Below are 57,671 nucleotides of genomic sequence, written 5' to 3' on the forward strand. Positions count from 1 at the left end.
CTTCACGTATTGGTACGCGAGCCCGGTGACGAAGGCGTAGCCCAGCGCGGCATGGATGAGCACGACGATGACGATCGCGACCACCCTGCCACCGGACATCTTCTGGTCAGCATAGGCCATTCAGCAACGACACTCCCTAATCTCGTGGTCCTCGCAGCGCCCGGGGGAAGAACGCGCGTAGGCCCCTGCCCCGGCTGGCGCCGTGTGTGGCAGAACCCAAGTACTATCGTCACGTCTCACGCCACGCAAACGCTTTGTCGGACGCAACAAACGTACAATCCTTCGAAGACAGAATTATTTCTGTATCGTTCAGGTGCGCTGCGCTAGCGAACGCGCATGAATCCGCGACCCTGCGCCATCCTGCTCGCCGCCGCCGCGATCGCGGCCGGCCTTACCGACTGTCCCGCAATGGCGCAGGTCGGCGCGCCGATCACCGGACAATCGCCCGCCGTTGCCGGCGGTACGGGCTATGCCGATCTTGCCGATCTGGTCATCGCGGCGCCGCTGGTCGCCGATGCCGCGATCCGGTCCGCGGTCCGCCTGAAGGGTGCGGATGCGGCGGGCGTCGCACCTGGCCAGACGCGCTTCTACGTCGAGGCGGACCTCGTCGCGCTGGTCAAGGGAGCGGACGGCCTGCCGCCGCGAATCGGCTATCTGCTCGACGTCGCGCCCGACGCGTCCGGGCGGCTGCCCCGGCTGAAGAAGCTGCGCGTGCTGCTGTTCGCGCGCCCCGTGCCGGGCACGCCGGGCCAGGTCCAGCTCGTCGCTCCGGACGCGCAGGTCGCCTGGACCCCCGCCGACGACCAGCGCGTGCGCGCCATCGCCCAGGCGCTCGTCGCCGCCGACGCCCCGCCGGTCATCACCGGCGTCGGCAACGCCTTTCACGTCCCCGGCGCGCTGCCGGGCGAAGGCGAGACGCAGGTGTTCCTGACGACCGCGAACGGTGCGCCGGTGTCGATGACCGTGCTGCGCCGCCCCGGCGAACAGCCGCGCTGGGCGGTCGCGCTGTCGGAGATCGTCGACGAATCCGCCGCGCCGCCGGCCCGCGATACCCTGCTATGGTATCGCCTCGCCTGCGCATTGCCCGCGGACCTGCCCGATCACAGCACCGCATCGCTCGACGAGGCCAACGCCGGCACCGCGCGCGAGGACTATCGCTTCATCGTGGCGCAGCTCGGCCCGTGCCGGCGCACCCGCACGATCCGCTGACGGAGACGACCTAAGGCCGGTGGCGGACGAGCGTGATGCCGATCGATTCGCCCGCCTCGGCGATCGCCAGCTTCACGATCTTGACCGCGACGCGCAGCACGCGCGCGTCGCCCAGGAACAACGTTTCGCAGATGTGGTCGGCCACCGCCTCGATAAGCGTGAAATGCACGCCTTCGGGCAATGCCGTCGTCGCGGCGTGCTTGAGATCGAGGTAGTTCTTCGACGCCGACAGCGGCGTGTCCGGCGCGAAGCGATCCGGGCAGCGCAGGTCGACCGTCAGGTCGATGCGCAGCGGCTGCGGCAGGTGCGTCTCTTCCGAATAGATACCGGTGAGCACCTGGACCTCGAGGTCGTGGACCTCCAGCTGAAGACTGTCTTGCATCGGGCGCCTCTAGCAATCCCGGCCGGCGACGGACAGCCATCGCCGCGGATATCGCATTCCGCTTGCGTTCGGGGGGCGTGCACGGCATGCGCGCGGCCCGCCGGCCACCGGCGCCCGGAGGACCGTTGCACACCGTGATCGCATTCGTGCCGCTCAGCGCCGTCGAGGGTGCCGCCGTCGAGGCGCTGCTGGACCGCGCCTTCGGCACGGACCGGCACTTGCGCACCGCCTATCGCGTCCGCGGCACCGGCGCGCCGATCGCGGCGCTGAGCTTCGCCGCGGTGGAGGATGGCGTCGCGATCGGCACGATCCAGTGCTGGCCGGTGCGGGTCGCCGCGGACGACGGCGGCACGCACGACCTCGTCATGGTCGGCCCGGTCGCGGTCGAGCCGGGTCGCCAGCGCGACGGCATCGGTCGCGCGTTGATGACGCGCGCGCTCGATGCCGCCGCGCGGACCGGCGCGGACGCGGCGCTGATGCTGATCGGCGATCCCGAATATTACGGCCGCTTCTTCGGGTTCGATGCGAATCGGACCGCGGGATGGCGGCTGCCCGGGCCGGTCGAGCGCCACCGGCTGCTGGCGCGCGGCGATGCCGTGCCGATGGTCGCGGGGCTGTTGGGACCGGCCGTACCCGCGATCGCGTGAGCGGCCCGCCTTTACGCCGCGCCGCCCAGCGCGTACCGCGCGCGCATGCCGATGGAGGAGCTTCCCGATCTCGCCGGTCTCAGCCTGTCTGAGATCGCAACGCTCGTCGAACAACGTCGCCTGCCCCCGGTGGAGCAATGGAACCCGACGCACTGCGGCGACAGCGAGATGCGGATCGCGCGCGACGGCAGCTGGTTCCATCAGGGGTCGCCGATCGGCCGCCCGGCGATGGTGCGGCTGTTCTCGACGATCCTGCGCCGCGAGCCCGATGGCCGCTTCGTGCTGGTGACCCCGGTCGAGAAGCTCGACATCGCGGTCGACGATGCGCCCTTCGTCGCGGTCGAGATGAAGGCGGAGGGCAACGGCGCCGCCGCCCGCCTCGCCTTCCGGCTCAACACCGGAGACTTCGTGACCGCAGGTCCCGACCATCCGTTGCGCTTTACCGAAGGCGCCGACGGTCCCCGCCCCTATCTGCACGTGCGCGGCGGGCTGGAGGCGCTGGTGGCGCGCCCGGTCTATTACGACCTCGCCGACCGCGCGATCGCCGACGATGCGGCGCGGCCCGGCGTCTGGAGCGACGGCGCGTTCTTTCCGCTCGGCACCGCCGCGTGAGCCTCGCGGTGCGGTTGACGGCGGCGCTGGAGCGGGGCCGCCGCGGCGATCCCGTGCTGCTGACCGGCGACCACCGCGAGCTCGAGGTGCGCGCCGACGGCGACATGACGCCCGCCGCGGTGCTGGTCGCCGTGACCGACCGGCCGCGCCCGGGCGTGATCCTGACGCAACGGACCGAAACGCTGCGCAAGCATGCCGGACAGGTGGCGTTTCCCGGTGGCCGGATCGATCCCGGCGAAACCGCGATCGCCGCCGCGCTGCGCGAGGCGGAGGAGGAGGTCGCGCTGCCGCCCGCGCTGGTCCATGTGATCGGCGAGGTCGACCGCTACCGCACCGTCACCGGCTTCGCGGTGACGCCGGTGCTCGCCGTCGTTCCCGCGGACGTGCCGCTGGTCGCCAGCGAGGCGGAGGTCGCCAGCGTGTTCGAGGTGCCGCTCGACTTCCTGCTCGATCCCGCCAACCAGGTCGAGGCGAGCGCCGAATGGCAGGGCCGGACGCGCCATTATTACGAAATCCGCTGGGACGACCGCCGCATCTGGGGCGCAACGGCGGCGATGATCGTCAATCTGTCGCGGCAGCTCGCATGGTCCTGACCCTCGATCGGATCACGGCGCGCGAGGGGTTCCCTGCACTGATCGCCGCGCTCGGCGGGCCGGCCTGCACGCGGCTGGTCGGCGGGGTGGTGCGCGACACGCTGATCGGCCTCGACCCCGCCGACGTCGACCTTGCGACGCGCCTGCTGCCGGACGCCGTGCTCGCGGCGCTGAAGGCGGCGGGCATCCGCGCGGTGCCGACGGGGCTCGCGCACGGCACCGTCACCGCGGTGCTGCCGTCGGGGCCGATCGAGGTGACGACGCTGCGCCGCGACGTCGCCACCGACGGGCGGCACGCGACCGTCGCCTTCACCGATGCCTGGGCGGAGGATGCCGCCCGCCGCGACTTCACGATGAACGCGCTGTACGCCGACCCCGAGAACGGCGCGATCTTCGATTATTTCGGCGGCCTCGACGATCTGGCGGCGCGCCGCGTCCGCTTCATCGGCGATCCCTATCGCCGGATCGCGGAGGATCACCTGCGCATCCTGCGCTTCTTCCGCTTCCACGCCCGCTTCGGCGACGCGATCGATGCCGACGGGCTCGATGCGTGCGCGGCGCGGGCGAACGACCTGATGGCCCTGTCGCGCGAGCGGATCGCCGCCGAATTGCTGAAGCTGCTCGTCGCGCCCGATGCGGTGGCCGTCGTCACCCTGATGATCGCGCGCGGCATCCTGCGCGCGGTGCTGCCGGAGATCGCCGACGCATCGCCGCTCGCCGCGCTCGCGGATCGGGAGGCCGAAGCCGGCGTGGCGCCGGACGCGATCCGGCGGCTCGCGGCGCTGCTGCCTGCCGACGCCGCCGAGCCGGTCGGCGCGCGGCTGAAGCTGTCGAACGAGCAGCGCCGGCGCCTCGCCGCCGCGCACGACGGCCCGGGCGACGAGGGGCCGCGCGCGCTTGCCTATCGCTGCGGACCAGCGATAGCGCGCGATCGGCTGCTGCTGGCGGGGCGGGACGTCACGCCGCTTGCGGACTGGACGCCGCCGGCGCTGCCGATCGGCGGCGGTGCGCTGGTGCAGCGCGGCCTGCGCAAGGGGCCGGCGGTCGCCCGCGTGCTGCGCGGGATCGAGACGGCGTGGATCGCCGAGGGCTTCCCCGGCGCAGGCCGCGTCGATCAGCTCGCCGATGCGGCGGTCGCGGCGGCCCTCGCCGACACGATCATCGACAGCGCATCCACCGCCTCGAGCGGACGCGCGTAGAGATAGCCCTGGCCGTAGGTGCAGCCCAGCGCCGCCAGCGTCTGCGCCAGTTCGTTGCTCTCCACGCCTTCCGCGGTCGTGCGCATGCCGAGCGCCTGCGCGAGGCTCAGCACCGCGCGGACGATCGCGATCTTGTCGCGGTCGGCGAGCATGCCCGACACGAAGCTGCGATCGATCTTCAGGATGTCGATCGGCAGCTTCTGGAGATAGGCGAGGTTCGAATAGCCCGTACCGAAATCGTCCATCGCCAGCGTCGTGCCGAGCGCCTTCAGCGCGTGCATGATCCCCGCGATGCGATCGGGATCGCTGACGATCGCGCTTTCGGTCAGTTCGAGGTTGAAGCGGCTGCCCTTCAGGTCGTGGCGGATCAGCGCCGCCTCGACCACCGGCGCGATGTCGTCGCGCTGCATCTGGATCGCCGACAGGTTGACCGCGACGCGCATGCCGCAATCGCCGCCGCACGAATCGTCCCACCAGCGCAACGTGCGCGCGGCCTCGTCCATCGCCCAGCGTCCGAGCGGTACGATCAGGCCCGATTCCTCGGCGACGGGGATGAAGTTGCTCGGCTCGTGCTCGACACCGCGATGGTCGCGCCAGCGGGCCAGCGCCTCGAACGAGACGATCGAGCCGCTGGCGAGGTCGCAGATCGGCTGGAACGCCAGCCGCAGCTGACGCTGTTCGATGGCACGCCGCAGCGCGGTTTCCATCGCGAACTGTTCGCGCGCGATCGTTAACGCCTGCGTCTGGTAGCTTTCGACCTGGCGCCCGGTCTTGGCGCGCTTCACCGCGAATTGCGCGTGGCGGATCAGTTCCTCGACATCCTCGATCGCGTCGTCGCCGTGCGCGATGCCGATCGAGCATTCGACGCCGATCTCGTAATCGCTCAGCCGGAACGGCGCGGAGAGCGTCCGCTGGATGCGGTCGGCGAGGCGCGTCGCCTCCTCGGGGTCGCCGTCGACCGCCATCAGGATGCCGAATTCGTCCCCGCCGATCCGCGCCAGCGCATCGCGCGCGCGCAGCACGCCCTTGATGCGGCGCGCAACGGTGATGAGCAGTTCGTCGCCTGCCAGCCCGCCCAGGCAGGCGTTGAGCCGGCCGAACCGGTCGAGGTCGATGACCAGCACGGTGTGGCGGCTGCGCTCCGCCTGCACCGCCTCGATCATGTCGCTGAAGCCTTCGCGATTGGGCAATCCGGTCAGGCTGTCGGTCGTCATCTCCCGCCGCAGCGAGCGTTCGGTATGGACCTGCGCGGTTAGGTCGATGAACGCGATCTGGCAGCGATCACGCAACGCCGGCGTCGGCCGCGCCAGCGTGACGCGGTAATAGCGCGAATCGATCACCTCGCCGATCGACCAGTCGAAGTCGGTGCGGACGTCGGTCGAGCGCAGGAATGCGTCGATCCGGCTGCCCAGCAGCGCGAGCATCGGCGAACGGTCGGCGATCACGCCCAGCCCGGCGAGTCGATAGGCGCGGTTGATCGACAGGAAGGCGAAACCGCCGCCGTCGCGCACCACCTGCACGGTCGGGATCGGGATGAGCTCGAGGTCGCGCTCGAACAGATCGCGCTCGGCGGGCACGGGGGAACCCAGATCTGACGAGGCGGTGGCCATCCCTCCTGTCTAGGGCGTGAACGTTAAGAGCGGCTGAAAATCCGGCCGGTTCATGTTCGCAATCGACCGAAACTCCGCCCCTGCCGGGCTTGCCCGATGGGCAGTCGCGGGATCGTCAGCCGAATCGGTTGTCCCGCGGAAAGCCGGTCGGCGGGGTCCGCCCCGCCGCGCCGCGGGCGGTGCGCCACAACGAAAGGTCGCTTTCGGTGCGCGTCCGCCCGGTTTCGCCGCCCATCGGCCAGCTCATCCCGTCCGCGAAGACGAAGGTGGTCGCATCCGACAGGCTCCCCTCGCGGAATCGCTGGATCTGGACTCCCTGCCCGCGCGTCATCACCGGCAATTCGGCGATCGGGAAGACCAGGAACTTGCGGTTGTCGCCGATCGCCGCGACGTAATCGGCGTTCGGCATCACCGGGCGCACCACCAGCAGCCGCGCGCCGACCCGCGGCGTCATCACCGTCTTGCCCTTGCGCGTCTCGGCGATGACGTCGGCCACCGGCACGCGGAAGCCGCGCCCGTCGGTGGCGGCGATCAGCAATTGCTCCTGCGCGCGTGCGTTGAGGAACGCGGTGACGCCCACCGCGCCGTCGAGATCGATCATCGCCCGCACCGGCTCGCCGAAGCCGCGCCCACCCGGCAGCTTGTCGGCTGCGAGCGTGTAGAACCGCCCGTTCGCCGCCGCGAGCAGCAGCTTGTCGGTGGTCTGCGCGTGGAAGGCGAAGGCGGGGCCATCGCCCTCCTTGAACTTGAGCGTCTCCGCCGATCCCAGGTCGACATGGCCGCGCATCGCCCGGATCCAGCCGCGCTGCGACAGGATGACGGTGATCGGCTCGCGCTCGATCATCGCTTCCAGCGGGATGTCGCGGGTCGGCGCGGCCTCCTCGATCGTCGTGCGCCGCGCGCCGAGCGGCGTATCAGGGCCGTAGCGGTCGCGCACCCGCTTCAGGTCGCGCTTCATCCGCCGCTTCTGCTTGCCCGGATCGGCGAGCAGCGCCTCCAGCTCGACGCGCTCCTTGTCGAGCTTGTCGCGCTCGCCGCGGATCTCGAATTCCTCCAGCCGGCGCAGCGAGCGGAGCCGCATGTTGAGGATCGCTTCGGCCTGTCGGTCGGTCAGCGCGAATTCCGCGATCATCACCGCCTTGGGTTCGTCTTCGGTCCGGATGATCGCGATCACCCGGTCGAGATTGAGATAGGCGATGAGATAGCCGTCGAGCAGCTCGATCCGGTCGGCGATCTTGCCCAGCCGGTGGCGCGTGCGGCGTTCCAGCACGACGAACTGGTGCTCGACCCACGCCTTCAGCGCGCCGCCGAGCGACATCACCCGCGGCGTGCGATCCTTGTCCAGCACGTTGAGGTTCAGGCTGATCCGCGTCTCGAGATCCGAAAAGCGGAACAGGCCGTCCATCAGCACCTGCGGGTCGACGGTGCGGCTGCGCGGTTCGAGCACGATCCGCACCTCCGCGTCCGATTCGTCGCGAACGTCGGCGAGGATCGGGAATTTCCTGTCGTTGATGAGTCCGGCGATCTGTTCGATCAGCTTGCCCTTGGCCACGCCATAGGGGATCTGGCTGACGATCACCTGCCAGCCGCCGCCCTTCTCGCGCTCGATGCCCCAGCGCGCGCGGACGCGGAAGCCGCCGCGGCCGGTGGCGTAGCTTTCGGCGATCACCGCCGGCGGATCGACGATCAGCCCGCCGGTCGGCAGGTCGGGGCCCTTCACGTAATCGAGCACCGCGGTGTCGGGTGCGTCGGGCTTGTCGACCAGCATGATCGCGGCGTCGAGTAGTTCGGCGGCGTTGTGCGGCGGGATGCTCGTCGCCATGCCGACCGCGATCCCGCTCGCCCCGTTCGCGAGCAGGTTGGGGAACAGCCCGGGGAACAGTTCCGGCTCCTGTTCCTCGCCGTTGTACGTCGGGCGATAGGCGACGGCATCCTCGTCGAGCCCGTCCATCAGGTCGATCGCGACCTGCGTCAGCCGTGCCTCGGTATAGCGATAGGCGGCGGCGTTATCGCCGTCGATATTGCCGAAATTGCCCTGCCCGTCGACCAGCGGATAGCGGAGCGCGAAATCCTGCGCGAGGCGGACCATCGCGTCATAGACCGACTGGTCGCCATGCGGATGGTATTTGCCGATCACGTCGCCGACGACGCGCGCGCACTTCTTGTAGCCCTGGCTGGGATCGAGCTTCAGCAGCCGCATCGCCCACAGCAACCGGCGGTGCACCGGCTTTAGTCCGTCGCGCACGTCGGGCAGCGATCGCGCCGTGATCGTCGACAGCGCATAGACCAGATAGCGGTCGGACAGAGCGGTATCGAACGGCGCGTCGAGAATGCCGATCGGCGGTTCCTGGAAGTCGGTGGCCATATCGGGAACAGCGTGTAGCAGGTGCCGGCGCGCGAGCAAACGCGACGTTCGACCGCACCGGACCGGCGGGTCGCGCGCGCGTGGCTGGCGCGGCGGGAGCGCATGGGCTAGCGCCGGCGATGCAGCGATGACCATCCCCCTCACCTGGCCCGATCTCACCGCCCGCCCGCGCCCGCGACCGGATGCGACGATCGCCTATGGCCCGGACGCGATGCAGCGGATCGACCTGTGGCGGCCGGCCGGCACGGGGCCGCATCGCGTCGTGGTGATGGTCCATGGCGGTTGCTGGCAGACGGGCATCGCCGACCGCCGGCTGATGGACTGGGTCGCCGCCGACCTGCGCGACCACGGCATCGCCGTCTGGAACATCGACTATCGCGGCGCCGATCGCGACGGCGGTGGCTATCCCGGGACCTTTCGCGACGTCGCCGCCGCCGCCGACCGCCTGCGCGCGGAGGCCGCCGCGCACGCGCTCGACCTGACGCGGATCGTCGCGGTCGGCCATTCCGCCGGTGGGCACCTCGCGCTGTGGCTCGCGGCGCGCCACCGGATCGCGCCGGGCAGCCCGGTGCACGACGCGCAGCCGTTGGAGATCGGCCATGTCGTCAGCCTAGGCGGCCTGCCCGATCTCGAAGCGGTCGCCGCCAGCCCCGACAACGGCTGCGGTACCGCGGTGATCGCGCAACTGGTGGGCGACCGACCCGAACCCTTCGCCGACACATCGGTCCCGCGCCTGCTGCCGATCGGCGTCGCACAGACGCTGGTCAACGGGCGCGAGGACCGCATCGTGCCCTACCGCTTCGCGACCGATTATCGCGACCGCGCCGCCGCCGCCGGCGACCGGGTGATGCTCCGCACCGTCGCCGACACCGGCCATGTCGAACTGATCGCCCCCGGCACGCCCGCCTGGACCCTCGCGCGCGACCAGATCGTCGCCGCCTTTCGCCGAGAGACGCCATGACCCGCGACGACGCCCGCGCCCTCGATTTCACCGATCCCTTCGCCGCCTGGCGCGACCGGTTCGCATTGCCCGGCGACGTCGTCTACCTCGACGGCAATTCGCTCGGGCCGCTGCCGCGCGCCGTCCCCGCCCGGCTCGCCGACGTCGCCGAACGGCAATGGGGCACGCGCCTGATCCGCAGCTGGAACGAGGGCTGGATCGACGCGCCGCAGCGGCTGGGGGCGCGGATCGCGCCGCTGATCGGCGCCGTCGCCGATGCGGTGATCGTCGGCGACACCACCTCGACGCACCTGTTCAAGGCGATCGTCGCCGCGTTGCGCCACGACCCGTCGCGCCGGACCGTCGTCAGCGAGGCCGGCAATTTCCCCACCGACCTCCACGTCGCTGAGGGCGCCGTCGCCTGCGTGCCCGGCGCGCGCCTGCACGTCGTCGAACGCGCCGCGCTGGCGGACGCGCTCGACGACGATACCGCGCTGCTGCTCCTGACGCACGTCCACTACAAGACGGCGGAGCGGTTCGACCTTGCCGCATGGACCGCACGCGCACACGCCGCCGGCGCGCTGATCCTCTGGGACTTCAGCCATAGCGTCGGCGCGGTCGCGCTCGACGTGACCGCCGCCGACGTCGACCTCGCGGTCGGCTGCACCTACAAATACCTCAACGGTGGACCGGGTGCGCCGGCGTTCCTCTACGTCGCGCCGCGGTTGCAGGACGCGCTGGCCAACCCGGTCAGCGGGTGGATGGGCCATGCCGAACCGTTCGCGTTCCAGGACGCCTATCGGCCTGCCGCCGGGATGACGCGCTGGCTGGTCGGCACGCCGCCGATCCTCGGCATGGCGAGTCTCGACGCCGCGCTCGACCTGTGGGCAGGGGTCGACATGGCCGCCCTCGCCGCAAAGAGCGCGGCGCTGTTCGCGATCCTCGCCGAAGCGGGCGCCGACGCGGGCCTGGCCTGCGTCAGCCCCACCGACCCCGAACGGCGCGGCAGCCACATCAGCTTCCGCCACGCCGACGCCTACGCGCTGACCCAGGCGCTGATCGCGCGTGGGGTCATCGGCGATTTCCGCGACCCCGACATCCTCCGCCTCGGCCTGACGCCGCTGTATCTGAGCCACGAGGACGTCTGGCGGGCGGGCGAACAGCTGCGCGAGGTCGTCGCCACCGGCGCATGGCGCGATCCCGCATTCGCCCAGCGGCTTGCCGTCACCTGACCCCGCGCCTCGCCCATCCTCGTTTCGGCACGGGAACAAACCCGGCGATACAGGATTATGTGGTTTAGAAGACAGGGAGAGTAGACATGGTTGAGTATACGACGGATCAGAACGGCAATCGCGTGATCGTGGAACGTCGCGGTGGCGCCGGCCGGGTGCTCGCGATCGTGGCGGTGATCGTGGTCGTCATCGTGGCGCTGCTGTTCCTGACCGGCTTCTGGAGCGCCGACGTGACGAAGAAGGGCTCGCTGCCGTCGGTCGACGTCAGCGCCAAGGGCGGCTCGCTGCCCAAGGTCGACCTGGATTCGAAGGAAGTCGTCGTCGGCACCAAGGACACGACGGTCGAGGTGCCCAAGGTCAAGACCGAGAAGGAATCGATCTCGGTTCCCGTGGTCGGCGTCAAGGACAATGGCGGCAAGTAACCGCCACGGTTCGACGACGCACGAAGGGCGCTCCCGGCGACGGGGGCGCCCTTTGTCGTGACGGCGGTCGGGCGAGCCGGGATCAGTCGTGCACGCCCGGAAATACCACGCCGTTGAGATTGATCGTCCATTGCAGCGTCAGGGCATGGTCCATCTGCGCCCGCGATCCGCTGCGACCCGGACGGAACTGGTTGAGGTAGCCGACGTCCATCGACAGGCGCCGGCCGATCGGGACGAGCAACCCGACGATGTTGCGCATCCGCTCGTACCCGCGGCGCTGGCCCCAGCTGGTCGCATTGGGCAGGTAGAAACTCTCGTGGCTGGCGAACAGCGCGAGGCCCGAGGTGCGCAGGCGGTAATTGTAGCGGACCAAAGGCCGGATGCGGAAGCCGATCTCGCGGCCGCCCGGGTTGAACCGTTCGTCGACGCGAAAGCGCGTGGTAAACGCGCCGAACGTGCCCACGACCTGCTGGCGCAGCCTGTCCTCGTCGGCACCGGTATTGCCGTTGTGCGCCCCCACCTTGCGATAGCCGAAGCCGAGTTCGATCCCCTTCGCCGCGCGCACGCCCAGCAATGCACCGAATTCGGTCTGGTACAGCCCGTCCTGCCGGTCGCTGAAGCGCGCGATCTGTTCCAGCGTCACGCGCACGTCGTCGGTCAGCGGCACGTTGGTGTTGACCTGCGTCCACAGCTGCGCGTCCTGCTGCTGGGCCTGCGCCGGGACCGCCAGCAGCGCGAGCGGCACGGCCGGCCACAGGCGGCGGGTCGGGAGGGGGCGGGATCGATCGGACATGCACCGGCCGTTACGCCGTGGATGCGCACTTGTCATGAGCGGTCCCGCTTGACCCGATATCCTATCGGGCGGATGGTGTATCAAGCAACGAGCGGGAGGGATCATGCGGCGGATCATGGCAGGGTGCGGGCTCGCCGCATTGGCGCTCGCGGGGTGCAGCAAGGCGCCCGATTCGACCGGCACGATGGAGGCGCCCGCCGCCACCGGCGACACCGTCCCCGCCGCCCCCGGCATCGCGGTCACCGCCGCGCCGGGGGTCGCGTTCAACTATCGCTACGGATTCCGCCTGCCGCCGCGCGCCATCGCCGCCGCGCAGGAGGCGCATGCCGCCGCCTGCGAAAAGCTGGGCATCGCGCGCTGCCGGATCACCGGCATGGACTATCGCGTGATGGGCGAGAACGCGATCCGCGGCACGCTGGCGTTCAAGCTCGATCCCGCCATCGCCCGCGCGTTCGGTAAACAGGGCGTCGACCTGATCCAGGCGGCCCGGGGCACGCTCGTCAGCGCCACGATCACCGGCACCGATGCCGGCGCCGCGATCGAACGGGCCGCGGCGACGCGCGACGATGCCGCCGCCGCCGCGCGGCGTGCCGAGGCGCAGCTCGCCCGACCGGGCGCCGGAGCGGCCGAGCGTGCCGAACTGCAACGCCAGCGCGCCGCCGCCGCGACCGCGGCACGCGACGCGGCCGGCGTGGTCGCCGATAACCGCGCCAGCCTCGCGACCACGCCGGTGCAGTTCGACTATGACTCGGGCGATGCGATCCGCGGCTTCGACAGCAGCGCGCCGCTGACCAGCGCGCTCGACACCATGGTGGGCTCGGCGCAGGTGACGCTTGCGGTGCTGTTGGGCGCGATCGCCATCTTCGGCCCGCCGGGGCTCGCGCTGGCGATCGTGGTCCTGTTGTGGCGGCGCGTGCGCGGGCCGCTCCGGCGCCGGGTCGCGCGCGGCGACTGATCGCCGCCGCGCCGCGCGCTGCATTGCACCCCCGCCACCCTTCCCTTATAGGCCCGGCCATTCCGGCCCCGGCCCGCGACCCTCGCGCCGCCGGGGCTGCTCTATTTCAGGGGAACCGCGCATGGCTCGCCGCCGCCAGATTTACGAAGGCAAGGCCAAGATCCTGTACGAGGGTCCCGAGCCCGGCACGCTGATCCAGTATTTCAAGGACGACGCGACCGCCTTCAACGCCCAGAAGAAGGGCACGATCAACGGCAAGGGCGTGCTGAACAACCGGATCAGCGAGCACATCTTCACGCTGCTCGACGCGATCGGCGTGCCGACCCACTTCATCCGCCGCCTCAACATGCGCGAGCAGCTGATCCGACAGGTCGAGATCGTGCCGATCGAGGTCGTCGTGCGCAACGTCGCCGCCGGCTCGCTGTCGAAGCGGCTGGGGATCGAGGAGGGCGTCAAGCTGCCCCGGACGATCATCGAATATTATTACAAGGACGATGCGCTCGGCGATCCGATGATCTCCGACGAACATATCGCCGCGTTCGGCTGGGCGAGCCAGGAGGAGATGCACGACATCGCCGACCTCGCGATCCGGGTGAACGACTTCCTCACCGGCCTGTTCGCCGGCTGCGGCATCCGGCTGGTCGACTTCAAGCTCGAATTCGGCCGGATCTGGGACAACGACTATGGCCGGATCATCCTGGCCGACGAGATCAGTCCCGATGGTTGCCGGCTGTGGGACATGACGTCGAACGAAAAGCTCGACAAGGATCGCTTCCGCCGCGACCTGGGCGGCGAGGCGGAGGCGTATCAGGAGGTCGCGCGGCGGCTGGGCCTGATGCCGGAAGGCGAGGACAGCGCCGTGCTCGACCTCGACAGCCACCGCAAGCGCCGGGGGAAGTGACGATGAGGCTGCGTATCTTCGTGACGCTGAAGCCCGGCGTGCTGGACCCCCAGGGCCGGGCGATCCATCACGCGCTCGGCGGGCTCGGCTTCGCGGGCGTCGAGGACGTGCGCGCGGGCAAGATGTTCGAGCTGGAGGTCGCCGACGCGACCACCGACGAGAGCATCGACGGCATGTGCCGCCAGTTGCTCGCCAACACCGTCATCGAGAATTATCGCGTGGAGCGGATCTGACATGAGAACCGCGGTCATCGTGTTCCCCGGCTCCAATTGCGACCGCGACCTCGCGGTCGCGCTGGAAGCGGTGACCGGCGTCACGCCGACGATGGTCTGGCACGGCGATACCGACCTGCCCGACGGCATCGGGCTGGTCGCGGTACCCGGCGGTTTTTCCTATGGCGATTACCTGCGGTCCGGCGCGATCGCCGCCCGCTCGCCGATCATGCAGGCCGTCGTCGCCCGCGCGGGCGAGGGCCTGCCGGTGCTCGGCGTCTGCAACGGCTTCCAGGTTCTGACCGAAGCGGGGCTGCTGCCGGGCGCGCTGATGCGCAACGCCGGCCTCAACTTCGTCTGCCGCGACGTCGCGCTGACGATCGATGGCGCGCCGTCCGCCTTTACCCGCCGCTATGCCGCGGGCGAGACGATCCGCGTCCCCGTCGCGCACCATGACGGCAATTACTTCGCCGACACCGAGACGCTCGACACGCTCGAGGGCGAAGGCCGGGTCGCCTTCCGCTATGCCGAGGCGGTCAACGGCTCGGCGCGCGGCATCGCGGGCATCGTCAACGCGCGCGGCAACGTGCTCGGCATGATGCCCCACCCCGAACGCCGGATCGAAGCCGCGCACGGCGGCACCGACGGCCGCCGCCTGTTCGAAGGCGTGCTGGAGACGGTGGGGGCCTGAACGATCGTTCCCGGGCGTTCCGCGCCGAACGGAATGCCCAAGGGGGAACGGGCCTTGCCTCCGCCCGACCGTCACACGGGACGCGTTCAGGGGGCCATCGCGCCACGGGGAGAGCGCCCGTACCTTCAGCCGTTCTCCTCGCCCCGGAAAGGACCGCGGCGCGGCTCCGACGTGACGATGTGGCGAGGGCTGTCCTGCCAGCGCGAACGGCGATCGGCCGTCACACCCGCGCACGGAACGGGGTGAAGTCGGTCGCGCGATCGAACACGTCGACGCCCTCGGCGCGCTTCAGCGCCGCCACGACGACATAGGTCACCGGCGTCAGGATCACTTCCCACGCCACCTTCAGCGCCCATTGCGTGACCATCACCGTCACCACCAGCCCGGGCGTGAACCCGGCGGCACCGAGAAAGGCGAGCGGGTAGAAGATCAGGCTGTCCACCCCTTCCCCCAGCACCGTCGAGCCGATCGTGCGCATCCACAGGTGGCGGCCCGCGGTCCGCACCTTCATCCGGGCCATGACGTAGGAATTGACGAACTCGCCGGCCCAAAAGGCGCAGAGGCTCGCCACCACGATGCGCGGCACCTGGCCGAAGATCGTCGCATAGGCGGCCTGGTTCGTCCAGCTCGGCGCCGGCGGCAGCGCGACGACGACCCAGCTCATGAACGCCATGAACACGACCGCGGCGGTCCCCGCCCAGATCACGCGCCGCGCGCGGGCATAGCCATAGACCTCGGTCAGCACGTCGCCGATCACGTAGCTGACGGGGAAGAACAGGATGCCCGCGCCGAACGGCCACGGTCCGATCCCGGGCAGCACGATCTGCGCCACCTTGCCCGCGCCGATCACGTTCGACAGCAGCAGGATCGCGACGAACGCGGCCATGACGAAGTCGTAGTAGCGGAACGCCCGTCCGCCCATGTCGCGCGCGTCGATCGCGCGTTCGGCCCCATTGCTCATCCGCGGGACTATATGGCGGTTCCACCGCCGCGCAATCCGCGCTAACCCGCGTCCCGCGCGCGCCCGTAGTTCAACTGGATAGAGCACGAGCCTTCTAAGCTTGGAGTTGCAGGTTCGAATCCTGCCGGGCGCGCCAAGGCATTCCCCGTGCAACCCTTTGCGCCATTCTGGTGGCGTTTGCCGTCGCCGGCATGGTTGACAGCACGCGCCGCTCGCGGCAGGGTAATCGCGTTCAGAAATCGCGGCTGGCTGTTAACAAGCAGTTTGACTGCACCAAATAAGGGCGAGGCTACGGCCTCGCCTTTTCTGTTTTCGGCACTGGCACGATGGCGTTCGTCGCGCCTGCCCGAATGCCGCGACGACGCTGAATTCGGGACGATCGGTCGTCGTCCGTGCCGTGTTCTCCCGTCGGTCTTTCCCTATCCTAACCGGGTCGGACTTTATCGCCGGCCGGCGATTGCATGGGCGGCGTTGACGTATGCGAACGCTTGCATAGTCTATTGGTCTTCTCGTCCCATCAGTCGTGCCGTGCGCTTCACCGGGTGGAGCGCATGGCACGATTGATCGCGGGCAGCCGAAAGGGATAGATGGATGCGCAGGCTGGGTCTCGACATCGGTACCAATTCGATCGGCTGGTGCCTGATCGAAAACGATGCCGGCATCGCCGACATCGGCGTCCGCATCTTCTCCGACGGTCGCGATCCGCAATCGGGCACGTCGCTTGCGGTCGACCGTCGCGAGGCGCGGTCGGCGCGCCGGCGGCGGGATCGCTATGTCGGGCGCCGTTCGGCGTTCCTCGCCGCGCTGGTCGAGCATGGCCTGATGCCGGCCGACGCGGACGAGGCGCAGCTGGTCGCGGCGCTCGATCCCTATGTACTGCGCGCACGGGCGCTGGACGAACCGCTCGCGCCGCACGCAATCGGTCGCGCGCTGTTCCACCTCAACCAGCGGCGCGGATTCAAGTCGAACCGCAAGGCGGAGCGCAAGGCGACCGACGGCGAGGACGGCAAGATCGCCAGCGGCGCGCGCGCGCTCGATCAGGCGATGGCGGACGAGGGCGCGGACACGCTCGGCCAGTTCCTGCTGCGTCGCGAGACGAAGCGCGTGCGCATGGGCGGCGAGAACCAGGATTACGATTTCTATCCGCAGCGCCGCCACGTCGAATATGAATTCGACCGGATCTGGCAGGAACAGGCGCGGCACCATCCCGCGCTGCTGACCGAAACCGCACGCGCCGCGCTGCACCGCATCCTGTTCTACCAGCGGCCGTTGAAGGAACAGCCGGTCGGCCTGTGCACCTTCGTCCCGAGCGAGCGGCGGCTGGCCAAGGCGCATCCGCTGTTCCAGCAGCGCCGCCTGTACGAGGAGGTCAACCAGCTGGAGGTAACCACGCCGGGCGAGGCGAACCGGAAGCTGACGCTCGACGAGCGCGACCGGCTGGTCCGCGAATTGTCGCACAAGAAGGCGATCGCCTTCACCTCGCTCGGCAACCGGATCAAGCTGGAGCCGGGCCAGAGCTTCAACAAGGCGAGCGACACCCGCACGCAGCTGGCCGGCGACGAGGTGCGCGCGGTGCTCGGCGACAGGAAGCGGTTCGGCGCCGCATGGGAGAATTTCGACCGCGACCGGCAATGGGCGATCGTCGAGCGGCTGATCGAGGAGGAGGACCCGGATGCGCTCCACGCCTTCCTGACGCGGGATTGCGGCCTCGACGACGCGCATGCCGCCACTGTCGCCAGGACGTCGCTGCCCGAAGGGCACGGGCGGCTCGGCGCGACCGCCACCGCACGCATCCTCTCCGAACTCCAGGCGGAGGTCATCACGTACGACGAGGCGGTGCGGCGCTGCGGCTGGCACCATTCCGACCACCGCACCGGCGAGATCCTGCCGCAGCTGCCCTATTATGGCGAACTGCTGACCCGCGACATCCCGCCCGGCACGCAGGACCCCGCCGACCCGCCCGAAAAGCGATGGGGCAAGATCACCAATCCCACCGTCCACATCGGGCTGCGCCAGCTCGAAAAGCTGGTGAACGCGATCATCACCGTCCACGGCCGCCCCGACGAGATCGTAGTCGAGCTGGCGCGCGAGCTGAAGCTTAACGAGAAGGACAAGGAGGACCACAACCGCCGCATCCGCCGCGACACCGCCGCCGCGGTCAGGCGGTCCGAAAAACTGACGCAGGAAGGCATCGCCGACACCGGCGGCAACCGGATGCTGCTGCGCCTCTGGGAAGACCTCAACCCCGCCAACCCGCTCGACCGGCGCTGCCCCTATTGCGGCCGGCCGATCGGCATGCGCGCCCTGTTTTCGGGCGAGGCGGACGTCGACCATATCATCCCCTATTCGCGCTCGCTGGACGACAGCGCGGGCAACAAGGTCGTCGCCCACCGGTCGTGCAACCGGATCAAGGGCAACCGCACGCCGTTCGAGAAATGGGGCCACGATCCCGACCGCTGGGATGCGATCGCCGCGGAGGTCGGGCGCCTGCACACGTCCAGGCAATGGCGCTTCGGACCCGATGCGATGGCGCGGGTCGAAAAGGACGGCGGGTTCCTCGCCCGGCAGCTGACCGACACCCAATATCTGTCGCGGATGGCGGGGCGCTATCTCGGCAGCCTCTATGCCAGCGCGGACGAGGGCAGCGTCTACGTCATCCCCGGCCGGATGACCGCGATGCTGCGCCGGCTGTGGGGGCTCAACGAGTTGCTGGGCGACCACAATATCGTCGAGAACCGGCACAGCAACGCCCCCAAGAACCGGCTCGACCACCGTCACCATGCGATCGACGCGGCGGTGGTCGCAGTGACGACGCGCCGCCTGATGCAACGCATCGCCCGCACCGCCGGCCTTGCCGAGGACAAGAACCTCGATCGCCTGTTCGAAGGGCTCGACCAGCCGTGGGAGGGCTTTCGCGATGAATTGCGCGAGCGGCTGCGCACGATCGTCGTCAGCCACAAGGCCGATCATGGGCGCACGCGCAAGCCCGCGCCCGGCCGCGACGTCACCGCGGGCCGCCTGCACAACGACACCGCCTACGGACTGACCGGCGAAACGTCGCCCAAGGGCCTGCCGATCGTCGTCCATCGCGTCCCCCTCGCCAGCCTCAAGCCCGCCGACATCGCTGCGGCCGATCGCATTCCCGATCCGGCGCTGCGCGCCGCGCTGGCCGATGCGACCGCGGGACGATCGGGCAAGGATTTCGACGCTGCGATCGCCCGCTTCGCGCGGCAGCATCCGCAATTCGCAGGAACGCGGCGCGTGCGCGTGCGCGAACCGTTGAGCGTCATTCCGATCCGGGACGGCGCGGGCCGCATCTACAAGGCGTACAAGGGCGATTCGAACGCGCGCTTCGACGTGTGGCGGCTGCCCGATGGCAAATGGGTGTCCGACATCGTCTCGATGTTCGACGCGCACCAGCCCGATCAGGGGGACCGTCGACCGCATCCCGCCGCCAAGCGGGTGCTGAGCCTGCACCAGAACGACATGCTCGCGATCGAACGCGACGGCGGCCCGCGCGAGATCGTGCGCGTGGTGAAATTCTCCACAATCGGCACGCTGCAACTCGCCGCGTCGACGGAGGCGGGCGCGCTGAAGGCGCGCGACGCCGCGCCGCCGGAGGTCGATCCGTTCAAGTATATCAATTCCTCGGCAGGCGGCCTCAAGAAGATCCGGGCGCGTCAAGTCCGGATCGATCCATTGGGGCGCATTCTGGATCCCGGCCCCCGCTGACTCGCGCTCTCCCCTCCCCTAGCGTCGACCCGGCGTGGGGCCTGCGGGAGGGGGGATGGAGCGGATCGTCGACATCGGGACCGAGGGGCTGCACCTGGCGATGCATCGCGGCTTCCTGACGGTGTCGAAGGACCGCGACGAGGTCGGCCGCATCGCGCTCGACGATGTCCATGCCGTGATCCTGCATGCGCATGGCTGCACCTGGACCGGCAATCTGGTCGCGGCGCTCGCCGAACGCGGCAGCCCCATCGTCTTTTGCAACACGCACCACAGCCCGGTCGCCGTCACGCTGCCGATCGCGGGCTTTCACGCGCAGGGCGGCCGGATGCGCGCGCAATGGGACGCGGGCAAGCCGCTCGCCAAGCAATTGTGGCAACGCATCGTCAGGGCCAAGATCACGATGCAGGGCGCGCTGCTGGCCCAGCGCGCGACCCCGGAGGCGTCGGCGTTCGCGCTGCTCGCCCGGCGCGTCCGCTCGGGCGATCCCGACAATCTGGAAGCGCAGGCGGCGAGGCGCTACTGGCCCGCGCTGATGGGACGCGACTTTCGCCGCGACCGCGACGCCGCGGGCGCCAACGCGCTGCTCAACTATGGCTATGCCGTGCTGCGCGCGACGGTGGCGCGTGCGATCGTCGCCGCCGGGCTCCATCCGACGATCGGAATCTTCCACGTCAATCGCGGCAACGCCTTCGCGCTCGCCGACGATCTGGTCGAACCGTTCCGGCCACTCGTCGATGCGCTGGTCGTGGCCCTCGTCGCACAGGGCGTCGAGACGCTCGACCCGGCCGTCAAGCGACGCTTCGCGCGCCTGATCGCGTTCGACGTCAAAGTCGGGGGCGAAATGTCGCCCGTGTCCGTCGCGGCGCAGCGCCTCGCGCAATCGCTCGCGCGCAGTTTCGAAACGACAAGATCCGAACTGGCGCTGTTCGATCCGCCCACCGCCGCCGACTGGGCGATGCTCGCGCGCCCGCTCGATCCGACCGGCGAGGCGTGAGCGATGACCGGCATCTCAGCGGCTATCGGCTGATGTGGATCTTCGTGATGTTCGACCTGCCGGTCGTCACCCGAGAACAGTCGCGCGAGGCGACCAAATTCCGCGAGTTCCTGCTCGACCAGGGGTTCGAGATGAGCCAGCTGTCCGTCTACGCCCGTTTCTGCAACGGCCGCGACAGCTACGAATCCCACCTGCGCCGGATCGAGCGGAACCTGCCCGAAAAGGGCGAGATCCACGTCATGACCTTCACCGACAAGCAATATGAAAGCGTCGTCCGCTTCTCGAGCCAGCGCCGCAAACGTCCCCGCAAAAACCCCGAACAGCTGGCGCTTTTCTGATGCCCGCCCCGCTTCTGCCGCCCCGGATGTGCCGATATCGCGTTGTTCACCAACACTTTACCGCCACATCCGGCTTAGCAATTCAGAAATCGCAGGCCAACCGCAACGTCTCTCTTTTCCTCTAGCCAAACGCCAGGGCTTAGCAGTTCAGAAATCGCAGGCCAACCGCAACGACTGCGCCGACCCGGAGGACGTGCCGATTGGCTTAGCAGTTCAGAAATCGCAGGCCAACCGCAACAGCAGCTAGGTACGACCGAGGGCGAAAAGGGGCTTAGCAGTTCAGAAATCGCAGGCCAACCGCAACGGCGCTCCGTTCGGAATGGACACGACCCGGGGCTTAGCAGTTCAGAAATCGCAGGCCAACCGCAACCTGGAGATCGTCACGTCGCTGATCGCCAGCGGCTTAGCAGTTCAGAAATCGCAGGCCAACCGCAACCCACCACGCCTGCGATCAATGCCGCGGTTCGGCTTAGCAGTTCAGAAATCGCAGGCCAACCGCAACGTAAATGTCTGCATCCAATTCCCCCGACGAGGCTTAGCAGTTCAGAAATCGCAGGCCAACCGCAACTTCGGCCACAGGCCCACCTCGGAAAGGTGAGGCTTAGCAGTTCAGGAATCGCAGGCCAACCGCAACACAGGGTCGCGAGCGACACCGGGGCGGGAGGGCTTAGCAGTTCAGAAATCGCAGGCCAACCGCAACGACGGTCCGCTCGCCGGTGCGGCGGTCGGTGGCTTAGCAGTTCAGAAATCGCAGGCCAACCGCAACGACCCGCCGGAATGGAACGACGCCTATCGGAGGCTTAGCAGTTCAGAAATCGCAGGCCAACCGCAACCTAATCTTTCTCGTGCTTATCATCACGAAAAGGCTTAGCAGTTCAGAAATCGCAGGCCAACCGCAACCTCTTCAGCGAGCGATGCGGACAGTTTTGAGGCTTAGCAGTTCAGAAATCGCAGGCCAACCGCAACGTGGGCACCAGGCCAGCACCTTGTTCGTGCGGCTTAGCAGTTCAGAAATCGCAGGCCAACCGCAACACTACTGGAACCAAAGCGCGGCTGAGTTCCGGCTTAGCAGTTCAGAAATCGCAGGCCAACCGCAACGACGCTCACGATAGACCAGCACCTAGCGCGGGCTTAGCAGTTCAGAAATCGCAGGCCAACCGCAACCCCCTGGTTCGTCGCGAAGATCTCAAGCTGGGGCTTAGCAGTTCAGAAATCGCAGGCCAACCGCAACCCACCAAGGTCGCGAGCAACACCGGAGCTAGGCTTAGCAGTTCAGAAATCGCAGGCCAACCGCAACTACCGGGTGATGTTCTATCTGCAGCCGCACGGCTTAGCAGTTCAGAAATCGCAGGCCAACCGCAACGATAGGTCCGGGAAGGGGTGGCCATCCGGAGGCTTAGCAGTTCAGAAATCGCAGGCCAACCGCAACCCAATCCGGCGGTGACGCACGATGCCACGGGGCTTAGCAGTTCAGAAATCGCAGGCCAACCGCAACGACACCGTCGCGCTGTCCGCAGCCACGACGGCTTAGCAGTTCAGAAATCGCAGGCCAACCGCAACAAGGTGTTGCACCTGTGGCTAAGGTGAAACGGCTTAGCAGTTCAGAAATCGCAGGCCAACCGCAACTGACGGCCCAATACGGCGCCACGATCATGCGGCTTAGCAGTTCAGAAATCGCAGGCCAACCGCAACCGCACCGCCGCCCGGTTGTTGAACGCTCGTGGCTTAGCAGTTCAGAAATCGCAGGCCAACCGCAACGCGTCAAATGGTGGACGACGCCCGCCGGCCGGCTTAGCAGTTCAGAAATCGCAGGCCAACCGCAACGCGAGCCGGCGCGGAACACTTCGATTTCGGGGCTTAGCAGTTCAGAAATCGCAGGCCAACCGCAACGTTCATTGGCCGGGGGTTATCGAGGGGCCGGGCTTAGCAGTTCAGAAATCGCAGGCCAACCGCAACTATCGTTGCGACGCGGACAAGGCGGGGCGGGGCTTAGCAGTTCAGAAATCGCAGGCCAACCGCAACAGGCGATCGGCGAGCGCGCCGGCCGCCGCGGGCTTAGCAGTTCAGAAATCGCAGGCCAACCGCAACTCCAGCCAGTCAGGCACATCGCCGCCAAACGGCTTAGCAGTTCAGAAATCGCAGGCCAACCGCAACAGATCCCAGCCGATGACGCGCACCTCGAAAGGCTTAGCAGTTCAGAAATCGCAGGCCAACCGCAACAGATCCCAGCCGATGACGCGCACCTCGAAAGGCTTAGCAGTTCAGAAATCGCAGGCCAACCGCAACTGGCGAACTCATCCATGATCGCTTCGATGCGGCTTAGCAGTTCAGAAATCGCAGGCCAACCGCAACAGCCTGCGCCCGGTCTGTACCGCTACGGCAGGCTTAGCAGTTCAGAAATCGCAGGCCAACCGCAACCAGCCGCCATCGGGCAGCATCCCGGCGACGGGCTTAGCAGTTCAGAAATCACAGGCCAACCGCAACAACATCTGCTTCTTCGCGCCGAAAAGCTTCGTCTCGCATGTCCAAAACACCTTGCGCACACCTCGCACGAAATTAGCTAGGCGACGAGCGCAGCCCAACCCGTATTCGGATGCAATCCGTCAGACTACCGAGTTTCGCCCGTTCCCTGACGGTCGGCCTGAGAGGGGCGAGCATTATGATAGCTCAGCCCCCGCCTGCCAACCACCAAAGAATTTGTGGGTCAAGCGCCTGACCGTATGTCGGGCGGACCCGTCCGGCGCAGCCGCATCGTCAGCCCCCCCCCGTCACTGGCCATTCGACGCCTCCCGCGCTCCGGTGTACGACCGCGATCGCCCGAAGCCGTTCGAGCGATCCGCAGGAGCCCATGCCGTGACAGACACCCGTTCCCCGATCCGCTCGATCCTGATCGTCGGCGGCGGCACGGCGGGATGGATGACCGCCGCCGCGCTCGCGCAGGCGGTGCCGGCGGGGATCACGCTGATCGAATCCGACGACATCGGCACCGTCGGCGTCGGCGAGGCGACGATCCCGCCGATAAAGCTGTTCAACGACACGCTCGGCATCGACGAGGCCGAATTCCTGCGCGAAACCAAGGGCACGTTCAAGCTGGGGATCGAATTCGTCGACTGGGCCCGCGTCGGCCACCGTTACTTCCACCCGTTCGGCACGTTCGGCAAGCCGTTCGATCTGGTCGCGGTCCATCAGCACTGGCTGGCGGCGCGGGCGGCGGGATCGCGGGTGCCGCTGGACGACCTGTCGATGGCCTGGGGTGCGGCGAGCCGTGGCCGGTTCGCCGCACCGATGGCCGATCCGCGCAGCGTCGCCTCGACGTTCGACTATGCCTATCACTTCGATGCCGGCCTGTACGCGCGATACCTGCGCCGCCGGGCGGAGGCGCGCAACGTCACCCGGATCGAGGGCAAGGTCGTCGATGCGACGCTCGACGGGGAGAGCGGCCATGTCGCCGCGGTGACGCTGGCGGACGGACGGCGGATCGAGGCCGACCTGTTCGTCGACTGTTCGGGCTTTCGCGGGCTGCTGATCGAGGAGGCGCTGGGCACCGGATATGAGGACTGGACGCACTGGCTGCCGTGCGACCGCGCCGTGGCGGTGCCGTCCGCGACCGGGGGCGACGGCATGACGCCCTACACGCGTTCGACCGCACGCGCGGCGGGATGGCAGTGGCGCATCCCGCTTCAGCACCGCACCGGCAACGGCTATGTCTATTGCAGCCGGCATCTGTCCGACGACGCGGCGACCGCGACGCTGATGGCGAACCTGGACGGCGCGCCGCTCGCCGATCCACGGCTGCTGCGCTTCACCACCGGGCGCCGGAAGCGGTTCTGGAACCGAAACGTCGTCGCGATCGGACTGGCGAGCGGGTTCATGGAGCCGCTGGAATCGACCAGCATCCACCTGATCCAGGCGGGCATCGCCAAGCTGCTCGCCTTCTTTCCGACGCGCGCGTTCGAACCGCGCGGGATCGCCGAATACAATCGCGTCGCGATCACCGAATATGAACGCATCCGCGACTTCCTGATCCTGCACTACAAGCTGACCGAGCGCGATGACGCGCCGCTGTGGCGGGCATGCCGGGACATGGCGATCCCCGACACGCTCCAGCTCAAGATCGATCATTTCCGCGACGCCGGCCGGCTGGTCGCGCGCGACATGGACCTGTTCGGACCGGCCAGCTGGACCGCGGTACACATCGGCCAGCTCAACCTGCCCGACGCGACCGACCCGCTGCTCCACTATGGCCCCGGCCTGGCGGCAAGCAGCGCCTTCGTCGACCGCCTCGCCGGCGCGATCCGGAACATGGCCGAATCGATGCCCGGCCACGCCGATTATCTCGCGAGGATCGGCGCCAGGCACAGCGGCTGATGTCGATGCAAACCTTTGCATAAAGATGTTGCAATCGATTGCGGGTGCAGTATAGGCAATCTCGAAGCCTCCACAGCGGGGCATTGGAGGAGGATTGCCATGAGGTTGAAGACACTGCTCGCCTGCGGCTCGACGATGGCGATGACGACGGCATTCGCCGCATCCGCGGCGCTCGCGCAGACGACGGCAACCCCGACGACGGCCGCGCCGGTACCGACCGGCGCCGATCAGGTCGCGCAGGCGGGCGACATCCCCGACGCCGGCACGCAGGGCGACGACATCGTCGTCACCGCGACCACCGGCGAACGCTCGCGCCTGCGCAGCTCGATCTCGGTGTCGCAGATCAGCCAGGAGGCGATCCAGAACTTCACGCCGCGGTCCGAGGCCGAAGTGCTGCGCAACATCCCCGGCCTCCAGCCGTCGGACACCGCCGGCCCCGGCGGCAACGCCAACATCGGCGTACGCGGCATCCCCGTATCGACCGGCGGTTCGGAATATGTGGCGTTGCAGGAAGATGGCCTGCCCGACGTCCTGTTCGGCGACATGAACTTCGGCAACAACGATTACTGGCTGCGTTTCGACCAGAACGTGCAGCGGGTCGAGGCCGTCCGCGGTGGTTCCGCATCGACCTTTTCCAGCCAGGCGCCGGGCGCGGTCATCAACTACATCAGCAAGACCGGCGAGAAGGAGGGCGGCCAGGTCGCCTACAGCAACGGGCTGGGCTTTCGCGAACATCGCGTCGACTTCGACTATGGCGCGCCGGTCAGCGACACGCTGCGCTTCCACGTCGGCGGCTATGCGCGCAACGGCGGCGGCCTGACCAACGAGAATTTCAACATCCTGCGCGGCTACCAGATCAAGGCGAACGTCACCAAGGACTTCGCCGACAACCGCGGCTTCATCCGCCTGAACTTCAAGCGGCTCGACGAACAGGCGCCGACCAACACCACGACGCCATCGCTGGCGACGCTGGACGGCAACAAGGTCACCGGCTTCGCACCGCTGCCGACCTTCGACGGCCGCGACGGGTCGGCCTATTCGATCTACAACCGCCGCTTCCAGTATCTCGACTATGACGGCGGCGGGATCCGCTCGGCCGAGGTGCAGGGCATCCATCCGCGCGTGACCGGCATCGGCGCGCAATTCCACTACGACATCACCGACAACATCACGATCGACGACAGCATCCGCTATCAGTGGATCAAGGGCAATTTCACCACGCAGTTCATCAACGTCGCGACCCGCACCGGCGCGGGCGGGGTGATCGGATCGACCGTCAACGGCGCCGTCGTCGGATCGCTGCGCTATGCCGCCGGCCCCAGCGCCGGACAGGTCTACACCGGCACCTACGTCAACAACAATCCGAACATCAACACGTTGATGAAGGACATGAACAACTTCGTGAACAACCTGACCCTGAACGGCAAGTTCGAGGTCGGCCCGGGCAAGGCGACGGTCGCCACCGGCGTGTTCCTGATGAAGCAGAACATCGTCCAGGACTGGCACGTCAATCGCCAGTACAGCGAGCTGAGCGGTGAGAACGCCGCGCCGCTCGACCTGTTCTCGACCACGGGGACGCAGCTGACCGCCGCGGGACAGGCCGGGTTCAACGACAATTGGGGCACCTGCTGCGCCCGCCGCGTCGACCTGACCTATACCGACACCGCACCGTTCCTCCAGGTCGGCTACGAGGTCGGCGGGCTGAACCTCGACGCCAGCGTCCGCTACGACAGCGTACACGGCGAAGGCACCGCGCAGGGCGGCGTCGCCGGCCCGACCACGCGCGTCGCCGATGCGCTGGGATCGGCGCTGATCCCGTCGCTAGTGCTCAGCCCGACGATCGAGAAGGTGGACTATACCGACCATTATGTCAGCTGGTCGCTCGGCGCGCTGTACGCGATCGACCGCAATACCAGCCTGTTCGCCCGCGCCAGCCGCGGCGGCCGCTTCAACGCCGACCGGCGCGTGCTGTCGGGCAATTTCAACGCCGACGGCTCGCTCAACGCACAGGGGCAGTCGACCTCGGTCAATTTCCTCAACCAGCAGGAAGTCGGCCTGAAGCGGCGCGGCGGCGTGTTCGGCGCCTCCTATTCGGTCGAGGTCACCGGGTTCCGTTCGACGCTGACCGAGAACAATTACGACTTCACCCGGATCAACAATCCGGCACCGAACAACAATCCGAACATCTCCAACGGCTATCGCTCGTACGGCGTCGAGTTTTCCAGCAGGGTGACGTCGGGCAATTTCAACCTGGCGGTCGACGCGACCTATTCGAATTCGAAGATCACCAGCAGCGGCACCGCGGCGCTGGTCGGCAAGCGGCCGGGCGGCCTGCCCGAATTCCTGTATGTCGTCTCGCCCAGCTACGACGCCGGCATCGTCGCATTCGGCGTCAGCGTGAACGGCCAGACGAGCACCAAGTCGGACGACTTCAACCTGTACACGATCGAGGGGTCGACCTTCGTCAACGGCTTCCTGACCGTCCGCCCGGTGGATCGGGTCGAACTGGGGCTCAACGTCAACAACCTGTTCGACAAGCTCGGCTTCCGCGGGGGCGGCAGCCTCAACCCGATCCTGTCGTCGACCAGCGCGGTGTTCAACAACACCGCCCTCTATGGCCGTACCGTGACCGGATCGATCCGTTACCGCTTCTGAAGGCGGTCGCCGTTTCCTCCCCCGCCTCGGCGGAGCAGGGTCGCCCCTGCTCCGCTTCTTTTCGGTCGGCCGGCGTGTAGAATGGGTGGCATGAACCGCACCGACCCACCCGAAACCGTTCGTACGCTCAAGGACCTGGCGCGGCTCGCCGGGGTTTCGGCGGGCACCGTCTCGCGCGCGCTCGCCGGCAAGTCGCTGGTCAACGACGAGACGCGGCAGCGGATCGAGGCACTGGCGGCCGAACACAACTTCCGCCCCAACCAGATGGCGCGCCGCCTGCGTACGCAGCAGACCGGGGTGATCGGCATCGCCGTGCCACTCGGCCACGAGCGCCGGCAGCATGTCTCCGACCCGTTCTTCCTGACGCTGTTCGGCTATCTGGCGGATGCGCTGACCGAGCGCGGCTACGACATCATGCTGTCGCGGATCATTCCCGACGCCGACGACTGGCTCGACCGCGTGGTTCGGTCCGGCATGGTCGACGGCGTGCTGCTGATCGGCCAGTCCGACCAGTTCGACGTGATCGAGGCGGTGGCGAGCGGCTATCGCCCGCTCGTCGTGTGGGGCAGCACCATGCCGGGCCAGCGCCATTGCGCGGTCGGCGTCGACAATGCGCACGGCGGACGGCTGGTCGGCGAACGGCTGATCGCGGGCGGCGCCACCCGCATCGCCTTCATGGGCGAGACGCGGACGCTGGAGATCGCCGAACGCTATCGCGGCGTGTGCGACGCCGCCGCCGCGGCCGGCCTGCCGGTGCCGGTCCGGCTGGACACGCACATGGCGTCGGACGTGATGGGCGAGGAGATCGCCGCCAACCTCGACCGCGCGGCGGGGCGGTTCGATGCCATCGCCTGCGCCTCGGACGTCATCGCGCGGCGGACGATCGGCATCCTGGCGGAACGCGGGATCGCCGTGCCGCGCGACATGCGCGTCACCGGCTTCGACGACCTGCCGCTCGCCGAACAGATGCAGCCGCGGCTGACCACGGTGCGACAGGATCTCGCGATCGGCAGCGCGGCGATGATCGATGCGCTGTTCGCGCGGATCGACGGCGACGATGCACCGTCGGTGGAGATGGCGCCGATCCTCGTCGCGCGCGACAGCGCCTGACCGCAGGCGTCAGGCGGCGACGATCGCCGCCCGGTCGCCGTCGAGCGCGAGCCGGAACCACGGCGCCGCGGTGCCGCCGAACTGCGCGCGGCGGGTGACGGGATCGGGCGCGACCCCGCCGCCGAGACCCCAGGCATCGACGAAACTGATGACGTCGAGCTCGCCCGTCACCCACCAGCAATAGCCCTGCGCGGGTTCCGCCGACGGATTGGCCGCGACCAGTCCCGATCCGTTGAGCGGCGTCCACGGCCCGGTCATCGCCGGCGCGACCATGCCGTACAGCCCGGTCGGCGCGCCGATGCCGTCCGCGAACCGCCGCGCCTGCGTCGACCAGAACAGGTAATAGCGGCCGGCGTGAACGACGACGTGGGGGCGCTCGAGCTCGCTGTTGACGCCGATCGCCTCGACCAGTGGCGGGGCGAGCGCCCAGGGATCGGCGGGCGCGGTCCGCCGCGCCACGCCGATGACGCCATCGTCGATCGCATCGACCCAGCCCGCCGATCCGACGAACAGCAGGTATTCGGCGCCGTCGGCGGGATCGCGCAGGTAGCCGGGATCGCGGAAGCCCTTGATCCGGCCATCGACGGCATCGCCCTGATCGGCGACGCGATAGACCGCGCCATCGGCCACGACCGATTCCACCGGGGGGTGCCAGTCGCCGACGCGTCCCGCCTCGAACCGGCCGCGCGTTTCGAACAGGCGCTGCGCGAAGCGGCGCGATCCGTCGCGATGGCCGGCAGCAGTGAAATACATGGTCAGCGTCGCGCCGTCGGCGTCGAGGACCGCCGATCCCGACCATTCGCGGCTGCCGGGGGCGAAGCCGTCCGGAAAGGCGGGGCCGTGATCGCGCCAGCCGTCGCTGCCGTGGCTGGTCAGGTGGATGCGCGCGGCATCGTGCCGCGCATCGGGATCGGCGAAGGCCGGCGCGGCGAGGAAGAACCACCAGCTGCGTCCCCCGACCACGACGGTCCGTCCGTCGGCGTCCGCGATCTGCCACATGTCCCACAGGTCGTGCCCCGCAAGGATCGGGACGACGTCGGCGGCGGTGATGACCGGCAGCGCGGCGGCGGGCTGGTCGGCGGCACGCCGCGCGGCGTCCGCGGTCCAGCGGGCCGGCCGGGGCATGGGCGCCGTGTCGGCGGGCGTGGCGACGGAAGCGGTCATGCGGTCTCCAGCGCGAAGAGCGCGACGCTCTCCGCCTTCATCGCGGGCATCGGCAGGCCGGCATGCGCCAGCCAGTCGCCGTCGAAGATCGCGCCGGCGCCGCGCATCGTCGCGAACAGCGGCGCATCGGGGGCGGCGTGGCCGTCCTCGGTGGCGATATCGAGCAGGCGCACACGGGTAGACCCCGCCGCTGCGAGCGGCGGCAGCACGATCGGCGGCGGCCGGCGCACTGTCGTGGGCGCGACCCGGGTGACGCTCAGCAGCAGGTCGCCCGGCTCGCCGTGCATTTGCCAGACGAGGCCGTCCGGTCCCTCCCCCAGCCACATCCGGCCGCGATGCAGCCGGTCGCGCAGCCGTTTGTAGCGCGCGATCGCCGCGGACAGGATCGCCGCATCGCCGGGGGGGATCGCCGCCGGATCGAGTTCGACGCCCAGATGCCCGGGCAGCGCCACCGCGGCACGGAATGCCATACCCTGTCGCCGGCCGGTCGCATGCGCGGGGCTCGCGCCGACGTGGGCGCCCATCATCTCGGGCGGCATGAAATGGAGGAAGCCGCGCTGCATGCCGACCCGGCTGACCGCGTCGATACAGTCGCTGGTCCAGAAGCGGTGCGTGCGGGCGGCGATGCCCGCATCGATCCGGCCGCCGCCGCCCGCGCACGATTCGATCTCCACCGCCGGATGCGCCGCGCGCAACCGGTCGATCAGGGCATAGAGCCCCACGACCTGCGCATGATAGCCGGCGCGCCCGTGCGCATCGCCGGCCGGCGCCAGTTCGCGATTGTGATCCCATTTCAGATAGGCGATCGGCAACGCGCCGAGCAGCGCGTCGATCGCCTCGAACAGATAGTCGCGCACCGCCGCACGCCCCAGGTCGAGTACCCATTGATTGCGCGAGGTCAGCCGCGGCACGCCGTCCAGCTGCAACGCCCAGTCGGGATGCGCGCGGGCGAGATCGCTGTGGGGGTTGACCATCTCCGGCTCCACCCACAATCCGAACGTCATGCCGCGCGCGACGACATGGCGGGCGAGCGGCCCGAGGCCGCGGGGATATTTGACCGGATCGGGCGTCCAGTCGCCCAATGCGGCGGTGTCGTCCCCCCTGCCCCGGAACCAGCCGTCGTCGAGCACGAACCGCTCGACGCCGAGCGCCGCGGACCGGTCGGCGAGCGCGATCAGCGCCGCCTCGTCGTGATCGAAATAGAAGCCTTCCCAGCTGTTCACGTGCACCGGGCGCGGCGGCATGCCCGTCGCGGGCCACGGCGCGCGCGCGCGGATCGCGGCATGGAACGCCTGGATCGCGCCGTTGAGGCCGGTCGCTGCACAGGCGGCGAGCATTTCGGGGCTGTCGTAGCGTTCGCCCGGCGCCAGCCGGACCTCGCCGGGGGCGAGCGCCTCGCCCATCTGCAACGTCCACACGCCGTCGTCGTCGCGCTCGATGGCGAGGCGGTGGTTGCCCGACGAGGCGAGTTGTGCGGCATGGACGCGGCCGGCATGCCAGCCCGCGTCCGGCCCCGTCACGAACACGCCCGGCGGACCGGCATGACCGGTCAGCCCGCGGCGTGTCTCGCGCACCCAGCCATGCGCGGGCATCGGTTCCGCCTGCGGTACGAATTCGGCATTGTGGCGCCCGGTGAAACTGCGGATGCCGCTACAATCCGCCGGCAGCGGCAGCGTCCCCGCCGCGAGCCATGCGACGTCGAGCGGCCCGTCGCCATCGTTGACGACGGATGCCGACAGGATCGCGATCCCGTCGCGCAGCGCGATCCGCTGCACCAGCGTGATGCCGGCCCGCGCATCGACCAGCGTGACCGTGACCGCATCGGCGCCCGCATCGATCGCATCCACCACGAACCATTGCGCGAAATCGCGACCGGCGCGATGGGCACGTAGTGCCGCCGGGCCGAACCAGCCGCTGCCGAAGCCGGGCGCGAGCGTCAGCGGCTGGTCGATGTCGAGCGAGAAGCTCGCGGCCGGCCGCACCTCGGCGATCGGTGGCAACCCGCCGGCATCGACCCGCGGTCCCCACCAGCGCCACAGCGGCGGCGCCGTACCCCGATCCTCCAGCACCAGGCTGGTGGTGGCGTCGTGCAAAGCGATCATGCGTCCGCCTCGTGCGTCGCGCCGACCGGCAGCCCTTCGGCATTGCGTTCCCGCACGGTCCACACCGCCGCCGCGGCGCAGAACATCAGGACGCCGGCGAGCGTGACGACGTGGCGCGGGTCGCCGTGCATCCACGGCCCGTAATAGAAGGGCAGCGTCACCGCGATCAGCAGCATCGGGATGACGATCATCATGTTGAAGATGCCCATGTAGACGCCGGTGCGCTCAGCCGGGATCGAGCCGGCGAGGATGACGTAGGGATTGCCCATGATGCTCGCCCAGCCGATGCCGATCCCGATCGCCGGCAGGAACAGCATCGCCTTGTCGGTGACGTGCGGCAGCCACAGCATGCCGATGCCCGCGAGCACGAGGCACAGCGCATGCAGGCTCGCCGCGCCCAGCCGCCGCGCGAGCGGCACCATCGCGAACGCCGCGACGAAGGCGACGCCGTTGTACCAGGCGGCCATTTCGCCGTTGGTCAGAACCGCCGAGTGAAAGCCCGACGAGGTCGCGACGTCGGTGCGATAGACCGACCGTCCGATCGAATAGATGATATAGCCCCAATAGGCGGCCATCGCATACCATTGGAACAGGCTCATCAGCGCGAGCTTGCGCATCGCCGGGGGCATGTCGCGGATCGCCGAGCCGATCTCGCGCAGCACCGCGCCCGCACCCTTGGGCTCGGCCGCGATCCGGGCGCGATCGGCGGTCGACAGCGGCAGTTCGGGGACGCGGCGGATCGACCAGAGGATCGTCGAAAAGCTCAGCACCGCACCGAACATGAAGGCGAAGCGCGCGGTATAGGGGATGTTGTGCGTGTCGACCCAGTCCTGGTTCATCCCGAACCACACGAGCAGCGACGGCGTCAGGAACGCGAGCATCTGCGCCAGCCCGGTGAACGCCGACTGGGTCAGGAACCCGATCTGGTGCTGGTTCTCGTTCAGCCGGTCGGAGACATAGGCGCGATACGGTTCCATCGTGATGTTGTTGCCGGCATCGAGGATCCACAGCATCGACACCGCCATCAGCAGCGAATTCGACAGCGGCATGAAGAACAGCCCGAGCGCGCAGAGCACCGCGCCGAACAGGAAATAGGGCGTGCGCCGCCCCCAGCGGCTGTCCGTCCGGTCGCTCATCGCGCCGATCAGCGGCTGAACCAGCAGCCCGGTGATCGGCCCGGCGAGTTGCAGCAACGGCAGCGACGCCTCCGACGCGCCGAGGTAGCTGTAGATCGGCGCCATATTGCCCTGTTGCAGCCCGAAACTGAATTGCAGGCCGAGGAACCCCAGGTTCATCTCGAGGATGCGGGACAGCGACAGGTGCGGTTTGGAATCGGGCAGGCGCATGCGGCATCCTCTGTCGTCGCCCGTCTGCGCGAGCCGTCCCCGCGTTTCTAACGCATGTCGGGCCGATTGCAACAATCGATTGCAAGAGGTGTTGCGAGGCGTCGCTGGCGCCGAGGCCCGGCGCATGCGGACGCATCGATACCGCACGGCACCGCCTCGCGGCCGGTCTCCAGCATCGACCAATCCCGTTTTTCGCTTTGGTAAACAGCTATTTCGGGCGATCGTGCGGCCATGCCATTCGACCATGTGACGCAGTGCCGGATCGGCGACGAGGCGCAGCCCGTCGTCGTCGTCGACGGTTTCGCCCCGGATGCCGCCGCGTTGCGCGAAGCGGCGCTGGCGGCGTGCTTCGGTCCCGCCGGCGAACATTATCCGGGCGTACGCGCGCCCCTGCCCGCCGGTTACATGGACGCCTGCCTGCCGCGCATCGCACAGGCGATGGGGCGCAGCTTCGGCCGCTTGCGCCGGCTGCGCGTCATCGACGCGAGCTTCTCGATCGTCGCCACCGCGCCGGGCGCGTTGCAGCCGCGCCAGCGGCTGCCGCATGTCGATGCCTATGGCGCGGAGCGGATCGCGCTGGTCCATTACCTCGGGCCGGAGCCGCATGGCACCGCCTTCTACCGCCATCGCGTCACCGGCTATGAGACGGTCGATGCGACGCGGGCGCCCGCCTATTTCGCCGCGGTGGACCGCGAGCTGTCCGGGGATGCGCCGCCGCCCGGGTATATCGCCAGCGACACCGCCGCCTTCGCCTGCACCGCACGGTTCGACGCCCGCTTCGATCGCGCCTTGCTGTACCGCAGCTATGCGCTGCACAGCGGTGCCATTCCGCCGGACGCCGACCTGTCGGCTGACCCGGCGCGCGGGCGGCTGACGGTGACCGCATTTCTGGCGATGGAATGAGCGGACCGGCGTGTCCAGCGTCGACCGCCGGCGGCGGCGCACGGCGTGCCCGCTGCCGGGATCACATCGCCAGGATCTCGCCCACGCGCTGTTCCAGGTCGAGCACGTTGAACGGCTTGGTCAGGACGGCCATGCCCTTGTCCAGATGCCCGGCACCGACGGCGGCGTTGGCGGCATAGCCGGTGACGAACAGCACTTTCAGATCGGGCCGGATCGAGCGACCCGCATCCGCCACCTGTCGTCCGTTGAGCCCCCCCGGCAGGCCGACGTCGGTAATCAGCAGGTCGATGCGCACCGCCGTCTGCAACATCGCGACCCCGAGCGGCCCGGTCTTGGCGGTCAGAACGCGATAGCCCGCCTCGCCCAGGATCTCGCTCACGAGTTCGCGGATCGCGTCTTCGTCCTCGACGAGCAGGACGGTCTGCCCCTCGCCCGCGCGAAGCCGGCCGGCGACCTCGACCGGTGCCTCGCTTGGCTCGCCGGCTCCGACGAGCCGCGGCAGGTACAGGTGCATGGTCGTCCCCTGCCCGACCTCGGAGCGGATCCGCACCTGCCCGCCCGATTGCCGCACGAATCCGTAGATCATCGACAGGCCCAGCCCGGTGCCCTCGCCGATCGGCTTGGTGGTGAAAAAGGGGTCGAAGACGCGGGCGATCACCTCCGGCGGCATGCCCGTGCCGGTGTCGGTGACGCTCAGCGAGACATAGTCGCCGTCGGGAAATTCCTGCGGCGCGGCGGCCTGCGCGTCGAGCGTCGCGTTGGCGGTCGCGATCGTCAGCGTGCCGCCGTCGGGCATCGCGTCGCGCGCATTGATGCACAGGTTCAGCAGCGCACTTTCGAGCTGCGGCGCATCCGCGAGCACGGGCCACAGGCCGGGCGTGGCGGCGACGCGCAATTCGATCGCGGGGCCGAGCGTCCGCCCGATGATCTCCGTCATGCTGCCGACGAGCTGGTCGACGTCCACCGCGACGGGTGCCAGCGTCTGGCGGCGGGAAAAGGCGAGCAATCGCTGGGTCAGCGCCGCGGCGCGCTGCGCGCCGGTCAGCGCCATGGTCATGTAGCGATCGAGCCGGTCATATTGGCCGGCCGCGACGCGGTGGCTGAGCAGTTCGAGTCCGCCGGTCACCGCCGTCAGCATGTTGTTGAAATCGTGGGCTAGCCCGCCGGTGAGCTGACCGACCGCCTCCATCTTCTGCGCCTGGCGCAGCGCTTCTTCGGCATGCATCAGGTCGGCGGTGCGCGCCGCGACGCGCTGTTCGAGCGTGTCGTTGAGACGCCGCAACTCGATCAACGCCCGATCGCGTTCCTCCGCGAGCTTGCGCCGTTCCTCGACGTCGATCAGGACGCCGGGAAAGCTGAGCGGCGTACCGTCGGCGGCATGCTCGACGCGGCCGTTCGCCTCCAGCCAGTGATATTGGCCATTCGCCCGCCGCGTGCGATATTGATGCGCATAGGAGCCGCCGCGCTCGATCGCCTCGCGGATCGCCGCGGCCAGCCCCGCCTGATCGTCCGGATGGACGGTGGCGACGACCTGTTCGAGGCTCAGCCCCTCCCGCCCCAGCGCCGGATCCAGCCCGAACGCCCGCGCGAACGGTTCGTCCACCGTGAACCGGTCGTTGGGCAGGTCCCAGACCCAGGTCCCGATGATCGCACCCGCGGCGAGCGCGAGCTGGACGCGTTGCGCGTCGACCTTGGCCGCCGCCTCGCTTGCCCGCAACGCATGTTCGGCCTCGCGACGCTCGGTCTCGTCGCGGGCGATCTTCAGGAAGCCGCGCGGGTTGCCCTGGGCATCCGCCGGCAGGGGATGCATCGACCCGCTCAGGAACACGGTCGACCCGTCGCGGCGCAGGTGCCAGCGTTCGTCGATCGCGCACCCGTCGCGCACCGCGCCCGCGATCTCGCGCACGTCCGCGCCCTTCGCCCGGTCCTCGTCGACGAAGATCATCGACGCCGACCGGCCGATCGCCTCGTCCGGCGACCAGCCGAGCACCGCCTGTGCGCCCGCCGACCATGTCGTGATGATCCCGCCGACGTCGGTGGTGAAGATCACATGGTCCCGCGCCCCCTCGATCACGAGGCGCAGCCGCTCCTCGCTCTGGCGCAACGCCGCGTCCGCGAGCACCCGCTCGGTCGTCTCGTTGGTGAAGATGAACAGGCCGGCGATGTCGCCGTCCGGATCGAGGATCCGCGAATAGGAAAAGGTGAACCAGGTGTCGGCGGCGCCGCGGTCCGTATCCAGCTTCCACGGCATGTCGGTGAAGCGCTGGCTGCGGCCGGCGAACGCTTCGTCGATGATCGGCTTCGCCTGTTCCCACGCATCCGCCCAGACGACGTGGAACGGTGCCCCCATCGCCCAGTCCAGCCGCGGACCGAGCAGCGGGACATAGGCGTCGTTGAAGAAGAAGCTGAGGTCGTCGGTGCCCCAGGCGAGGATCATCGATTCGGGCGAATTGAGCACGATGCTCAGGTTGGACTTCAGGATGTCCGGCCAGCCGGCCGGCGCGCCGAGCGGATGGTCCGACCAGTCGCGCTCGAGGATCAGCCGCGCCGCCGCGCCGCCACCGGCCAGGAACCGCATGTCCCGGGGAAGCGTGGCGATATCGGTCGGGGAACATGCATCCATCGCAAAGGCGTTAGCGCCTGACGCGCCGGGTCGAAAGACGCTTGGCGATCCGCCGACCGGTTTTCGAAACCCGACGGGGCGAACCGTGGCGCGGCCGGTCGTGCACCCGAGTGATTTTCGCTTTCGCTTGAACAGCTTGGCGTTATCCGCGTACCTTGGACGGAGAATGATCTCCGGCAGACATGGCGCGTCAGGGCCTTCCCATGTCCGCACGGTGGGACGCGACGGAGGGGGAGGCCGGTTCCTTCCCGGATAGCGGGGTACGCGCATGACCAAGATGCTGAGCGCCGCGAACGCGCTGCCCCGGCTGATCGCGCCGGGGACGACCCGGACGCTCGCACAACGCATGCTGAGCGCCTCTGCCGAGATCGCCGCCGCGCTGCCCCGCGGTTTCTATGCGCCGACGGCGCTCGACATCCTGCTCACGCTCTATATCGCCGAAGACGACGCGCGGTATCTCGTCGCCGCCGAGCTGCATCTGCCGGGCGGGCCGCCGACGGGCGTCGTCGACCGCTGGCTGACGGCACTGGCGGCGGAGGGGCTGCTCGACCGGCAGGGCGAATTGCTCGCGCTGAGCGCCAAGGGCTACGACCTGGTGACGGCGATCGTCGAGGCGATCCATGCCGCGCAACGGACGCTGGACGTGCCTTGCGGTCCGGCCCCCGGGGATGCGTGACGCGCTGGCGGCGGACGGATCGCCGGCAAGCCCGCGGTGCAGCGAGGCGCGGCTGCGGTTCCTGCTGCGGCTCGGCGACGCCTTGCGTCCCCTCGACGACGTCGGCGCGATCCAGGCGCTGGTGGCGCGCATGCTGGTCGAGGAGATGGAGGCCGACCGCGGCGGCTATGCCGACGTGCGGTCCGACGGCGATACCGTCGAACTGGAGTGGAGGCCCGCCGACGACGGCGGCTTCCCCACGCCAGCACACTGGTCGGCCGACATCGGTCGGCCGGTGCACGACCGCCTGTGTTCGGGCCGGATCGACCTGCACCAGGACGTCGCCGACGACGCGTCGCTGGGCGCGGCCGAACGACATGCCTATGCCGCGATGGACGTCGCCGCCGCGGTGAACGTGCCGGTGCTGGACGCGGGGCGGTTGCGCGCCTTCTTCTTCCTGCATCATCGCCGCCCGCGCCCCTATTCGGATGGCGAGCTCGATTTCCTGCGCGAGACTGCGGAACGCGCCGGGTTCGCGATCGAGGATGCGCGGACCAAGGCGGCGCTCCGCGACAGCGAGGCACGCTTGCTGGCGGCGCTCGAGAGCGTGCCGGCGGGGATCGCGATGCTCGACACGTCGGGCCGGATCGTGCTCGCCAACGCCGAATACCGGCAGTTCCTCCCGAGCGGCGTCATCCCGTCGCGCGACCCGGCGGGCGTCGGCCGCTGGCAGGCATGGGACGACGACGGCCACCTGCTGACGCCGACCGACTATCCCGGGGCACGGGCGATGCGCGGCGAGCGGACCGTTCCCGGGCAGGAGATGCTGTTCAGCATCGATGCCACCCGCCGGATATGGACCAGGGTGGCCAGCGTGCCGATCTACGATGCCGCCGGCCGGATCAACGGACAGGCCAGCGTCATCAGCGACATCGATGCGCTGAAGCGCAATTCGGAGGCCCTGCGCGAGAGCCAGGCCCGCGCGCAGCTGCTGATCGACGGGATCGCCGCGGCGACGTGGGAGGCCGCCCCTGACGGCCTCGTCGAAGCCGACAGTCCCAGCTGGCGCGCCTTCACCGGCCAGGCCTATGACGAATGGAAGGGCTATGGCTGGCTGACGGCCATCCATCCGTCCGATCGCACCGCGACCGTGCGGACGTGGCGCGAGGCGGTGCGGGCGCGGCGGCCGATCGATGCCGAATACCGCCTGCGCCGCGCCGACGGCCAGTATCGCTGGATGAACGTGCGCGCCGTGCCGCTGCGCAACGATGCCGGACGGATCGAGAAGTGGCTCGGGCTGAACATCGACATCGATGCGCGCAAGCGGCTGGAACAATCGCTCGGCGACAACGAACGCCGCACGCGGGCGCTGGTCGAGGGGATACCGCAGTTGCTGTGGCGGGCGGGACGCGCCACCAGGCTCGACTGGGCGAGCCCGCAATGGACGGCCTTCACCGGGCAGACCGAACAGGACAGCCGCGCGCGCGGCTGGCTGGACATGGTCCATCCCGACGACCGCGACGCGGTGCTCGCGGCGTGGGAAGGCGCCGCCGCGGGCGCCGGGTTCGAGATCGAGCACCGCCTGCGCCACCGCGACGGCCGCTATCGGTGGTTCGCGACCCGCGGGGTGCCCGTCATCGACGAGGCGGGCGACATCGTCGAATGGCTCGGCACCGCCAACGACATCGACGCGCTGCGCGACGCGCAGGCCGGCCAGGAGATCATGGTCGCGGAACTCCAGCACCGCACGCGCAACCTCATCGCCGTGGTCCGCGCCCTGTCGGAAAAGACGCTGGACGGCGCGACCTCGCTCGCCGACTTCGCACGCCGCTTCAACCATCGGCTGTCGTCGCTCGCGCGGGTGCAGGGCCTGTTGTCGCACACCAAGGCCCGCGGCAGGGTGATGTTCGACGAACTGCTGCGCTCCGAACTGTCGGCACTCGGCGGCAGCGACTCCGACGGACTGGATGCGCGGATCACGCTGCGCGGACCGCGCGGGATACCGTTGCGATCCAGCGCGGTGCAGACGCTCGCCCTCGCCCTGCACGAACTGGCGACCAACGCGGTCAAGCATGGCGCGCTGGCGAGCGCGACGGGCAGGCTGGAGATCGGCTGGTCGATCGAGCGCGACGATGCGCCCTGCCCCAGCCTGTTCATCGAATGGACCGAAACCGGGGTGAGCGCGCATCGGGCCGGCGGCGCGGACGCGCCCAGCGGATACGGCCGCGAACTGATCGAGCGCGCGCTGCCGTTCCAGCTGAAGGCGAAGACCAGTTACGCTTTGACCGCGGACGGTTTACGCTGCACCGTCACGGTACCGATCATATCGACCCAGACAGGCAAAGAAGGACCATGATGGCCGACGCATCGCTCCGGGACCGCCGCGTCCTCGTGGTCGAGGACGAATATATGATCGCCGAGGCGATGAGCCGCGACCTGCGCCGCGCCGGTGCCACCGTGCTCGGCCCGGTGTCCGACGTCGCCGGCGCGCTGGCGCTGCTCGACGACGAGGCCGACGTCGACGCCGCGGTGCTCGACATCAACCTGGGCGACCACAAGGTCTATCCGGTGGTCGACGTGCTGCTCGCGCGCGGGGCGCAATGCGTGTTCGCGACCGGCAACGATCCCGCCGACGTGCCGACCGCCTATGCAGCGATGACCCGCCTCGAAAAGCCGGTCGATCCCGCCTCGATCGTCCACGTTCTGAACGGACGGGGGCCCTATGCGGAACCGCGACGCGGCTCCGACCCCCTCGCCGCCCTGACGGCGTTGCGCGACCAGTTGACGCTCCAGATCAGGGTCGCCGGCGATGCGGGCGAAACGCTGCTCGCCGCGAAATTGAGCGAGGCGTTCGACGTCGCGGACCACGCGCTGCGCCGCTGACCCGGCCCGGCCCGGCCCGGCCATGTCGCGCCGCGCCGCGCGCGATCAGCCGAAGCCGATGACGTCCTCGAGCCCCGTGACCTTGCCGGCGAGACCGGGCACCTCTTCCAGTTGCCGCAACGCGTCGAAACCGCCGCGGTCGTCGCGATAGCGGACGATCTCGAACCCGTGCCCGCGCAGCGCGTCGATCGCGTCGATCGCCTCGGCGGATGCGGTGTTGATGTCGATCATGGCAGGTGCCTCCGGCGATAGGGGTTCATGGATGGGCTGCCGGTGTTGCGAAGGCAGGCGCACGACGTGCCATACGGGCGCGGCTCCGGCGATCACCGGAGCCGCCACCCGCTTAGGCTTCGCGCACCGCCGCGGCATCGAATTCGCCGAACGCCTCGCGCACCTTGGCGACCGTCGCCTCGTCGTCGATCTCGACCGTCACGATCACCGCGCCCTGCAGCGCCGCATCGTCCCTGGCGTCCGTGCCGGGTGCACCGGCATCGGTGTCGGAGCCGGCGCGCTCCACGCCCGCGGTGTTGCGATCCCCGGACGCTGCGACGACCACGTCGGCGCGGTCGATGCCATGTTCCTGGACGAGCCGTTCGACGGTCATCTCCGCCTCGCGCCGGGTGTCGAAGGTCGCGTTCAGCGTCGTGCCCATGGTCGTTCTCCCGTGCCGCCGACGGTGGCCGGGGTCGTGGGGCACAACGCATGGGAGCGCATCGGATCCGCAGGCCGAATGCGATAGTGCGCGATCGGTCCGGGGCCATGAACCGGGTGATGTCCCCGGCGGCCCGTCCGCGCTATGGCGGCGCCATGGAAAACCGGCCCATCGTCCGCCGCACGATCATCGTTGCGATCCTGTGCCTCGCCATTTCCATGGCGGGGATGCTGGCGCTCGGCCTGGCGCTCTATCGCACCTGACTAATCATCGTCCGGCAAATGGCGTTCGGTGAGCGCCATCAGCGTGCGGGCGGCATCGCGATCGGCGGCATCGGCGAACGCCACGTCGAGGTCCGGCGCGGCATCGAGCATGTAGAGCAAGGTCCACAGGGCGAAGCGGCGCGGCCGGTCCCGCGTGAGGCCGAGGTCGACCCGCATATGTTCGATCCCCGCGGCGAGCGCGCCCTGGGGCACGGCCGCAAGGTCGGTCGCGCCGAAATAGCGGCGCATCTGGTCGTCGAGGTCCATGATCGCGCCCTAGCCGGGAACCGCCGCGGCGTCACCGCCGGCTTGAGGAGCCAGCCGCGCGTGCCCATGGCATTCGGACCGGCACCCGCTCCCCCGGCCGTGCGTTGTCGCGGGATGATGCCGCTGCCCCTGCTCGTCGCCGCGTCGCTGGTCGCGACGCCCCCCTCCACCGTCGCGGCGATGCGATGGGAGAAGCGCGTGCTGGTCATCGGCGCCCCCGATGCGGACGATCCCGCGCTGCACGACCAACGCCGCATCCTCGCCCGGTGGCGGGAAGGCGCCGCCCAGCGCGACCTCGTGGTCGTCGAGATGGTCGGCGACGCGGTAAGCGGGGCGTCCGATACCGCGGCGGCGCTGCGTCGACGTCTCGCGATGCCCGCCGGTCGCTTCGCGGTCGCGCTGATCGGCAAGGACGGCGGCACCAAGCTGCGCGGCGACCGGCCGCTGTCGTCCGCCACGCTGGCGGCGACGATCGATGCCATGCCGATGCGTGTCCGGGGCGGGCGATAGGGTCCCGGCCGACGCGGCACGGGCCTGCGCTGGCGGGCCGCCCCGGCGCAACCCCGGAAAAGCGGACGCGCCGGCGGAACGCGCGGCCCGGATGACACGTTCGCGCACCCTCCTTTTGCCAAGGTTGTACATGCCCGCACATTCGCCGTCCCCCAGCGTCCATCGCAGCACGGCCGAACATGCCGCGGCCCTCGCTCCGCTGCTCGACGAGGGCGACATCATCGCGATCGTGCGTGACGAGATCGCGGCGGCGGCCCTCGCCGAGACGCTGGCGATCATGTGTCCCGACAGCACGATCCTGACCTGTCCCGGCAGCGACGCACTGCCCGGCGACACCGCCCCGGCGTCCCCCGGCAACGTCGGCCAGCGGGTCGCGAGCCTTCACCGGTTGCAACGCCTGCTGGCGACGCCCCGGCGTCCGTCGGTGGCGCTGGTCAGCACGGGCGAAGCGGCGGCGCGCGCCTATCCCCGTCCCGAAACCTATGCCGCGGAACCGCCGGCGGTGGCGGTCGGCGACGCGGTCGACCTCGCCGTGCTCCACGACGACCTGCTCGGGATCGGCTATGTCGCCGACGAGCGGGTCGACGAGCCGGGGGAGATCGGGTTGCGCGGACAGGTGCTCGACGTCTTTCCCGCGGACGCGGCCCTGCCGCTGCGCGTCGAGGTGGCGGAGGGGCGGATCGCCTCGATCCGCAGCTATGATCCGGCCGACCAGCGCAGCATCGATGACATCGAGCGCCGTGACCTGGGGCGCGTGACCGAACCCGCGCTCGGCGATACGCCGACGACGCTGCTCGATCAGTTTCCGCACGCCCGGGTGGCGATCGACCCCGCGGCCGACGAGCGGCGGCAGCGTCTGCTCAGGCTGGTGGCCGATGCGACCCGGCGCGGGTCGAAGCGGGCACGCAAGGACGTCGTCGCCGAGGCCGGCTGGCGCGCGGCCATCGCGGCGCGCACCATCGTCACGCCGGCGCCCGCCGGCGACCCGCCGCCGCGGTTCGTCGAGAATGCATCGCCGCTGCGCGCCTGCGCCCGGCTGGCGCGGGACGTGCTCGACGCAGGGGGACGCGTGGTGCTGCTCGCCGGGCGGCGCGACCTGCGTTTCCTCGGACCGCGCCTCGCCAATGCGGTCAAGCGCGACATGCAGGACGTGGCATCCTGGGCGCAGGTCGCCGCGTCCCCGTCGGGCAGCCTGACGTCGCTCGCCGTCTGCGCGGACCGCGGGTTCCGCCGCGGGGACATCCTCGCGGTGACCGCCGCGGATCTGATCGGCAGCCGGGCCGAACGGGGCGGGCCGACGGTCACGGCTCCGATCTCCGCCTTTGCGGCGGGTATCGAATTGCGCGTCGACGACGTGGTGATCCACGAGGATCATGGCCTCGCCGTGATATCGGGCCTGCAACCGCTGCCGGCGGACGATCGCGATGGCAGCGATGGCGGCGACGCGATCGTGCTGACGCATGCCGACGATGCGGTGCGGCTGGTCCCGGTCGCCGCCGCGGACCGGATCTGGCGATATGGCGCGGAGGACGATGCGGTCCGGCTCGACAAGCTGGACGGATCGAGCTGGCACAAGCGACGCGCCGAGATCGATGCGGCGATCGCGGAAACCGCCAGGGCGCTCACCGCGCTGGCGGCGGAGCGGGCGGAGCGCACCGCACCGGTGCTGGACCCGCCCGTGGCCGATTACGAACGGTTCGCGGCCGGCTTCCCCTTTTCCGAAACGCCCGACCAGCTGATCGCGATCGAGGCGGTCCGATCGGACCTCGCCAGCGGCAGGCCGATGGACCGGCTGATCGTGGGCGACGTCGGCTTCGGCAAGACCGAGGTCGCGCTGCGGGCGGCGGCGGTCGTCGCGCTTTCGGGCCGCCAGGTGGCGATCGCGGCGCCCACCACGGTGCTGGCGCGACAGCATCTCGAAAGCTTCGCCGACCGGTTCGCAGATACGGGGATCGCCGTCGCCAGCCTGTCGCGCACATCGACGGCGAGCGAACGCAAGGCGGTGAAGGCGGGGCTTGCCGACGGGTCGATCCATATCGTGATCGGCACCGGTGCCGTCGCCGGCAAGGGCGTCGCCTACCGCGATCTCGCGCTTGTCATCGTCGACGAGGAACAGCGGTTCGGCGCCGCGGACAAGGCCCGGCTGCAACACCTGTCGTCCGGGCATATCCTGACGCTGTCGGCGACGCCGATCCCGCGCACGCTGCAGGCCGCGATGGTGGGCCTGCGCCAGCTGTCGATCATCGCCACGCCGCCGGCGCGGCGCCAGCCCATCCGCACCGCCGTCGGTGCATTCAGCGAGGCGACGCTGCGCACGGCGCTCCTGCGCGAGCACAGCCGCGGGGGACAGAGCTTCGTCGTGGTGCCGCGTATCGCCGACATGGCGCCGCTTGCGGACATGCTCGCGCGTCTGGTCCCGGAGCTGGAGGTGCTGTCCGCGCATGGCAAGATGGCGGCGGCGGATATCGACGCATCCATGGTGCGGTTCGGCCGCGGCGACGGCGACGTGCTGCTCGCGACCAACATCATCGAGGCCGGGCTCGACGTGCCGCGCGCCAATACGATGGCGATCCTGCACGCCGACCGCTTCGGGCTGGCGCAATTGCACCAGTTGCGCGGCCGCGTCGGCCGCGGCAGCCGCCGCGGCCAGGTGCTGCTGTTCACCGATGCCGACGACGCGATCGCGCCACGGACGGCCAAGCGGCTGCGCACGCTGGAGGCGTTCGACCGGCTGGGCGCAGGGTTCGCGATCAGCGCCCGCGATCTCGACCTGCGCGGTGCCGGCGATTTGATCGGCGATACGCAGGCGGGGCACATGCGCCTGATCGGCGTCGAACTGTACCAGCAGCTGCTCGAAGGCGCCTTGCGCGAGGCGCGGGGCGAAAGCGTGGAGCGATGGACCCCGGTACTGCATCTGGGGCTCGACGGCCGCCTGCCCGCGGACTGGATCCCGGACGAAAGCATGCGGATCGCGCTCTACGCGCGCCTTGCGCGGATCGTGTCGGCCGAGGACCTCGACGCGTTCGAGGAGGAACTGGCCGATCGCTTCGGCGACGCCCCGGACGACGCACGGCGCCTGCTGACGACCGCGCGGCTGCGCTTGCAGATGCGGATCGCCGAGATCGCGCGGATCGATGCCGGGCCGGCGGCGATCGCCTTCACCCCGCGCGGCGACGCCGCGGCGCTGGCGCAGCGGCTGCGCCTGCCCGAAAAGAACGGACGCGCGCTGCTGGTCGAGGCCATCGCCGATCCCGGCACACGGCTCGACCGGATCATCGCGCTGCTGGACGATGCATCCGAGTGATGTGACGGGTCGGCGAAGGGCGTTTCGCAGCGCACGATGCGTGTTGGTTCGCACCTGCGACGTCACTGGGCGACGAGGGTTCGCCTGGGCGCGGCGCACCATCGATTGTCCGACGCCGGCGCCTGCCGGTCTGCCGCCGAGCCGCGCGGCGCGCGCGACGACGCAGGCCGGTCCGAAGCCCGGCGGAGGATCATCGCCCGGGCGAAGCCAGCATCGTCAGCTCCAGCGGGCGTCCGGCCTCCAGCCTCGGTCCCGGCGGCGCCGTAAACCCGAACCCCGCGGGGGGGCGGACGGCGATCGGACCGGACGGGCCGGTCAGTCGGGCCGTGACCCGACGCGGCGTCCAGGTCAGATCGACCGTCACGCCACCGCGGGCGCGCAGGCCCGTCACCGACCCGGTCGCCCAGCCCGGCGGCAAGGCGGGCAGGATGGCAACCGCACCGTCATGGCTTTGCAGCAACATCTCCGCAATCGCCGCGGTGATGCCGAAATTGCCGTCGATCTGGAACAGGACATGCCCCGGCGCCGGATGGGTATCGAGCAGATTGCCGACGGTGCTCGCTTTCAGGAACAGCTCCACCGATCGACCGGCGCGGGCACCATCGCCGAGCCGCGCCCAGATCGCCGTCGCCCAGGCCCGGCTCCAGCCCGTGGCGGCGCCGCCGTGATCTTCCCGGCGCTGCATCGAAGCCCGCACCGCCTCGGCCCAGCGGGGCGTGCGCCGTACGGTGAACTCGGCCCCCGGATAGAGCGGGTAGAGGTGCGAGATGTGGCGATGTCCCGGATCCTGCTCCACGAAATCCTGCGACCATTCCTGCAACTGGCCGTGGCGCCCGACCCGGAACGGCTCGAGTTGCGGCAGCAACGCGGCGAGCGTGTTCGCGAACGTCGCATCGCTGCCCAGCAGGCCGGCCGCGGCGATGCAGTTCGCGAACAGCTCGCGGATGAGCGCCATATCCATGGTGCAGCCGGCGCTGATCGTGGCGGGCTTGCCATCGGGCGCGATGAACAGGTTTTCGGGCGAGATGGACGGCGCGGTCGTCAGCCGCCCGTCCGCGGGCCCGCGCACCAGCCATGCGGCACAGAACTCCGCGGCGCCGCGCATCAACGGCCAGGCACGGCGGCGCAGATAGTCGATGTCGCCGCTCCCGAAGGCATAATGGTCCCACAGGTGCTGCGCGAGCCACGGCGCACCCATAGGCCAGTTTGCCCAATTGGGGTCACCCTTGCCCTCCCCCACGGGATTGGTCATCGCCCAGATGTCGGTATTGTGATGCAGGCACCAGCCCGGCATTCCGTAATAGGCACGCGCGGTCTGCGCGCCGGTCCGGGCCAGCCGCTCGATATGATCGATCAGCGGCAAATGGCAGTCGGCGAGATTACAGGTCTCGGCGAGCCAGTAGTTCATCTCGAGATTGATGTTGGTGGTGTAGTTGCAGCTCCAGGGCGGTTGCACCTTGTCGTTCCAGATGCCCTGCAGGTTCGCCGGCTGGGTGCCGGGCCGCGACGTCGCGATGAGCAGATAGCGGCCGAAGTGGAACAACAGGGCCGCCATCGCCGGATCGGGCGCCGTGAAGTCGGCCGCCCTGCGACGATCGGTCGGCGCGTCGCTCCGCGCCGGACCGAGGTCCAGCCGGACACGCCGATACAGTGCGCGATGGTCGGCCACATGTGCCGCCCGCAACGCGGCGAACGATTTCGGCCGCGCCCCGTCAAGCGCCGCCACCGCCCGCGCTTCCACCGCGGCGGGCGACAGATCGGGCGCGGCGTCGAAACCGCGAAAGCCGGTCGCGGCCGCGATGCGCAGTTCGATGGTGCCGGCGCCGGTGACGCGCAGAGCATCGCCTTCCGGCATCACCGCGCCATCGGTCCGCACCTCCACCACCGTCGCGAACGCCATGCCGCGACCCGGCGTATCCGAATAGACGATCGGATCGGCTACGCGATCGTAATCCGGCTTGCAGATCGTCGGCGCCTTGCCGGCCAGCACCAGCCGGCCGCCGGCCACCCGGACCTTCGCCTTCAACAGGCTCGACAGCGCCACCCGACCGGTCAGCGCGCCTGGCGTATCGGCGGTAAGTCGCAAGACCAGAATCTGGTCGGGGTGCGACGCGAACGCCTCGCGCGTGAAACGGACGCCGTCGACCTGATAGCTGACCGATGCCGTCGCGCTGTCGAGGTCCAGCATCCGGCGGTAACCCGTCGACACCCCGCGATGGGTGAGGTCGATCGTCAGGTCCGCCAACGGCTCGTATGTCTGGCTGTAGGGCCCCTGCATCGCATGCGACACCGCGTCCGCACCATGATACTCGCCCGCGAACACCAGCTCGCGCATCCGGCCCAGCAGCGCGGCGGATCGGGAATCGGGCGAGGGCGCAGGCTGACCGGACCACAGCGTATCGTCGTTCAGCGACAGCGTTTCACGCTCCACGCCGCCGCGCACCATGGCTCCCAGCCGCCCGTTGCCTATCGGCAGCGCGTCGATCCACTCCGCCGCGGGCGCGTCGAACACCAGGCGATGCGCGTCGGTCGCGTCCCCCTTCCCCTGATTGGCCGCGGCCGACCGACCGGCTTGCGCGGCAAGCAGCAACCCGGTGAAGCCGAGCACCTCGCGTCGATCGACCGGCCAAGATGTCATGCTGCGCCCCTCGTTTTCAGACCCGGTTTTGGCCGTGCTGCAGCGGATCTGCCAATTTTACAGCGGCGCGGCAACCAGTGCAGCGCCAGCAAACAGACGATTGCCGTGAACTCGTTGAAACAGCGGACAACTAGGATCAACACTTGATGGGCGCGCGCCGGAGGTTTCGCGTTGGTTCAGGATATCTACGTCCAGCAAGGGGCTTTGATGCCGCGTCGGCTGACGTGGTGAGCGATAGGGGTGGCAGGATTCGAACCGTTGCTCGATCCGCGTATCGCTCCCGCTTATGCTCGGCGAGACGCACGGGCACCCAAGATCGAGGTCTTGAGCCGTTGGCGGCTACCACCTTTCTGGTGACGCGACGCAGCCGCGGCCTGGCGCCAGTCGTCGCCTGCCACGGCACGAGGCCAAGCCGCTACCGACGCCGGTCACGCCAAGGGCGGGCGTCGGCGGGATCGTCCCGACACCGTCCGCCGGCTCGGCGATCCCCCGCGACGACAGTCCACCGTCGATCGCCACAGCGACGGCCTTCCGCCCCCTACCGTTTCGCGCGCCTGGACGATGCGTTCGCGCTGCGGGACAGTTGGCGGTCGAAGAAGCTGCTGATGACCTGATAGGCTTCCAGCGACTCCGGCAGGTCGGAGTTCATGAAGAACGCATGCCCCATCCCGTCGAAGACCTGAAGATGCGTTTCCACCCCGGCCTGTTCGAGGCGCCGGCTCATGGTCGCCATCGCGCTGAGCGCAAAGTCCCGCGATCCCCCCAGCAGCAGGGTCGGCGGAAACGCTGCGAGCATCGTCTTGCTGTTCCCCGGATAGGCCACAGGATTGTTCGACGTGACGCCACTGAAATACGGGATCGGATCGACGGTAACGCCCGATGGGGCGGGCGGCTGTGCCATCGCGAGCTGGCCGAGGATCGCCGAATCCCCCCCGAACGGAAGTCCGGTTCCGCATAACGTGCCGATCGCGGCGGGAACCGGGAGCTTGCGCTGGACGATCATCGCGGTCGCCTCGGCAGTGAGCGCGCCCCCCGCCGAGCAGCCGTAGATCCCTATCTTTTCCGGACGGTAGGTCCGCAGCAACGCCTGGTACACGGCGACGGCATCCTCGACGGCCGCCGGAAAGCGATGTTCGGGGGCCAGCCGGTAGTCCACCGTGACGACGGTCGTCCGGGCTACCGCCGCGATCGGTACGGCTTCGACCAGCGCACCGCTTCCCGCGCCCCACATGAAGGCGCCGCCATGCAGATTGATGAGCACGCGGTCGGTCCGGCGGGGATCGGGCGATGCGGGCGTGACGACCTCGACACCGACGCCGCCGATCGTGCGATGCTCCGTACGGACGTCAAATCGGCGTCGCATCTTCGCCAGCGCGCGATCGCTATAGGCCTGCCAAAAACGCCGCACGGCCGGCAGGTCCGTCATCGACGGTGGCACCTGCGGATCGCGCAGGTCGGCCGCCATCGCCGCCTCCGCTTCGGGACTCGCATATCCCGAGAACGGCAGGGTCGTCGCGGGCAGCTTGACCGCGGCTGCCGCTTCGTCGCCTCGCTGCGCATCGGCGCTGGCGGCGAACATCATGCTCCCAGCGATCAGCAATCCTGCTGCATAAGATTTCACGACATCTCGCCTTTCCAAAATCGTTGAACCCGAATGACAAAGTCCGGAATATTCCTGGCGCCTGCGCGAGACATCGCGGCGCTCGTCCGTCGGCACGCGGCGGACGGGATGCGGCCGTCGCGGATCAATCGCACGCCACGAGATCCATCAACGCCGTGGTGACGCCGTTCGTCCAGCCGAAGCCGAGTTGCGGCACGTATTCGCCCCCGGCCCCGGCACGGCACGCCTCGACGTCGTATTTCTCGTGGATGCGTCCGCTGCCCTGGAATTCCGCGTCGACGGTCTGCGTCCATCGTCGCGCGATCAGCCTTGCGAGATCGTGGTGGCCGTAACGGCGCAGCCCGCTGGCCGCCATCCATTGGAGCGGCGCCCAGCCGTTCGGCGCGTCCCACTGCTGGCCGGTGCGCACGCAGGAGGTGCGCAGGCCGCCGGGCGCAAGCAACCATTGGCGGATCGACGCCTCGGTCGCATCCGCCTGCGCCGCGGATGCGAGACCGGTGAACAACGGCACCGCGCTTGCGGCCGTGATCGGGCGACGCACCCCGTCGCGCAGATCGAAGTCGGTGAAATAGCCGGCCTCCGACCAGCACCAGCGCGTCACCGCCGCCTGGCGCTCGGTTGCGCGCCGGCGGAACGCCGCGGCCAGCGCGTCCTGCCACAGGCGGTCGGCCGCGACCGCGATCGCCCGCTCCAGTCCGAACAGAAACGCGTTGAGATCGACGGCGACGAAGTCGGTCGTCCGGATGCTCGACAGCTGGCCGTCGTCGCACCATCGCGACGAGAAATCCCAGCCGCTCTCCGCACCCGCCCGCAGGTCGCGGAACATGCGTGCCGGATCGCGGAACGACGCGGACGAAGTCGCGACGTCTTCGCTGAACGATTCCTCGCGCGGCGTATCGCGCCGGTCCCAATAGCGGTTGAGGATCGAACCGTCGGGCATCGCGACGACATTTCCCGAACGATCCCCGGGCCCAAGCCGCTCGGCATCCGCCATCCAGTAGCGATGTTCCTCCACCATCGCCGACAGCCGCCGACGAAGCGCCGCCGGCTGCGCCTCCGGCAGCAGTTCCACCATGGCATGGTAGAGCGGCGGCTGCGATCGGCTGAGGTAATAGCTGCGCGTTCCGTTGGGGACATAGCCGTAGCGCTCGATCAATTCGGTGAACCGTTCGAGCAGGGACCGCGCCAGCGCCTCCTCCCCGTCATGCACCAGCCCGAGCATGGTGAAATAGCTGTCCCAATAATAGAGTTCGGCGAAGCGCCCGCCGGGCACGACATAGGGGCCCTCCAGCGCCAGCAGCGATCCGTCGGGTATCGCGGCATCGCCGCCACGACGCAGCTCGGGCCAGATCGAGCGGATATATCGCCGCAGGTTGCGCTCCTCCCGCGCGGCATGGACGCTGGCGATGGTCGGGAGTTCGAAATTGTCCAGGACGAACGCGCGCAAGTCGTCATCCGCGCGCGCCACGGTCGCGAATCGTTCCATGATCTCCGCGGCCGGGCGACGCGGCACCGCATCGACGAACGTCTTTCCATCGGGGAACAGTCGACGCATCTGCACCTCCTCCAGCAAGGCGCCGAAGAGGTCCGCGGGCGTGGGTGCGAGGGGTGGCGACGTCGTCATGCCAGCGCCCGGCGCAGGAACGCGGCCTGTTGCCGGAGCGCCACGTCGCTCTCATGGCAATCCATCAATGCCCAGAAGGCATGGGGCATCGCCTCGTGCACGATCAGATCCGCGGCTATGCCCGCCGCCCGCAGCGCCAGATGGAACATCACCGTCTGGCTCAGCAGCTGGTCGCGCGTGCTCGTCATCAGCAGCATGGGCGGGAAGTCGGCGAGATCGCCGAACAAAGGCGAGAACAGCGGGTCGCGCGGATCCTGACCGGGCGCGAACGCCCTTGCCGCATCCGCGAGGGTCCGTCCGCCGGGCAGCGGCGGCAGATAGCCCTCGATATCCCCGGCCCGCGCCAGATCGGCGGTTCCCGAAAAGATGCCCGCCGCGGCCGGCATCGGCAGCCCCTCGTGCTTCAGCCGCGCGAGCAGCTGGGCGGTCAGGATGGCGCCCGCGGAGGTGCCGAACACCGCGATCCGTCCGGGCGGATATCGCTCGAGCGCCGCGCGATACACCGCCAGCGCATCGTCGACGGGGGCCGGAAAGGGATGTTCGGGCGCCAGCCGGTATTGGACGGTGACGACCGGGACCCCCGACAGGGCGGCGATCGGAACGCTCTCGGCCAGCGATCCGGCATCGACGACAAACCCGCCGCCATGCAGGTTGATGAGCAACCCCGATCCGGCATGAGCGCCGCCCTGCGGAGGCGCCACGGTCTTCACCGGCACGCCGTGCATCGTCGCGTCCGCCAGGGTGACGCCGAAGCGCGCGATGCGCGCGTCCGCGAGCGGGCGGGTCATCGCCTCCGCCATCGTGCGCTGTTCGGCGATGGTACGGTCGGGCTGGGGCTGCGACCAGAGGGCCAGCAGCGACCGCAACTGCCAATGCGTGTCCGCGGCGATCGTTTCGGCGAGCGGGGGTTGCGGCAGGATGGGCAACATGGGTTATCCTTTCGCCTCGGCGGCGGGCGCGGACGCCGCCGTGCCCAGGTGCCTGCCCAGGAACGCCGCCTGCGCGGCGAGCGCCGTCCGGCTTTCGGGGACGTCGATCGACGTCCAGAAACCATGGGTCATGCCTTCGAACACCCGCAATTCCGTCGGTACGTCCGCCGCGATCAGCGCTTCGTGGAGCATCACGGTCTGGCTGAGAAACTGATCGCGCGTGCTCGTCATCAGCAGGATCGGCGGCAGCCCGCGCAGGTCGCCGTAAAGCGGTGAGATCAGGGGATCGCGAACGTCGGCATCGCCGCGATAGATCGCCAGGAGCCCGGGTGTATCGAGCCCCGGCGTCAGCGGTGGCAGGAACGCCTCGCAATCGCCGGCGCGGGCGAAATCCGCGGAGACGGAAAACAGCCCCGCCGACGCAGGCATCGGCACGCCTTCCGCCTTCAGACGGACGAGCAGCTGGAGCGTCAGGATCGCACCGGCGGAGGTGCCGAACAGTCCGACCCTGGCGGCGCTGCGCGTTTCGATCGCGCCGATATAGGCGGCGAGCGCATCGTCGACCGCCGCGGGATAGGTGTGTTCGGGCGCGAGCCGGTACATGACGCTGGCCACCGGCACGCCCGTCAGCGCGGCGATCGGCACGCTCTCCGGCAGGGCGGCGTAATCGATGACGAAGCCGCCGCCATGAAAGTTGAGCAACACGGGACCGGTGTCGTCATCGCCGTCCCAGCCGTGCGGGCGGATGTGCTGCACCGGGATGCCGCCAAGGTCGGCCTCTCTGACGGTGGCGCCATATTGGGCGAGGCGGCGCGCCGCGATCGGCGCGGTACGTCGGACGGCGTCGGCGCGCGCCGCCTGGATGCTGTCGAGCGGAGGCTCGCCCCGCTCCGCTGCGGCCTGCATCTGGACGCGCGCTTCCTGACTGATGGTCGGAGCGAACACGGGTCGCCGCTCGCCTGTGGCATTGGTCATGGATCTATCCTGGTTGAGGCGCGGTCCGGGACGGCGACGCATGGTGCGGCCCGGGTTCGATGCCACCGGCCTCCACGCGCGCGGCGCGATAGAACGGCATGGCGATCACCAAAGCGACGATCGCCACCACCGCCGAGGCGCCGTCGACCAGCGCCAGCGATCGCGCCAGTCCGTCCGTGCCCGGGAACAGGTGTTCGTGCAGCACGGCGACCGCGCTCGGCCCCATCGTCGCGGGGATCAGCCCGACCAGCAGCATGTAGATGGCGATCAGCCGCGCCCGCATATGGGGTGGCGCGACGTCCTGGATTGCCGCGGTTGCGGTCACGGTCGGCGCACCGAGGATGAGGTACAGGGCACAGACGATCGCGATCGTCGGCAATGCCCCGTCCATCAGCGGCAGGACGAGCGCCCCGGCCAGCAGCACCGCCCCTGCCCCCAGGCTTACGCGGAGCACGCCGTCGATCCGCCGGGCCTTTTCGAACCGGTCGCTGGCGACCCCGACCAGCCACGTCCCGGCGACGGCGAACACCAGCGCTGCGCCGCCGGTGAGCGAACCCGTCTGGATCGCGGAAAAGGCGCGCTCGCGCATCAGCATCGTGGGCAGCCACGCGCCGGTCGCGAACACCGCGGTGCTCAGGGCCAGCATGCTGCCCGCCAGCGGCACATACAGGCGCCACCGCAGCGCCAGATGGGCGAGGATGCCCGTCACGGCCGCCGCGGAACGATCGCCGTCGCCGCGACGCACCGGTTCCCGGAACGTCGTGAGCAGCAGGAGCGCGACGACGCCCATCGCGCCGAGCGCCATGAACGCCACGCGCCATGCCTCCCCGCCGGCCAACATGCCCCCCGGGAGCGCGGCGCCCGAAGGTCCCTGCCCGACCAGCCAGCCACCGCCGATCATCGCGACGGCCGCACCCGCCGGTCCGCCGCACCCGAACAGCGCGATCGCCCGCGCCAGCCGGGCGCGCGGGACCAGATCGAGCATCAACGCGCCCGTGGCCGGAAACAGCAAGACCTCGCCGATGCCCAGGAACACCCGCGCCGCGAACAGCTGGCTGAACGACTGCGCCGCCGCACAGGCGATCGTCGCCAGCGTCCAGCCGAACACGCCGACCATGATGATCCGTTTCCGGTTCAGCCGGTCGGCAAGGCCGGCGATCGGCAGTCCTACGACGGCGGCGAACATCGCGACCGCAAAGCCCTGCAACAGGCTGAAATCCACGTCGGTGATCGCGAGCGACGCCTTGATGTCATCGACCATGATGTTGATGACCTGCGCACTCGCGATCGCGACCAGATGGCAGAACGCGAGCACCAGGATGGGCCACAGCCACCGGTCCGGCGGGGGTGCCGGCGATGGCATCGTCAGAACGCCCGCCGGACGCTCAGCCCGTACATTCTGGGTTCGCCGAACGTCGCGACCGACAGGCCGGTCGCGTTGTAGAAGTCGAGCTCGGACTGGTAATAGACCTTGTTCGTCGCATTGGTGACGAATGCGCCCAGATCGATCCGGCTGCCCAGCGCGTCGGTCCAGTCGAGCCGCAGGTTGAGCAGCCCATAGGCGGGCTGCCGGTTCGTCGGCGACCCGGGTCCGAAGTCGCCTATCCCCGAATAGACGCTGCTCTGATAGGAATAGGTCGCCCCCGCCCAGACGGCACCCGCCTTGTCCGGCAGCGGCAGCCGCACCCTCGCACCGGCACTCACCTTAATACGCGGCGTCAGCGCGAACGGCAGGTCGGTGAGGTCGCGCCCGAGCGGCGTGACGTAGTTCTTGTATTGCGCGTCGATCAGCGAATAGGACAGGTTCATTTCGACGTTCCGGCCCGGCTTGATCCTGTTTTCCAGCTCGATGCCCTGGATCGAGGCGCGGGCGCCGTTGGCCGTCAGACCCTGCGGCGAACCGGCGATCACCGCGACCGTCAGCACCTGCGCATCGTCATACCAGCTTTTGTAGACGGCAAGATTGGAGCGCCCATTGATCCCGGCGAACGACCATTCGGTCTTCAATCCCCCCTCGATGTCGCGCACGCGCTCCGGACGGTAGCGGAAATAGGGCCCGAACTGCTGGCCGAGAACCGCAGAGATGATGTTGAAGCCGCCGCTCTTGTACCCCTGCCGCGTCGCCGCATACAGGAGCGTGCGGGGCGTGATCTGATAGTCGAGGCTCACGTTGTAGCTGTCGCCATCGTGCCGCGTGCTCGCGGAGATGTAGCAATCCGGATAGACCGACCCGAAGCGCGTCAGGCACGGATCCCCGGGCTTCGGATTGATCGAATCCGACCCCGCCAGCGCGATGCCCTGCGTGATCTCATCCCACGTATGGCGATATCCGGCGGTGAATTTCAGTCCCTCGGCCACGCGCGACAGATCGATCGTGCCCTGCGCGTAGACGCCGATCGTCCGGGTCACGAGGTCGAGCCTGAACGCATCGGCATAGTTCGCGCCGAACCGCTGGATGAACGTCTGCGACCCGCGCGGATTGCGGTTATGCTCGTAATAGCCGCCGAACTGCCAGCTGAGATCGCCGAACGACTTGCCGGCCAGCCGCAATTCCTCGGTGATGGTGCGGACATCCGTATTCCATGTCCCGGGGTACGACCCGATCGAATCGACGATGGGCAGCGGGGTCGCATCCCCGTCCTCCGCCCGGCGATACTGTCGACGCGAGTAGGAGGCGATGTTCTTCAATTCGACCGCGTCGCCCAGCGATACCGTCGTCTTGTTGATGACGTTCAGGGTGCGGCCCTGGCTGAAGCCGGCTATGCCCTGGTTGATCTCCCGTACGCCGCGCGCCTGCTGCGCCTGGAAAAAGGGCAAGGCTTCCGGACGGATCGCCGGATTGACGCCGATCAGCACCATGCCCGGGCTGCGCTCGTCGTAATCGACGTAATTGGCGAGCAGGTAGTTCTCGAAGCCCGCGACCGGCTGCGCCAGCAAACCGACCCGGAACGCATTGTAGTGCCGGTTCTCATAGGCGATCCCGGTACCGACATCGCGCGTATAGCCATCGCGTCGCCCGATCTGGCCGGCGACCCGCAGCGCCAGCGCGTCCGAAACGATCGGCACGTTGACCGCACCGACGAATTCCGCCCGGCGGAAATCGCCGACGGTGACCTGGCCGAAGCCGCCGAATTCGTATCCCGGACGCTGCGGCTCGAACAGGATCGCGCCGCCGGTCGTGTTGCGGCCGAACAGCGTGCCTTGCGGCCCTTTGAGGACCTGGACCGACTGGAGATCGTAATAGATGCCGGGACCCGCGATAATCACCGGCACCTCGGATACGTAGCTGACGACCGAGGGGCCGCCGCCCGCCCCGCCGCCGGTCGACAGGCCGGTTTCGGTCTGGCCGCGCAGCGTGATGATTTCCTGGTTGCGATTGAACTGGCCGTTGACGTTCAGCGAGGGCACCGACTGCTGGAGGTCGAACAGCGACTGGACGCGGCCGCGGTCGAGCGCAGCCTGATCGAATGCGGTGACCGCCAACGGCACCTGCTGGAGCTTTTCGTCCTTACGACGCGCCGTGACGACGATATCGCCGATCGCGCCCTGCCCCGTGGCACCCTGACCGGTGACACCCTCACCGCCGACACCCCGACCCGTGGCACCCTGCCCGGCGACGTCCTGACCAGCGGCGTCCTGACCGGATTGGGCCTGCGCGGCCGGGGCCACGGACGCGTCGCTCGACTGGGCGGCTGCCGGACAGATGGCGAACGTCCCGATCGTCGTGGCCAGGAGCATACCGACCGACCACCGCTGCGAAATCCTGCGCATATCCGTTCCTCCCCACTCCCCCGCATTCTCGCGGGGTTCGCAGACCGGCCGATACCGCGAAATGCAACGCGTTGCAACACGAGTACGTGGTTTTCTTTGAATTGCTCAGCTTTCCCGAATGATAAGCTCGGTCGGCATGACGGCCGAGGTCGCCGTTTCGCCTGCAATCTGTTGCATCAGGCAATCGACGAGCAACGCGGCGGCCAATTGCGTGTCCTGACGGATGCTGGTGAGCGTCGGACGCACCTGATAGGCCTGCGGAATATCGTCATATCCGATGACCGATACGTCCCGGGGCACGCGCAATGCCCTGTCGCTCAGGGCCGCGATCGCGGCGAGCGCGCCGGTGTCGCTGGCACAGAAGATCGCGTCGGGCGGCGGCGCGTCGCGGTCGAGATACGCGCGGATCGCCGCGAGGAACGCTTCGTAGGACAGGTCGGCGGGTTCCAGCACATCGAGCGCATATGCCTCGCCACTGCCCGACAGCCCCGCCTCGAGCCCCTCTTTCCGGGCGAGGATC

Annotated in this window: 45 protein-coding genes, 1 tRNA gene, 1 pseudogene and 1 CRISPR repeat array (1 of these 48 running past the window's edge); of the genes and pseudogenes, 26 read left to right on the top strand and 21 right to left on the bottom strand. The window is 69.1% G+C overall.

The features are described from left to right. Positions 1-120: pseudogene (locus LPN01_RS15655) on the bottom strand (energy transducer TonB); the annotation flags it as partial. A gap of 216 nt (positions 121-336) precedes the next feature. Between LPN01_RS15655 and LPN01_RS15660 the strand changes: the two are divergent. Beyond that, positions 337-1,209, top strand: coding sequence for a hypothetical protein (locus LPN01_RS15660; protein WP_262829354.1), 873 nt, complete (start codon positions 337-339; stop codon positions 1,207-1,209). 10 nt (positions 1,210-1,219) lie between these two features. On the opposite strand, the gene LPN01_RS15665 is transcribed toward LPN01_RS15660, so the two are convergent. Then, positions 1,220-1,591 carry a dihydroneopterin aldolase gene (locus tag LPN01_RS15665; RefSeq protein ID WP_262829355.1) on the bottom strand — a complete coding sequence of 124 codons (372 nt, stop codon included), beginning with the start codon at positions 1,589-1,591 and terminating at the stop codon, positions 1,220-1,222. 134 nt (positions 1,592-1,725) lie between these two features. Here LPN01_RS15665 and LPN01_RS15670 point away from each other — a divergent pair, with 134 nt between their 5' ends. Genes LPN01_RS15670 through LPN01_RS15685 form a run of 4 tightly spaced genes read left to right on the top strand, consistent with a single transcriptional unit; the run spans position 1,726 to position 4,642 of the window. Beyond that, positions 1,726-2,238 (top strand): GNAT family N-acetyltransferase, encoded by a 513-nt coding sequence (locus LPN01_RS15670; protein ID WP_262829401.1) that lies wholly within the window; start codon positions 1,726-1,728, stop codon positions 2,236-2,238. Between the two features lie 45 nt (positions 2,239-2,283). Further along, positions 2,284-2,850: a DUF1285 domain-containing protein gene (locus tag LPN01_RS15675; RefSeq protein ID WP_262829356.1), complete on the top strand. Its 567-nt coding sequence runs from the start codon at positions 2,284-2,286 to the stop codon at positions 2,848-2,850. Next, a complete protein-coding gene (locus LPN01_RS15680) occupies positions 2,847-3,443 on the top strand; it encodes a CoA pyrophosphatase (RefSeq protein WP_262829357.1) in 597 nt (198 codons plus the stop codon). Before LPN01_RS15675 ends, LPN01_RS15680 begins: the two co-directional genes overlap by 4 nt. Further along, entirely contained in the window at positions 3,434-4,642 is a 1,209-nt protein-coding gene (locus LPN01_RS15685; RefSeq protein ID WP_262829358.1) for a CCA tRNA nucleotidyltransferase, read from the top strand. Before LPN01_RS15680 ends, LPN01_RS15685 begins: the two co-directional genes overlap by 10 nt. Here the strand turns inward: LPN01_RS15685 and LPN01_RS15690 are convergent. After that, entirely contained in the window at positions 4,558-6,252 is a 1,695-nt protein-coding gene (locus LPN01_RS15690) for a putative bifunctional diguanylate cyclase/phosphodiesterase (RefSeq protein ID WP_262829359.1), read from the bottom strand. The two genes, LPN01_RS15685 and LPN01_RS15690, sit on opposite strands and share 85 nt — an antisense overlap. 115 nt (positions 6,253-6,367) lie before the next feature. Next, positions 6,368-8,617, bottom strand: a complete 2,250-nt coding sequence (gene parC / locus LPN01_RS15695; RefSeq protein WP_262829360.1) for a DNA topoisomerase IV subunit A — start codon at positions 8,615-8,617, stop codon at positions 6,368-6,370. Between the two features lie 127 nt (positions 8,618-8,744). Here parC and LPN01_RS15700 point away from each other — a divergent pair, with 127 nt between their 5' ends. The 3 genes from LPN01_RS15700 (at position 8,745) to LPN01_RS15710 (ending at position 11,211) form a co-directional block, all read left to right on the top strand. Continuing rightward, complete coding sequence (locus LPN01_RS15700; RefSeq protein ID WP_262829361.1) at positions 8,745-9,578, top strand: alpha/beta hydrolase; 834 nt, start codon at positions 8,745-8,747, stop codon at positions 9,576-9,578. After that, positions 9,575-10,789, top strand: a complete 1,215-nt coding sequence (gene kynU / locus LPN01_RS15705) for a kynureninase (RefSeq protein ID WP_262829362.1) — start codon at positions 9,575-9,577, stop codon at positions 10,787-10,789. Before LPN01_RS15700 ends, kynU begins: the two co-directional genes overlap by 4 nt. An 86-nt stretch (positions 10,790-10,875) precedes the next feature. Continuing rightward, complete coding sequence (locus LPN01_RS15710; RefSeq protein WP_262829363.1) at positions 10,876-11,211, top strand: hypothetical protein; 336 nt, start codon at positions 10,876-10,878, stop codon at positions 11,209-11,211. Between the two features lie 82 nt (positions 11,212-11,293). Here LPN01_RS15710 and LPN01_RS15715 read toward each other — a convergent pair whose 3' ends face one another. After that, entirely contained in the window at positions 11,294-12,004 is a 711-nt protein-coding gene (locus LPN01_RS15715) for a DUF2490 domain-containing protein (RefSeq protein WP_262829364.1), read from the bottom strand. 103 nt (positions 12,005-12,107) lie between these two features. On the opposite strand from LPN01_RS15715, the gene LPN01_RS15720 reads away from it, so the two are divergent. The 4 genes from LPN01_RS15720 to purQ all read left to right on the top strand — a co-directional run bounded on the left by LPN01_RS15720 (position 12,108) and on the right by purQ (position 14,763). Continuing rightward, entirely contained in the window at positions 12,108-12,959 is an 852-nt protein-coding gene (locus tag LPN01_RS15720; RefSeq protein WP_262829365.1) for a hypothetical protein, read from the top strand. A 121-nt stretch (positions 12,960-13,080) separates the two neighbouring features. Further along, positions 13,081-13,860, top strand: a complete 780-nt coding sequence (purC, locus tag LPN01_RS15725; protein ID WP_262829366.1) for a phosphoribosylaminoimidazolesuccinocarboxamide synthase — start codon at positions 13,081-13,083, stop codon at positions 13,858-13,860. A gap of 2 nt (positions 13,861-13,862) precedes the next feature. After that, on the top strand, positions 13,863-14,093 hold the full coding sequence (gene purS / locus LPN01_RS15730; protein WP_262829367.1) for a phosphoribosylformylglycinamidine synthase subunit PurS: 231 nt from the start codon (positions 13,863-13,865) through the stop codon (positions 14,091-14,093). 1 nt (position 14,094) lies between these two features. Continuing rightward, on the top strand, positions 14,095-14,763 hold the full coding sequence (gene purQ / locus LPN01_RS15735) for a phosphoribosylformylglycinamidine synthase subunit PurQ (protein WP_262829368.1): 669 nt from the start codon (positions 14,095-14,097) through the stop codon (positions 14,761-14,763). Positions 14,764-14,983: 220 nt separating this feature from the next. Here the strand turns inward: purQ and LPN01_RS15740 are convergent, their stop codons facing one another. Next, entirely contained in the window at positions 14,984-15,724 is a 741-nt protein-coding gene (locus tag LPN01_RS15740; RefSeq protein WP_262829369.1) for a queuosine precursor transporter, read from the bottom strand. A 59-nt stretch (positions 15,725-15,783) separates the two neighbouring features. Here LPN01_RS15740 and LPN01_RS15745 point away from each other — a divergent pair. From LPN01_RS15745 to LPN01_RS15775, 7 genes are all read left to right on the top strand, one after another. Further along, positions 15,784-15,860: transfer RNA gene (locus LPN01_RS15745), tRNA-Arg, on the top strand. 455 nt (positions 15,861-16,315) lie between these two features. Beyond that, positions 16,316-19,456, top strand: coding sequence for a type II CRISPR RNA-guided endonuclease Cas9 (gene cas9, locus LPN01_RS15750; protein WP_262829370.1), 3,141 nt, complete (start codon positions 16,316-16,318; stop codon positions 19,454-19,456). A gap of 55 nt (positions 19,457-19,511) precedes the next feature. Beyond that, positions 19,512-20,450, top strand: a complete 939-nt coding sequence (cas1, locus tag LPN01_RS15755; protein WP_262829371.1) for a type II CRISPR-associated endonuclease Cas1 — start codon at positions 19,512-19,514, stop codon at positions 20,448-20,450. Then, on the top strand, positions 20,447-20,788 hold the full coding sequence (cas2, locus tag LPN01_RS15760; protein ID WP_262829372.1) for a CRISPR-associated endonuclease Cas2: 342 nt from the start codon (positions 20,447-20,449) through the stop codon (positions 20,786-20,788). Before cas1 ends, cas2 begins: the two co-directional genes overlap by 4 nt. A 71-nt stretch (positions 20,789-20,859) precedes the next feature. Continuing rightward, positions 20,860-23,272: a CRISPR direct-repeat array (repeat unit 36 nt; unit sequence GGCTTAGCAGTTCAGAAATCGCAGGCCAACCGCAAC). 369 nt (positions 23,273-23,641) lie between these two features. Then, on the top strand, positions 23,642-25,156 hold the full coding sequence (locus LPN01_RS15765; RefSeq protein ID WP_262829373.1) for a tryptophan halogenase family protein: 1,515 nt from the start codon (positions 23,642-23,644) through the stop codon (positions 25,154-25,156). 99 nt (positions 25,157-25,255) lie between these two features. Beyond that, positions 25,256-27,811 (top strand): TonB-dependent receptor domain-containing protein, encoded by a 2,556-nt coding sequence (locus LPN01_RS15770; RefSeq protein ID WP_262829374.1) that lies wholly within the window; start codon positions 25,256-25,258, stop codon positions 27,809-27,811. Between the two features lie 90 nt (positions 27,812-27,901). Then, entirely contained in the window at positions 27,902-28,921 is a 1,020-nt protein-coding gene (locus LPN01_RS15775) for a LacI family DNA-binding transcriptional regulator (protein ID WP_262829375.1), read from the top strand. Positions 28,922-28,930: 9 nt separating this feature from the next. Here LPN01_RS15775 and LPN01_RS15780 read toward each other — a convergent pair whose 3' ends face one another. The 3 genes from LPN01_RS15780 to LPN01_RS15790 are packed head-to-tail and all read right to left on the bottom strand — an operon-like array spanning position 28,931 to position 33,533. After that, positions 28,931-30,085 (bottom strand): glycoside hydrolase family 68 protein, encoded by a 1,155-nt coding sequence (locus tag LPN01_RS15780; RefSeq protein ID WP_316748632.1) that lies wholly within the window; start codon positions 30,083-30,085, stop codon positions 28,931-28,933. Further along, positions 30,082-32,187 carry an alpha-galactosidase gene (locus tag LPN01_RS15785; protein WP_262829376.1) on the bottom strand — a complete coding sequence of 702 codons (2,106 nt, stop codon included), beginning with the start codon at positions 32,185-32,187 and terminating at the stop codon, positions 30,082-30,084. Before LPN01_RS15785 ends, LPN01_RS15780 begins: the two co-directional genes overlap by 4 nt. Then, positions 32,184-33,533 carry an MFS transporter gene (locus LPN01_RS15790; protein WP_262829377.1) on the bottom strand — a complete coding sequence of 450 codons (1,350 nt, stop codon included), beginning with the start codon at positions 33,531-33,533 and terminating at the stop codon, positions 32,184-32,186. Before LPN01_RS15790 ends, LPN01_RS15785 begins: the two co-directional genes overlap by 4 nt. Before the next feature lie 231 nt (positions 33,534-33,764). Here LPN01_RS15790 and LPN01_RS15795 point away from each other — a divergent pair, with 231 nt between their 5' ends. After that, positions 33,765-34,436 carry a DUF6445 family protein gene (locus tag LPN01_RS15795; RefSeq protein WP_262829378.1) on the top strand — a complete coding sequence of 224 codons (672 nt, stop codon included), beginning with the start codon at positions 33,765-33,767 and terminating at the stop codon, positions 34,434-34,436. 61 nt (positions 34,437-34,497) lie between these two features. Here LPN01_RS15795 and LPN01_RS15800 read toward each other — a convergent pair whose 3' ends face one another. Then, a complete protein-coding gene (locus LPN01_RS15800; RefSeq protein WP_262829379.1) occupies positions 34,498-37,014 on the bottom strand; it encodes a PAS domain S-box protein in 2,517 nt (838 codons plus the stop codon). A 313-nt stretch (positions 37,015-37,327) separates the two neighbouring features. On the opposite strand from LPN01_RS15800, the gene LPN01_RS15805 reads away from it, so the two are divergent. Genes LPN01_RS15805 through LPN01_RS15815 form a run of 3 tightly spaced genes read left to right on the top strand, consistent with a single transcriptional unit; the run spans position 37,328 to position 40,597 of the window. After that, complete coding sequence (locus tag LPN01_RS15805; protein WP_262829380.1) at positions 37,328-37,735, top strand: hypothetical protein; 408 nt, start codon at positions 37,328-37,330, stop codon at positions 37,733-37,735. Then, complete coding sequence (locus LPN01_RS15810) at positions 37,728-40,070, top strand: PAS domain-containing protein (protein ID WP_262829381.1); 2,343 nt, start codon at positions 37,728-37,730, stop codon at positions 40,068-40,070. The genes LPN01_RS15805 and LPN01_RS15810 overlap by 8 nt, the downstream gene beginning before the upstream one ends. Further along, positions 40,067-40,597 (top strand): response regulator, encoded by a 531-nt coding sequence (locus LPN01_RS15815; protein WP_262829382.1) that lies wholly within the window; start codon positions 40,067-40,069, stop codon positions 40,595-40,597. Before LPN01_RS15810 ends, LPN01_RS15815 begins: the two co-directional genes overlap by 4 nt. Positions 40,598-40,642: 45 nt before the next feature. Here the strand turns inward: LPN01_RS15815 and LPN01_RS15820 are convergent, their stop codons facing one another. After that, complete coding sequence (locus LPN01_RS15820; RefSeq protein ID WP_262829383.1) at positions 40,643-40,828, bottom strand: helix-hairpin-helix domain-containing protein; 186 nt, start codon at positions 40,826-40,828, stop codon at positions 40,643-40,645. A 112-nt stretch (positions 40,829-40,940) separates the two neighbouring features. Beyond that, positions 40,941-41,249, bottom strand: a complete 309-nt coding sequence (locus LPN01_RS15825) for a hypothetical protein (RefSeq protein WP_262829384.1) — start codon at positions 41,247-41,249, stop codon at positions 40,941-40,943. A 107-nt stretch (positions 41,250-41,356) separates the two neighbouring features. Between LPN01_RS15825 and LPN01_RS15830 the strand changes: the two genes are divergently transcribed. Beyond that, complete coding sequence (locus tag LPN01_RS15830) at positions 41,357-41,512, top strand: hypothetical protein (protein ID WP_262829385.1); 156 nt, start codon at positions 41,357-41,359, stop codon at positions 41,510-41,512. Here the strand turns inward: LPN01_RS15830 and LPN01_RS15835 are convergent, their stop codons facing one another. Then, on the bottom strand, positions 41,513-41,779 hold the full coding sequence (locus LPN01_RS15835; protein WP_262829386.1) for a hypothetical protein: 267 nt from the start codon (positions 41,777-41,779) through the stop codon (positions 41,513-41,515). Between the two features lie 114 nt (positions 41,780-41,893). Here LPN01_RS15835 and LPN01_RS15840 point away from each other — a divergent pair, with 114 nt between their 5' ends. Next, the gene (locus tag LPN01_RS15840) at positions 41,894-42,289 is read left to right on the top strand and encodes a DUF4174 domain-containing protein (protein WP_262829387.1); all 396 of its coding nucleotides are present in this window, start codon (positions 41,894-41,896) and stop codon (positions 42,287-42,289) included. 130 nt (positions 42,290-42,419) lie between these two features. Then, positions 42,420-45,593 (top strand): helicase-related protein, encoded by a 3,174-nt coding sequence (locus LPN01_RS15845; protein ID WP_262829388.1) that lies wholly within the window; start codon positions 42,420-42,422, stop codon positions 45,591-45,593. Between the two features lie 190 nt (positions 45,594-45,783). Here the strand turns inward: LPN01_RS15845 and LPN01_RS15850 are convergent, their stop codons facing one another. The 8 genes from LPN01_RS15850 to LPN01_RS15885 all read right to left on the bottom strand — a co-directional run. After that, complete coding sequence (locus tag LPN01_RS15850; RefSeq protein WP_262829389.1) at positions 45,784-48,231, bottom strand: glycoside hydrolase family 95 protein; 2,448 nt, start codon at positions 48,229-48,231, stop codon at positions 45,784-45,786. 538 nt (positions 48,232-48,769) lie between these two features. Next, positions 48,770-49,813 carry an alpha/beta hydrolase gene (locus LPN01_RS15855; RefSeq protein WP_262829390.1) on the bottom strand — a complete coding sequence of 348 codons (1,044 nt, stop codon included), beginning with the start codon at positions 49,811-49,813 and terminating at the stop codon, positions 48,770-48,772. A 163-nt stretch (positions 49,814-49,976) separates the two neighbouring features. Continuing rightward, positions 49,977-51,407 carry an alpha,alpha-trehalase TreF gene (treF, locus tag LPN01_RS15860; RefSeq protein ID WP_410482844.1) on the bottom strand — a complete coding sequence of 477 codons (1,431 nt, stop codon included), beginning with the start codon at positions 51,405-51,407 and terminating at the stop codon, positions 49,977-49,979. A gap of 65 nt (positions 51,408-51,472) precedes the next feature. Then, on the bottom strand, positions 51,473-52,405 hold the full coding sequence (locus tag LPN01_RS15865; RefSeq protein ID WP_262829392.1) for an alpha/beta hydrolase: 933 nt from the start codon (positions 52,403-52,405) through the stop codon (positions 51,473-51,475). 3 nt (positions 52,406-52,408) lie between these two features. Beyond that, complete coding sequence (locus LPN01_RS15870; RefSeq protein WP_262829393.1) at positions 52,409-53,380, bottom strand: alpha/beta hydrolase; 972 nt, start codon at positions 53,378-53,380, stop codon at positions 52,409-52,411. Between the two features lie 4 nt (positions 53,381-53,384). Further along, the gene (locus LPN01_RS15875) at positions 53,385-54,743 is read right to left on the bottom strand and encodes an MFS transporter (protein WP_262829394.1); all 1,359 of its coding nucleotides are present in this window, start codon (positions 54,741-54,743) and stop codon (positions 53,385-53,387) included. Positions 54,744-54,745: 2 nt separating this feature from the next. After that, a complete protein-coding gene (locus tag LPN01_RS15880) occupies positions 54,746-57,151 on the bottom strand; it encodes a TonB-dependent receptor (protein WP_262829395.1) in 2,406 nt (801 codons plus the stop codon). 105 nt (positions 57,152-57,256) lie between these two features. Further along, on the bottom strand, positions 57,257-57,671 hold the end of the coding sequence (locus LPN01_RS15885) for a LacI family DNA-binding transcriptional regulator (protein ID WP_262829396.1). Its footprint extends 593 nt past the window's final position; only the last 415 of its 1,008 coding nucleotides appear in the window; the start codon falls outside the window, past its right edge; the stop codon is at positions 57,257-57,259.

The sequence above is a fragment of the Sphingomonas sp. A2-49 genome, assembly GCF_025548555.1.
Classification (GTDB): Bacteria; Pseudomonadota; Alphaproteobacteria; order Sphingomonadales; family Sphingomonadaceae; genus Sphingomonas.

Excerpts from the sequence above, each read along its gene's own strand:
- LPN01_RS15660 (WP_262829354.1), top strand. The coding sequence starts at position 337 with ATGAATCCGCGACCCTGCGCCATCCTGCTCGCCGCCGCCGCGATCGCG.
- LPN01_RS15665 (WP_262829355.1), bottom strand. The coding sequence starts at position 1,591 with ATGCAAGACAGTCTTCAGCTGGAGGTCCACGACCTCGAGGTCCAGGTG.
- LPN01_RS15675 (WP_262829356.1), top strand. The coding sequence starts at position 2,284 with ATGCCGATGGAGGAGCTTCCCGATCTCGCCGGTCTCAGCCTGTCTGAG.
- LPN01_RS15685 (WP_262829358.1), top strand. The coding sequence starts at position 3,434 with ATGGTCCTGACCCTCGATCGGATCACGGCGCGCGAGGGGTTCCCTGCA.
- LPN01_RS15690 (WP_262829359.1), bottom strand. The coding sequence starts at position 6,252 with ATGGCCACCGCCTCGTCAGATCTGGGTTCCCCCGTGCCCGCCGAGCGC.
- parC (WP_262829360.1), bottom strand. The coding sequence starts at position 8,617 with ATGGCCACCGACTTCCAGGAACCGCCGATCGGCATTCTCGACGCGCCG.
- LPN01_RS15700 (WP_262829361.1), top strand. The coding sequence starts at position 8,745 with ATGACCATCCCCCTCACCTGGCCCGATCTCACCGCCCGCCCGCGCCCG.
- kynU (WP_262829362.1), top strand. The coding sequence starts at position 9,575 with ATGACCCGCGACGACGCCCGCGCCCTCGATTTCACCGATCCCTTCGCC.
- LPN01_RS15710 (WP_262829363.1), top strand. The coding sequence starts at position 10,876 with ATGGTTGAGTATACGACGGATCAGAACGGCAATCGCGTGATCGTGGAA.
- LPN01_RS15715 (WP_262829364.1), bottom strand. The coding sequence starts at position 12,004 with ATGTCCGATCGATCCCGCCCCCTCCCGACCCGCCGCCTGTGGCCGGCC.
- LPN01_RS15720 (WP_262829365.1), top strand. The coding sequence starts at position 12,108 with ATGCGGCGGATCATGGCAGGGTGCGGGCTCGCCGCATTGGCGCTCGCG.
- purC (WP_262829366.1), top strand. The coding sequence starts at position 13,081 with ATGGCTCGCCGCCGCCAGATTTACGAAGGCAAGGCCAAGATCCTGTAC.
- purS (WP_262829367.1), top strand. The coding sequence starts at position 13,863 with ATGAGGCTGCGTATCTTCGTGACGCTGAAGCCCGGCGTGCTGGACCCC.
- purQ (WP_262829368.1), top strand. The coding sequence starts at position 14,095 with ATGAGAACCGCGGTCATCGTGTTCCCCGGCTCCAATTGCGACCGCGAC.
- LPN01_RS15740 (WP_262829369.1), bottom strand. The coding sequence starts at position 15,724 with ATGAGCAATGGGGCCGAACGCGCGATCGACGCGCGCGACATGGGCGGA.
- cas9 (WP_262829370.1), top strand. The coding sequence starts at position 16,316 with ATGCGCAGGCTGGGTCTCGACATCGGTACCAATTCGATCGGCTGGTGC.
- cas1 (WP_262829371.1), top strand. The coding sequence starts at position 19,512 with ATGGAGCGGATCGTCGACATCGGGACCGAGGGGCTGCACCTGGCGATG.
- LPN01_RS15770 (WP_262829374.1), top strand. The coding sequence starts at position 25,256 with ATGAGGTTGAAGACACTGCTCGCCTGCGGCTCGACGATGGCGATGACG.
- LPN01_RS15775 (WP_262829375.1), top strand. The coding sequence starts at position 27,902 with ATGAACCGCACCGACCCACCCGAAACCGTTCGTACGCTCAAGGACCTG.
- LPN01_RS15780 (WP_316748632.1), bottom strand. The coding sequence starts at position 30,085 with ATGACCGCTTCCGTCGCCACGCCCGCCGACACGGCGCCCATGCCCCGG.
- LPN01_RS15785 (WP_262829376.1), bottom strand. The coding sequence starts at position 32,187 with ATGATCGCTTTGCACGACGCCACCACCAGCCTGGTGCTGGAGGATCGG.
- LPN01_RS15790 (WP_262829377.1), bottom strand. The coding sequence starts at position 33,533 with ATGCGCCTGCCCGATTCCAAACCGCACCTGTCGCTGTCCCGCATCCTC.
- LPN01_RS15795 (WP_262829378.1), top strand. The coding sequence starts at position 33,765 with ATGCCATTCGACCATGTGACGCAGTGCCGGATCGGCGACGAGGCGCAG.
- LPN01_RS15800 (WP_262829379.1), bottom strand. The coding sequence starts at position 37,014 with ATGCGGTTCCTGGCCGGTGGCGGCGCGGCGGCGCGGCTGATCCTCGAG.
- LPN01_RS15805 (WP_262829380.1), top strand. The coding sequence starts at position 37,328 with ATGACCAAGATGCTGAGCGCCGCGAACGCGCTGCCCCGGCTGATCGCG.
- LPN01_RS15810 (WP_262829381.1), top strand. The coding sequence starts at position 37,728 with ATGCGTGACGCGCTGGCGGCGGACGGATCGCCGGCAAGCCCGCGGTGC.
- LPN01_RS15815 (WP_262829382.1), top strand. The coding sequence starts at position 40,067 with ATGATGGCCGACGCATCGCTCCGGGACCGCCGCGTCCTCGTGGTCGAG.
- LPN01_RS15820 (WP_262829383.1), bottom strand. The coding sequence starts at position 40,828 with ATGATCGACATCAACACCGCATCCGCCGAGGCGATCGACGCGATCGAC.
- LPN01_RS15825 (WP_262829384.1), bottom strand. The coding sequence starts at position 41,249 with ATGGGCACGACGCTGAACGCGACCTTCGACACCCGGCGCGAGGCGGAG.
- LPN01_RS15830 (WP_262829385.1), top strand. The coding sequence starts at position 41,357 with ATGAACCGGGTGATGTCCCCGGCGGCCCGTCCGCGCTATGGCGGCGCC.
- LPN01_RS15835 (WP_262829386.1), bottom strand. The coding sequence starts at position 41,779 with ATGGACCTCGACGACCAGATGCGCCGCTATTTCGGCGCGACCGACCTT.
- LPN01_RS15840 (WP_262829387.1), top strand. The coding sequence starts at position 41,894 with ATGATGCCGCTGCCCCTGCTCGTCGCCGCGTCGCTGGTCGCGACGCCC.
- LPN01_RS15845 (WP_262829388.1), top strand. The coding sequence starts at position 42,420 with ATGCCCGCACATTCGCCGTCCCCCAGCGTCCATCGCAGCACGGCCGAA.
- LPN01_RS15850 (WP_262829389.1), bottom strand. The coding sequence starts at position 48,231 with ATGACATCTTGGCCGGTCGATCGACGCGAGGTGCTCGGCTTCACCGGG.
- LPN01_RS15855 (WP_262829390.1), bottom strand. The coding sequence starts at position 49,813 with ATGATGTTCGCCGCCAGCGCCGATGCGCAGCGAGGCGACGAAGCGGCA.
- treF (WP_410482844.1), bottom strand. The coding sequence starts at position 51,407 with ATGCGTCGACTGTTCCCCGATGGAAAGACGTTCGTCGATGCGGTGCCG.
- LPN01_RS15865 (WP_262829392.1), bottom strand. The coding sequence starts at position 52,405 with ATGTTGCCCATCCTGCCGCAACCCCCGCTCGCCGAAACGATCGCCGCG.
- LPN01_RS15870 (WP_262829393.1), bottom strand. The coding sequence starts at position 53,380 with ATGACCAATGCCACAGGCGAGCGGCGACCCGTGTTCGCTCCGACCATC.
- LPN01_RS15875 (WP_262829394.1), bottom strand. The coding sequence starts at position 54,743 with ATGCCATCGCCGGCACCCCCGCCGGACCGGTGGCTGTGGCCCATCCTG.
- LPN01_RS15880 (WP_262829395.1), bottom strand. The coding sequence starts at position 57,151 with ATGCGCAGGATTTCGCAGCGGTGGTCGGTCGGTATGCTCCTGGCCACG.